Below are 57,144 nucleotides of genomic sequence, written 5' to 3'. Positions count from 1 at the left end.
CAGCAGTTCAGGGTTACAAATCGTCAGGACCGGCCTACCAGTAGCCGTCCGTCAGCCCCCTTTATCACATCGACCCTGCAGCAGGCGGCCAGCACCCGGCTGGGGTTTGGGGTGAAGAAAACTATGATGATGGCCCAGCGGCTCTATGAAGCGGGTTATATCACCTATATGCGTACCGATTCGACCAACCTCAGTGCAGAGGCGGTTGCTGCATGTCGGGATTATATCAGTGATAACTTTGGCAGTAAGTATCTGCCGGAAACGGCTAACTCTTACAGCAGCAAAGAGGGGGCTCAGGAGGCGCACGAAGCGATTCGGCCATCCGATGTCACGCTTGAGGCGACCGCACTGAACGGGATGGAGCGGGATGCTGAGCGGCTATATGAACTGATCCGACGCCAGTTTCTGGCATGTCAGATGACACCTGCACTTTACACAAGTACCCGCATCACTGTGACAGCGGGTGACTTTGAATTGCGAACCAAAGGCCGGATTCTGCGCTTTGATGGTTATACCCGGGTGATGAACAGCCAGGGGAAAAATGAAGATATCATTTTGCCGGATGTGCAGCAGGGGGATCTGCTGAAGTTACAACAGCTGGATCCGAAACAGCATTTTACCAAGCCTGCCCCCCGTTACACTGAAGCCAGCCTGGTAAAAGAGCTGGAAAAGCGGGGCATTGGACGTCCCTCGACCTATGCCTCGATTATCTCGACGATTCAGGATCGTGGCTATGTTGAAGTTCAGAACCGCCGGTTTTATGCCCAGAAAATGGGTGATATCGTCACCGAGAGACTGGTAGAAAACTTTACCGACCTGATGGATTTCGGTTTTACCGCACGGATGGAGGAGTCGCTGGACGATATCGCCACCGGTAATGCCGACTGGAAAATGCTGTTGAACCAGTTTTACGAAGGTTTCAGTAACCGGTTGTTACAGGCTCAGCATCCAGATTCGGGTATGCGGCTGAATGCGCCGACAGAAACCGATATCCCCTGTCCCTCCTGTGGCCGGATGATGATGATCCGCACCGGCACCACCGGGGTTTTCCTGGGCTGCTCCGGCTATGCGTTACCGCCGAAGGAGCGTTGCAAAACCACCATGAACCTGATTCATGGCGATGAAGTGGTCAGTGTTGACGGCGACGATGAAGAGGAATCGCGGATTCTGCGTAATAAGCATCGTTGTAAGATATGTGATACGGCGATGGATAGCTACCTGATTGATGAGCAGCGTAAGTTGCATATCTGTGGCAACAACCCGGACTGTCCTGGGTTTGAAGTGGAAAAAGGTAGCTTTAAGATTAAAGGCTATGATGGGCCAGTACTGGAATGTGATAAGTGCGGTTCAGAGATGCAGCTGAAAACGGGGCGTTTCGGTAAGTTCTTTGGTTGTACCAGTGAAACTTGCAAAAACACGCGTAAATTATTGAAAAATGGTGAAGCGGCTCCGCCGAAAATGGATCCTGTACCCATGCCAGAGCTGCAGTGCGACAATGTTGATGACACCTTCATTCTGCGTGATGGTGCCTCCGGTCTGTTTCTTGCTGCCAGTCAGTTTCCCCGCAAACGGGAGACCCGTGCGCCTAAGGTGGCCGAACTGTTGCCACACAAAAATGAGATCGACCCGAAATATAGCTTTTTGTTTAGTGCACCAGTCGCTGACGATGAGGGAAATCCCACCATCGTACGTTACAGCCGGAAAACAAAAGAGCAGTATGTTATGACGGAAGTAGACGGCAAAGCGACCGGATGGCGGGCATTTTATACCGGTGGTAAATGGGTTGCAGAGACCGCCAAAGCGAAGAAGCAAGCAGCAAAGAAGTGAACGGAGACAACGTATGAGCGGTGTGTACCTGACCCGTACCAATCAGAAATTAAATTTTACCCGTATACATCTGGATGCACTTAAAGTTGCTCAGGAATCAACCGGCTGGAGTAAGCATGCGCTGATCGATTCGTACAATGAGTCGGTGCTGTTTCATATGGTTTCTGCCTATAGTTCGCTGTTGCGCGAAATAGCTGAACAGTACCGTTTCGATGCGAACCGGATCACTAAACTGAGTCAGCTAACCGAGCAGATGGAGGCGCAGGGGCTGGAAGCCCCGGAAGTAGCCGAACTGCAGCAGCTGCATGATGATACCAATAGCTGGCTGCACCATCTCCTGGCCGCGTATAAGGCTTGCTGGCGTGCTGAGGAGCATAATCAGTCTGCGGGGCAGGCGGAGAGTGTTTCGGAGATACATGTGATGCAGATCAATCCGGATCATGCAGAAGATGCAGATATTCTGCGCGAATATCAGAGCTGGTTTAACCAGTTTAAAATGCTGGTAGAGCGGCTGCGTGCCGGGATGCAGGAGTGGTAACCACACCCGTTCAGGTGAAATTTTTTCTGTACAGATAAGGGGGTATCAATATTAACGTGCGCTCTGAATCTGTATAGTGGTTGTGATAAGGCTTTGTAGCGAGCCGATTACCACTGTTTTTTTCAAACCCGGGTGCGGCCTGGAATGAGAACAATATGTCAGATATGTTTTTGGAAATTATTGAGCTGGATGACGGACAGATAGCGCTGCGACGGGCGGATTCTGATGATGAGCCCATTATGCGGATCAGCTTCTCCGACAGTGTCAGAGAGCAGCTTGAAGAGGAGTGCATCGATGTGGCAAAGGTGATGCTCACGGCAGGCATCCACATGATCTCAGATCTGAATGGTAAAGCGATCGATGCTGACAATGGAGTCAGCGAGATAGAGTCTGATGATGCGGATCCTCAGCCAAGAGTGATTCATTAATCCTGTCTGATTTATCGGGCCAAATGTAAAATAAAAAAACAGCGCAATGCGCTGTTTTTTTATTTTACTGGTTGAACCTGTTGCCTCAGCTGAGGCGACGATCACGGATCACAATGCCATGGCTCTTGCCGTTTGCAGCAGCGCATTCCAGACCTGCCAGTTCATCATTGCTCAGTACGCCAGGCCAGCTGATCACCGCATGGCAGGTTCCGGCTTTAAGCGCCTGACAGGCTAGCTGATAAGTTGAGTGACTCTGGTCCGGCTGCAATAACATTACCTTTTTGAGGTCGATGCCAGCGGCTTCAAGTAAGCTCTTTGGCAGGGTTGCCGGTGGAGCGATCCAGGCGAACCAGCGGTCATCCTTGCTCAATTGTGCAAGCAGCGGCAGTAGCATGGTCATTTCCCCAAAATCACTGCCTTGCAGGACTATTTCGGTAATTTTACCGGCCAGGCCTGTTTGATGCGGTTGTGCTGTTGCCGGACGGATAAGCCCTGGCAGAACGGGTTCTGAGCTGTTGAAACTGCTAACTGCGTGCAACATGATTAATGTCCTCTTCTGATAACCCCGACACCGAGGCCTTCAATTGAGAGTTCCTGCGTTTGCAGGTCGACCACAATAGGCTCGAACTCTTCATTTTCTGCGATCAGGTAAACCAGGTTACCCTCGCGTTTAAAGCGTTTAACGGTGACATCGTTGTCGATTCTGGCGACCACGATTTCGCCATTTTTAGCACTCTGGCACTGATGAACTGCGAGCAGGTCACCATCCATAATGCCGATGTTTTTCATACTGGTACCACGAACCCTGAGCAGGTAGTCGGCCTGAGGGTGGAAAAAGTCCGACGCGATGGTTATGCGGTCTTCGACATTTTCCTGCGCCAGTATAGGTTCACCGGCAGCAACCTGACCTACCACAGGCAGCCCCGGTTCGTCATCGAAGCCGGGAATCCGTATACCCCGGGAGGTGCCGGGGATCATCTCAATCGCACCCTTGCGGGCAAGCGCTTTGAGGTGTTCCTCTGCGGCGTTAGCCGACTTAAACCCCAGCTCTTTTGCTATATCTGCACGGGTTGGCGGATATCCGGTGGTGCTGATGCATTTTTTTATGCATTCAAGTACATCTGTTTGGCGTTGTGTCAGTTTCATGATGAACTCTGTTTTTTTATCCAGTAGCTGTAACTATATACAGTATTTTGGGTTTGTAAACATTTTTCTGTCTATTTATCCAGTATTATTGCTAGAATGTGCGTGGTTACAGTGTATTAGGGCGGTCAGGTGCTTTCAGAAGAGATAAAAAAAGAGATACAGGGAGCGTACCGGCGGTTTCTCGAGAGTCGTCAGCTTAAACCACGGATGGGTCAGAAGCAGATGATTGCTGAAGTGGCTAAGGTGCTTGGGGCGATCCTTCAGGATGAGAAATCCCATCGCCTTGGTGAGCAGCATGTCAGCGTCATCGAAGCGGGCACCGGCACCGGCAAAACCATCGGTTACCTGCTGGCAGTACTGCCAATCGCTAAAGCCAGGGGCAAAAAGGTGGTTCTTTCGACGGCGACGGTGGCGCTACAGGAACAGCTGCTGAATAAGGATCTCCCCGAAGTTGCAGAGCATGCCGGATTATCATTCAGTTTCGGGCTTGCCAAGGGACGGGGACGCTATTTCTGTATCAGTAAAGCAGAACAGCATCTTGACGCTCATGGCGCGACGGGGCAGCAGGCGCTGTATGAGGATGAGTTGTCGCTGAGACTCGACACCGATACGGTCGAATTTTATAAGAGTCTGCTCAACGAGTTTGCTGCAGGACGCTGGGATGGTGACCGGGATAACCTGACCCAGGATATCAGTGATCAGGATTGGAGCCCGCTGACCAGCGATCATTTGCAGTGTACCAATCGGCGCTGCAGTAATTTCTCCGCCTGTAGCTTTTTTAAAGCGCGTAAAGATCTCGATCAGGCGGAATGTGTGATTGCTAATCATGATATCGTGCTGGCCGATCTGGCGCTGGGGGGAGGGGCGATTTTGCCTGATCCCGCGGAAACGATCTATATCTTTGATGAGGGACACCACCTGTCCGATAAGGCCAGTGGCCATTTCTCCTTTAACCTGCGATTGAAATCAACCGAACGCTGGCTTGCCAGTACCATCAAACAGCTGGATAAAATGCTGGAGCAAACCGGCACGCCGCAGCTGTTGAGTGATTATGTTCAGCAGCAGAGAAGACCGGCAGAAGACCTTCAGGTGGTACTGAATAACTGGGCTGAGCTGATCAGACCCGTTCTGCTGGATGATTCCTTCAAGCGGCCGAAAGAGCGGTTTCGCTATACCGGCGGAGTTGTGCCTGATGAGGTCAGGCAGTTTGGTCTGCAGGTTGAACACCTGGCTGCCCGGATGACAACAAAGATGGAGATGATTCTGGACCTGCTCAAGGAGTCCCTTGATGGCGAAGGGGGCATCGATCGTCAGCCGGCAGAGATCTGGTATCCCCGTGTCGGGATGATGGTCGCCAGGCTGCAGACCATTACTGGCCTGGGACGGTCGATGGGTCATCCGGATGCCGGGGACAGTTCGCCGACAGCACGCTGGCTAAGCCTGGTGGAAACGGCTCAGGGGTATGATTTCGAGTGCAGCACCGCACCGGTGTCCGCTGCCGAGATGTTGCGGATGAATCTCTGGCAGCACTGTTACGCGGCGGTAGTGACCTCTGCGACACTGACCGCCCTGGGACGGTTTGACCGGCTGCTTGCTGATCTCGGGTTACCTGCAGAAACTGCCTGCTTTACTCTGCCCAGTCCGTTCGACCATTATCATGCTGCCGAGCTTTATGTTCCCCCCATGAAGGTTGAAGCTAATGATGTTGAACTGCATACTCAGGCGGTCACTGATTATCTTAATGCTGAACTGAAGACCGATTCCGGTACGCTGGTGTTGTTCAGCTCCTGGCGGCAAATGAGATCAGTGCTTGCCAGTCTCGACGAAAAGCTCAACAATAGGGTCCTGTCGCAGGGTGATTTCAGTAAAAATGAGATACTGAAGCGCCATAAGGCTGAAATTGACGAGGGGCGCGGAAGTATTATTTTCGGCCTCGCCTCTTTTACTGAAGGGGTAGACCTTCCCGGTGATTACCTCACCGAAGTGATTATTACCAAAATCCCTTTCAGTGTGCCGGATGATCCGGTAGACGCTACCATGGCTGAGTGGATTGAGCAGCATGGCGGCAATCCATTTATGGAATGGTCGGTGCCGATGGCATCGGTACGATTAACTCAGGCCGCAGGACGGCTGCTGCGCACCGAGCAGGACCGGGGACGAATCGTACTACTGGACCGACGGGTGGTAACCCGGCGTTACGGCCGGCAGCTACTGGACTCGCTGCCACCATTCCGAAGAAATATTAGCTAACCGTTCGCCCACGCGGATAAGGTATAACTTTGTTAAAGAAACTATTTAAACGTTCACACGATAACGCATCACAAAACAGTCAGTCATCGGTTGCCAGTCCTGCTGTAAAGCAAACGGCAGCGGCAACACCGGTAAAAAGCAACAAGGCCGCTGAGCGATCAGGTCGCAGTGCTGATTCAGCTGAGCGTCCCAAAGCGGCAACGTCCGACAGCGTAAAGCCGAAAGCGACTAAATCGAAAGCGCGAAAAGCTGCTCCCGTTAAGCCCTGGCGGCGCGAAGATTTTGCAGTGGAACCGGTGGAAGGGAAAAAACGCTTCCATGATTTTGATCTGCCCGACGATGTGATGCACGCTATTGCCGATCTTAATTTTAAATACTGTTCTGATATTCAGGCGGCCACGTTGGTGGAATCGCTGGAAGGGCGGGACATGATCGGTAAAGCGCAGACCGGCACAGGTAAAACCGCTGCCTTCCTGATCAGCATAATCACCGATCTGCTTGACTATCCGCTCGAATATAAGCCGGCTAAGGGGGTTCCCCGGGCGCTGATTATCGCGCCAACCCGGGAGCTGGCGCTGCAGATCGCATCGGATGCAGAAGAGCTGGGGAAATATGCCAATATCGGCGTGGTCGCCCTGGTGGGTGGCATGGATTATGACCGACAGCGTAAGCAGCTGGCTGCCCGCCCGGTCGATATTCTGGTGGCAACTCCGGGACGTCTGATCGATTTTGTGCGCTCCTCTGACGTTGATCTGGGGGATGTCGAGGTGCTGGTGCTGGATGAGGCCGACCGGATGCTGAGTATGGGGTTTATTCCCGATGTTCGCACGATTATTCGTCATACACCGCGCAAGGGAGATCGTCAGACGCTGCTGTACAGTGCGACTTTCACCGATGATGTGATGAATCTCGCGCGCCAATGGACTGTCGATGCCAAGGTGATCGAGATCGCCCCGGAACAGAAAAGTACGGACTCCGTTGAGCAACTGGTGTATCTGGTGTCGCGCAAGGATAAATACAAACTACTGCGTAACTTTATGCAGCTTAATCAGCTTGAACGGGTGATCGTGTTTGGCAATCGTCGTGATGAAACCCGGCGCCTGGCTGAGCGACTGCAGAAAGATGGTCTTAAGGCCTCGTTGATGTCGGGAGAGATTACCCAGCAGAAGCGGGTGAAAACCCTGGAAGATTTTCGCAGCGGTAAAATCAATATCCTGGTGGCCACCGATGTTGCCGGGCGTGGCATCCATGTGGATGGCGTCAGTCATGTGATTAACTACGCGTTGCCTGAGGATGCGGACGATTATGTGCACCGCATCGGCCGGACCGGACGGGCCGGTTCAACCGGTACCTCGATCAGTTTTGCCACCGAAGATGATTCCTTCCTGTTACCTGAAATTGAAGAGGTTGCCGGGGTGAAAATGAAGTGCGTATACCCAGATCCGAACCTGCTTGAGCCGGTATAACAACCATACGGGACGCGATGATGACGAGGTCTGGGTTGGATCAGCTACAGCTCGGGAACCGCTTTGCGGAGTTACCGGCCTCTTTTTATGCACGGGTTCAACCTCTGCCGTTGGACAATCCCCGTCTGGTTGCCTTCAGTTCTGATACCGCCGCTCTCATCGGGCTTGACCCCTGCCAGTTTTCTGAGCTGCAGTTAAGCGAGTATTTTGGCGGCCAGCGGTTGCCTGAGGGGAGTGATCCGCTGGCGACGGTGTACGCGGGACATCAGTTTGGAGGTTATACGGCCCAGTTGGGTGACGGTCGGGCTCTGTTGCTTGGGGACCTGCCGGGCTCTGATGGCCAGCGCTGGGAGCTGCAACTGAAGGGAAGTGGCAAAACCCCCTACTCACGACATGGCGATGGCCGTGCTGCCTTGCGCTCTGTTATCCGGGAATATCTTGGCAGCGAAGCACTGGCTGCGCTGGGGGTGCCCACCACCCGGGCATTGTGCATTGTTGGCAGTGACACGCAGATCTACCGGGACTCGATCGAGTCTGCGGCCTCGATGGTGCGGCTGAGTCCCAGCCATATCCGTTTCGGTCATTTCGAATATTTCTATTACAGTCGCCAACCGGACCAGTTAAAACAGCTGTCCGACTTTGTTATCCGGCACTACTACCCCCAGTGTGCCAGCGCGGCGAATCCCTACCTGGCGATGTATTCTGAAATACTGGGGAGGACCGCAAAACTGATAGCCCGGTGGCAGGCGCTGGGCTTTTGTCACGGGGTGATGAATACCGACAATATGTCGATTCTCGGTCTGACCCTGGACTATGGCCCCTTCGCTTTTCTGGATGGTTATCAGCCGGACTACACCAGTAACCGCACCGATGAACATGGTCGCTATGCCTATCATCAGCAGCCCTCAGTGGCGTTGTGGAACTGTGTTTGTCTGGCTCAGAGTCTCACTGGCCTGGTGAAACAGGCTGACCTCGAATCTGCCCTCAGCCGCTTTGAGTCTGTCTATGCGGTCGCTTATACCGAACAGATGAAGCAGCGTCTGGGAATGGAGGGAAAGGAGCGCCAGGATGGGGCATTGATTGAAGCCTTGCTACAGCTTCTGCAGCAGGTAAATGCTGATTATCATTGTGCTTTTCTGAAGCTGGAACAAGCTGCCACAGGCGAGGTCGAACCCTTTATCGCGCTGCTGGGCGATAGTCCACAGGTCAGAGACTGGCTTAGCCAGTATCTCAGTCGGATCAATAGCGATGCGACGATACAGATGAAGCAACATAACCCCAGGGTTGTGTTGCGCAGCTATCTGACTCAGCAGGTGATTGAACAGGCTGTGGCGGGGGATTTCAGTGGGCTGGTCAAATTGCATGATGCAGTGCGCGCACCGTTTAAAGAGCGCACGGATATATATGCTCAGCCGCCCCCTGAAGGAGATAAAAATCTCTCGCTCAGTTGTTCATCCTGATTGGCGAGTATCGTGTCAATTTCAGATGTAATATTACCGAGTTATCAGTTACAAAGAGGAACCCATGGATAAACATAAGACTGGCCGTATCAGTCAGGTTCTGGCAATTGTTGTCAGCCTGTTTTTTATTTTTATTGCGATAAACGGTTATCAGCGAACCGGTGATGTCGCCGTGGCTCTCCTGTTCGGCTTGCTGGCAGTACTTGGGTATTTTATCGTTAAGCTGCTATTTTCAGGGGTTAATAAACTGCTGGATTCGCTGGATGAGAAGCACAATAAGGGTTCTGAATAGTGGTTTCCGGCAATTGTCCGGCCTTTAACAGAAACGAGTTTAAGCACATTGATAATAAGTAAGGATTCTCTGATGACAGACAGGGTAAAAGTTGCAGTACTGGGCGGCGGCAGTTTTGGTACTGTACTGGCAAACCTGATTGGCAGTAAGGGCGAACAGGTTTATCTGTGGATGCGAAATGCCGAACGGGCCGAAGAGATCAATCGCAGCCATGAGAACCACCGCTACCTTCCCGGGCGGCCATTATCGGAAAACCTGACAGCAACAGCTGATCTGCAACAGGCATTGCAGGATGCTGAGATTGTCTTTGTTTCGATACCAAGCCAGTCGTTCCGTGAAGTGATCCGGCAGGCAAAACCATTTTTACGTGCCGACCAGATAGTCGTAAGCACAACCAAAGGGATTGAAGCTAAAAGCTTCAGCCTGATGAGTCAGATTCTCAGCGAGGAACTGCCGGGCAACCCTATCGGCGTCATCAGCGGGCCAAACCTGGCGAAAGAGATCGTACAGCAACAACTCACCGCGACAGTGATCGCCAGTGAGGATGAACGGGTCAGAACGGCCGTGCAGCAGATTCTTCACTGTGCTTTCTTTCGCGTCTATGCCAGCAGCGATATGTACGGTGTCGAGTTGGGGGGGACGCTAAAAAATATCTATGCGATTGCTTCGGGACTGAGTGCGGCGCTGGGTATGGGGGAGAATACTAAAAGTATGCTGATGACCCGAAGCCTGGCAGAGATGAGCCGTTTTGCCGTGCAGCTGGGAGCAAATCCGATGACCTTTCTCGGTTTAGCCGGCGTGGGAGATCTGATTGTTACCTGCTCATCGCCCCTGAGTCGCAACTATCGGGTTGGCTATGCTCTGGGTGAGGGGAAGACGCTTGAAGACGCTGTCGAGTCGCTGGGTGAGGTAGCCGAGGGGGTTAACACGCTGCGCTATGTGAAAGAGAAAGCTGACGAGCTGGAGATCTACATGCCGCTGGTCAGCGGTCTTTATGAGGTGGTGTTTAATCATGCACCGGTGTCTCAGGTGGCAAAAATGATGATGCTGAATACCCAGAGCAGCGATGTTGAGTTTGTTCTGCCAAGAGCCGATCTCTGATGCGCTTACTGCTGTTACGCCATGGAGAGGCAGGTTTTGATGCCCCCAGAGATGAACTGCGCTACCTAACGGAAAGAGGGCGGTTGCAGCTGCGTCAGCTGTTGACCCAACAGGCAGACGAATTTGCAGGGGTGCAGCGAATAGTACATAGTCCCTACCTGCGCACCTGTCAGACGGCTGAGCTGGTGCGCGAGGTGGTGTCGGTTAACGCCGAACCGCTGGATCTGCTGACGCCGGAATCAGCACCTCAGCAGGTGGTCGACTGGCTCAGTGAACAACGCGATGACAGCCTGCTGCTGGTGACCCATCAGCCGTTGGTCGGCTTGTTGGTGTCGCTACTCTGTGAGGCAGACCTGAGCCACCCGGAGCCGATGTTGCCGGGCGCTCTGGCGATTATTGAACTGGAGTTTCCGGCTGCCGGGCTGGGACAGCTGCAGAAACTGCTGCGCTAGCTGCACGGCTTGCTCCAGTTGTCGCTCCGCTGGCTGAAGGGCTGATTGTCTTAGTCAGGGGTGTTCCTGATATAACCTGTTTTATCAACCGGGCACTCTCGTTCAATGTCTTGATTTTGGGGTAACGGGCCTGTCCGTCTTCAATGGTTTGCAGCGCTTTCTGTTTTTGTCCGGTTGCCAGATATGCCCGGGACAGATCGATATAGAGCTGCGGTATCGGGGTGTATTCGATATAGGGGGTTGCCCACTGAATAAACTGCGGTGCAAACTGTCCCTGACGGGCGTTCAACTGGCGTAACAGCAGGGTGCGCATAAAATACAGCTCAGCATCGTCGCGGAAGAAAGGGTTACTCAGGGCCGGTTGCAGCAACGCCGGTTCAGTCATCCGGCCCTGTAAAAAGCGGATAATGCTGTTGTTGGCCTGCACAGTCTGAAGCATCACAGCGGTCACTCCCAGAAACAGAGCGACCGCAGAGATACCGCAGGTTAGCTCAGCGGAGCGGCTTAGTCCCAGTGGTTTTGTGGCCCGGCTGTGACGCAGCACGATAAAGATAAGGAACAGCATCAGGAACCAGGGAATATTGCTGATATAGAAGGGCAGTTCCACCTGGGTATGTAAACCGATTGGGATCAGCATCGCCATATAGCTCAGACCGCGACGCCAGCCACAGCTGAAGGCCGCATAGATAACCGTGATAACGGAGATCAGAATGCCCGCGATAGCGATAAGCCCCCCCTCCACCAACCAGAACATCAACTCATTATGGGGATGGCTGAGGCGGTCGGGAGGCAGGTTAGCATCGGGAAACCGCTGCAGGTAATCGACTTTCTGATCGTGCCAGACTTTCTGGAAACTACCGATGCCATGGCCGCTGAGCGGTTGCTGCTTAAATACCTCATAGGAGATCTTATAGATATTGATGCGGCTGTTTGAGCCGGAACTGGCAACCCCCTCGTTGTTTGTTCTGGCCAGATCGCCGAGCTTAGCGGTGCTGTTGTGGATGCCCTGCTGGCCCATGAACAGTGCTGCGGCGATGGCGATGGCTGCGGCGATCACCAATGGTTTGCGTTGCAGAAAACTGCGCCAGTTACAGAACAATAGAATCACGCCACCGGCGACGGCTGACAGCAGCCCGGTGCGGGATCCCGAAAAGGCGACAATAAAGCAGCTCAGAAAGATGCTGGCAAGCAGCACCAGAATAAGCATTGGCCGGGGCTTTAATGCCAGCGGACGGCTAAGCAGAAACAGCCCGGCCATCAGCACCGTTGCCTGAAACGATGCATGGATATTGATCTGTTGAAAAATACTGTAGGGTATCCCTTTGCTGGGGGTTATCACCAGTGGCAGGATACTGGGCCAGAGAATCTGGGAGACGCCATAGAGCCCGTGCACAATACCTGCGATCAGTATAATGATCAGCCCCCGTTCTACATCCCGGGGAGAAAAGCGAAACTGGAACAGGGCGATCAGAAACATAAAACCGCCGAGTATATAGAGTTGCCGGAACAGCCACTCGGTAGGCAGGAAGTTCTCGACGATGAAACCGAGGATAATCATACCGATCGGCAGCGCTGCCATCGCCAGCCATAAGCGGGGGTAGCTGAACTGTTTCTCTCGCAGCATCAGCAGCGTTGCGCAGGATATGATCAGTACTGCGGCGATCCAGACAGTGATATTGTGCGAGATCGACATCCCTTCGCCACCGAGGTTGGGCTGAAAGAACAGGGTCGCCGGGATAAACAGTATCCCCAGTAACCATAGCCCTGCCTGTTGCGGTTCAATCCGTGATAGTGTGTTGCTCATCAGAGGCCTCGGGGTCGGTGAATCATAGCATTCGCTGTTGGCATTAAGGTTTCTTGAAACAGTCTGTTTTTAAAAGAGAAAACAGTGCAGATACTACCTCATTTTTGTATCCTGATATATGCCGCATGGGGACAAACTCAGCGCCAGGTAAGGTTTTAAACAGATGAATACTACTCAGACGCAGACGACAGAAGAGCTGCGCTTTCAGGTTAATGGCCATCAGATTGCAGCCAAATGCTGGGGTGACCGTAACGCTACACCGGTGCTGGCGCTGCATGGCTGGCTGGATAATGCTGCAACCTTTAACCGTCTGGCACCCCAGTTGCGGGGAGTCCGGCTGATCGCGCTGGATCTGATGGGGCATGGCTTTTCAGATCACCGGCCCGCATCGATGCCTTATTACATCTGGGATAACGTGATGGATGTATTGGGAGTAGCGGATCAGTTGGGGCTGACACGGTTTTCTCTGCTGGGGCACTCCATGGGAGCCAGCATCGCTACACTGATTGCCGGTGCATTTCCCGAACGGGTAGAGAAACTGGTATTGATAGAGGGGATTGCGCCTCTGGTCACCGAGCCTGAAGATGCCGCAACCCAACTGGCTGCCGCCATTAAGAAGCGGATCCGTTTGCAGGGGCGGGAGGCAAAAGCTTACAGTGATTTCGATGCTGCGGTTAACGCGCGGATGAATGGCCGCTGGCCTGTGGATGCCGAAGCGGCGACCTGGCTGGTTGAACGGAGTATCGAGCAGCGTAGCGGTGGATATTACTGGCGCAGTGATGCCAATCTTATTCTGCCATCAGTGATGCGCATGTCTGAACCGCAGGTGGAAAGCTTTCTCACCCGAGTGACCGCGGCAACACTGCTGATTCTGGGTGACAATGGTATCCCTCAAAGTGATCGGCGTATCGCTTTGCTGCGTAACATCAGAACTGAGCAGTTGGCTGGAGGCCATCATCTGCATCTTGAAGAGCAGGCGGCCGGGCTAATTGCTACACTGATTAATGAGTTTGATCTGGTTTAACCGACGTAGATAAACAAAAGGATTGTGAATGAGGATTCAGGCATTTTTACAGGTAGTGTTGATGCTGTTGCTGAGCGCTGCCGTTCAGGCAGAGAGTGATGTCAGCGGTAGTAGTGATCCCCGTCAGCTTCCTCGGTTTCCATTAAGCTGGATTGTCAGTTACAACACCCGGGCGGTCCCCGAATACGCCCTTGCTACCGGGCCGATGAGAAAGATTGAGGGTATTATTGCACCGGAAAAGGATAAACGGATAAAGGGGGAACTCACCCGGATCACCTACAGGGTGCCTGATATCCATACACCGGATCAGGTGTTTAACTACTATCTTGATCTGCTGAAGAGTATGCAGGCTGACATTCTGTTCCAATGCAGCAGCCGGCAGTGTGGCAGCAGTAACCAATGGGCTAATAATTACTTTGAAGTTGCGGAGCTTTATGGGCTGGACCGGACCCAGTTTTTTCTCTCCGCCACTGCTGGCAATCTCCAGCTGGCGCTGTATACGGTAAAGCGCGGTAACCGTCGGGTTTATATCCATCTCGATCTGATTGAACCACTGAAGCAGACTGCCGAGACTCTCGCTGCCGATCTGCAACAGCAAGGCTTCAGCTGGCTGAGTGATGCTGAGCAGCTGGAACCTCTGATCGATTTTATGAGTTCGAACCCACAACAGAAGATTTTAATTGCCAGCTACAACCGGTCTGAGGGCGTCGGCACAGATGAACTGCTGGCGCGCAGTCTCAATGCCTCTTCAGAGGTCAGGGATCTGCTGGTTGAAGCAGGTATTGATGCCGGTCGAATCGACAGTATCGGTGTCGGGCCGGCACTGCCGGTGATTGACAGGGAGCAAGCGTCAGGGGTGTGGATTCAGTTACGCTGACTTGTACAACGGGTGTTGTGAGCTGCTATTGAGTGTTGTTTGCAAAGGGATTAAACGATGAAAACCACCGTGTCACTGGTGCTGGGGAGTGGGGGAGCCCGTGGGTATAGCCATATCGGGGTGATTGAAGAACTTAACCGACGTGGTTATGAAATCATCTGCATCGCGGGCAGCTCTATGGGGGCGCTGGTAGGGGGCATATATGCGGCCGGCCGTCTTGAAGAGTATACCGATTGGGTAACGTCTCTGCGACGCATCGATGTCTTTAAACTGATGGATCTCACTCTGAGGGGCGAGGGGACGATACGCGGCGAACGTCTGTTAGCTAAGCTGCGGGACATTGTTGGCAACCCTCTGATTCAGGAACTGCCCATCACCTACACGGCAGTGGCAACGGATCTGACACACCAGAAAGAGGTCTGGTTTCAGAAAGGGCTGATGCTTGAGGCGATCAGGGCGTCAATCGCGGTGCCGGGTTTTTTCACGCCGGTTGTTGAAGAGGACCGGGTGCTGGTGGATGGCGGTGTGTTGAATCCTATTCCCATTATACCCACGGTCGCCGCCCATGCTGACCTGATTATCGCCGTTGATCTGAACGCTGAAGCCCAGCGCCACCGGGTTGTCTTGCCTGAAACCCGCTATCTTGATCGCTCCGGGTTCAGTGATGAGTGGCAGGTTGAAACAAATCATAAGTCGCGACCGCAAACAGGAAAAAACAGTGTCCGGGATGCGCAACCCCATAAGGCTGCCGGCCGGATAGATGTGCTGTTTAATTCTGTCGAGGTGATGCAGGAATCACTGGGTAAGTATAAGGTGGCCGGCTACCCTCCTGATCTGCTGATCGGAATACCTAAAGACGCCTGTCGCTTTTATGAGTTCCATCGGGCCAGGGAGATGATAGAATTGGGACGTCTTATGGCGCAGGACAGTCTGAGGCAGATGGAAAAATCGATGCGTTAACCGCCTTGTCTGCCGAAGATGTTTTTAACTGTGTGCTATCCGGGGCGGATTCACAGCCTGTTGGCTACCGTGCTGAAACGGCTTTGCCTGCCACTCCCTGAAATATCGTTTTCTTATCTCTACATCTGACTACTGAGGTGAATATGCCGCTGTCGCCTGCAGCCCGGGCCGATCTGTTGTTGTTACTGGTAACCCTGATTGCTGCGGCAGGATGGATATTTTCTAAACAGGCACTGCAGGATCTCCCGCCATTACTGTTTATTGGTATACGCTTTCTGCTGGCAGGGGGATTGCTGCTGATTCTGGCATACAGGGATCTGCATCGCTTACGTCAGCAGCAGGCTCTGGTTAAGGTTTTACAACTGGGCGTGCTGATGACCTGCGCACTGTTATGCTGGATTCTGGGGCTTAAACATGGCGCTCACCTCGGAGAAGGGGCTTTTATTACCAGTCTGGGGGTGGTGTTGGTACCGGTGATGGCATGGCTGGTATTCCGGGAACGGGCATCGCTGAGCACCTGGCTCTCTCTGCCCGTTGCCATTTTCGGGCTGATGTTGCTGTCACTGGAGGGCGGGATCTCTCTGGCCGCAGGGCAGCTCTGGTTTCTCTCGGCTGCGTTGCTGTTTTCGCTCCACTTTGTGTTAGTGTCCCGCATGGCGTTGTCGGTACCTGCACTGATCCTCACGGCGGTGCAGTTGCTGGTGGTGGGAGCCGGCGGGGTTGTTGTGTCCGCGCTGGCTGAGGTGTGGCCAGACTCTGTTGGCAGTGCCGCGCTGGGGTGGTTGTTAGCCAGTGCGTTTATCGCCACCAGTCTGCGTTTTGCACTGCAAACCTATGCTCAGAGCCTGGCACCGGCGAGTCATGTTGCCCTGATTATGACACTGGAGCCGGTCTGGGCCGCGCTATTGGCTGCCATTGTCTATGGGGAGCAGATGAGTGTTTTACAGCTGAGTGGTTGCAGTATTATTTTCACCGCAATGCTGGTGAGTCGCTGGCGCTGGTTAAAGCCACTGTTTTACGCGATACGTAACCGCAGCCTTAGTTCTCAGCGCTGATACAATCTGGCGGATATAAAAAAGGAGCCTGTGAGAGGCTCCTTAATAATCCATATCCTGGTGGAGATATGCCGGTGATCAGTTGATCAGGGAGAGGAACTCGCCGCGGGTTGACTGGCTCTTGCGGAACGACCCCAGCATCATCGAAGTCTTCATGCTGCTGTTTTGTTTCTCCACACCGCGCATCATCATGCACATATGCTGCGCTTCGATGACCACGCCCACGCCATCTGCGCCGGTAGCCTGCATAATGGCATCAGCGATCTGCTTGGTCATGTTTTCCTGAATCTGCAAACGCCGGGCAAACATATCCACTATCCGTGCAATCTTGGACAGGCCGATCACCTGGCCTTTAGGGATATATCCCACATGGCACTTACCGATGAATGGCAGCATATGGTGTTCGCACATCGAATAAAGCTCAATGTCCTTGACGATGACCATCTCGCTGTTGTCTGTGGGGAAGAGGGCGCCATTGATCACCTCATCCAGATTTTGTTCATAGCCGCGGGTGAGAAACTGCATCGCTTTGGCCGCGCGCTTTGGAGTATCGACCAGGCCTTCACGGGTGAGGTCTTCACCCAGCTGCTGGATAATGCTGGCAAATTCTTTTTCCATTACAGTGTGTAATCCTGTTTTGGCCTGTCAGATCCTCTGTCAGTTAAAGCTGGTAACCGATCTGGAGTCACCGCTTTGTGACAGGGGCGTTAAAAAAGTGTGCTAACTTACGTGATTAGCGCACATAGGTAAAGTCTGCTGGCAAACATTTAACTGTTCACCGGGGTATTATCTGGCCCGTTTCAGCAATACATAGAGTGCGCCAGTGCCACCATCTTTTGGCTGTGCAGAGGAGAAGGCGATGACCTGATCCATCTGCCGCAGCCAGTCATTCGCATATGACTTCATCAATGCGTGCTGGCTTTCTACGCTGTTGGACTTACCGTGGATCACCATGACACAGCGTAGTTGTCGATTACTGCATTCGCGAATAAAGCTGCTCAACTCGGTGCGGGCATCATCGATGATGTAGCCGTGCAGATCAAGACCCGCATCCCAGGGGATATGGCCCTGTTTCAGACGCTTCATCAGTTTCAGCTGAACCCCGGGGCTGGCGTAGATCAGTTCATCTTCCGTTTCAACCAGATTAATGACTTCGGAGTTGAGACCATCGACAATCATCTCCTCATCCTGAACCGCCATCTGCCGTTTGTAACGGGTGGTCTGATCATCGGCCAGTTTCAGTTTTTTCGGTTGGCCCCGCAGGTCTGCCCGGTCATTTTTAATCCGGGTAACCCCGCTCATTGCCGCTGCAAAATCAAATTCAGTGTTTTCAGGGTGTTCGTTATCAGGCAGATCGTTATCAGACATAGCGTTCGCAAACAATATTCATTAACATACACGGCCTGCAATAAAGCAGGCACCAATTCGACAAATTATCCATCCAGACATGACCATCAATCAAGCACAGACCCTGAAAGAGCTGCATACGATACGGGATTTTATCCGTTTCAGTATGAGCCGCTTCTATGAATACGACCTTTATTTTGGTCATGGTACCGATAATCCATGGGATGAAGCGGTACAACTGGTACTGGGAGCCCTGCATCTGCCCTGGAACAGTAATCCTGAACTACTGGACGCCCGGCTCACGGGTGACGAGAAGCTGCGGGTGCTGGACTTCCTGGAACAGCGGGTGATACAGCGCCGGCCATTGCCCTACATTATAGGGGAAGCCTGGTATGCCGGCATGCCGTTTTATGTCGATGAGCGGGTGTTGATCCCCCGGTCCCCGATTCAGGAACTGATTGAGCAGCATTTCAGCCCCTGGCTGCGGGAAGGGCCGGTGGAGCGGATTCTTGATCTGTGTAGCGGGAGTGGCTGTATCGGTATTGTCTGCGCCTATGCCTTTGAAGAAGCAGAGGTTGATCTGGCGGATATCTCAGCTGATGCGCTGGAGGTTGCCCGGCGTAATATCACCCGCCATGAGCTGGATGAACGGGTGACGGCTATCGAAAGCGATCTGTTCAGCAACCTGACCGGTCGTCGTTATGATCTGATTGTCAGCAATCCGCCGTATGTGGATAGTGCTGATCTGGCGGGGATGCCAAAGGAATACCACCACGAGCCCGATCTTGCTTTGGGATCTGGCCCCGATGGCCTGGATATTACCAAACAGATACTGCGTCAGGCTGAAGAGTTTCTCACCGAGGATGGGCTGCTGGTGATTGAGGTGGGTAACAGCGAAGTGCATCTGCAACAGCAATACCCTCAGATCCCCTTCACCTGGCTGGAGCTGGCTGAGGGGGGGAACGGTGTCTTCCTGCTGACCGCCGCAGAGGTGCGACAGTATTGCAGCGCTATCTGAACGACTAGGGTATAATCGAGTTAATTTTTTTGCTTTAAAATCGGGAACAGACGATGTCAGGAAACACCTACGGTAAGCTATTTACTGTCACCACTTTCGGCGAAAGCCATGGGCCGGCGCTGGGCTGTATTATCGATGGTTGCCCGCCGGGGATTGAACTGACCGAAGCTGATCTGCAGCGGGATCTGGATCGCCGCAAGCCTGGTACCTCCCGTCATACCACCCAACGGCGTGAAGCGGATGAGGTGAAGATTCTCTCCGGCGTATTTGAGGGCAAGACCACCGGTACGCCGATCGGCCTGCTGATCGAAAACACCGATCAGCGCTCCAAGGATTACTCCAATATCGCTGAAACCTTCCGCCCGGCCCACGCCGATTACGTTTACACCCATAAATATGGTTTCCGTGATTATCGCGGTGGTGGTCGTTCATCGGCCCGTGAAACTGCGATGCGGGTGGCGGCGGGTGCTGTGGCAAAAAAATACCTGGCTCAGAAAGGGGTTGAGGTTCGTGGTTATCTGTCTCAGCTGGGGCCGATTAAGATTGACGGGTTCGACTGGAATCAGGTTGATCAGAATCCGTTTTTCTGCCCTGACGTGAATAAAGTCGCTGAGATGGAAACCTATATGGATGCCCTGCGCAAAGAGGGCAACTCCATCGGGGCGAAGATCTCAGTTTCTGCAACCGGGGTGCCGGTCGGTCTGGGAGAACCAATATTCGACCGTCTGGATGCCGATCTGGCCCATGCGCTGATGAGTATCAACGCCGTCAAAGGGGTTGAAATTGGTGATGGTTTTGCCTGTGTCGAACAGAAGGGCACCGAGCATCGTGATGAGATGACACCGGAAGGCTTTCTGTCGAATCACTCTGGCGGCATTCTGGGTGGGATCTCCACCGGCCAGGAGATTACGGCGCATATCGCGTTAAAACCGACCTCCAGTCTGCGTCTGCCGGGCCGGAGTATCAACAGCCGTGGTGAAGCGATCGAAGTCGTTACTCAGGGTAGACATGATCCCTGTGTTGGTATCCGTGCAACACCGATTGCGGAAGCGATGATGGCCATCGTGCTGATGGATCACCTGTTGCGGAACCGGGCGCAAAATGCGGACGTTGAGTGTGAAACTCCGGTCTTAAAAGGTTAAGATTCAGAAATAGTTTTCTAACCCCTTTTTGCAGATTCGTTTCTGCAACCAAGGGGTTTTTGTTTTTAGTTACGTGTAACTTTTTTTAACGACGGCGACATGCTCGCCTTTAGTTGTGGTGGATTTACTATGACAGTCTATAAAGAGACTCTTTACGATGGTTACGGTCAGGCGTTTGATGTGGAAGAGGTGCTGTTCGAGCAGCAGACCGATTCCTGGCATCTGATTATTTTCCGTAACCCCAAATTCGGAACTGTTATGGCGCTGGATGGTATTATTCAGACCACAGAAAAAGATGAGTTTATCTATCACGAGATGCTCACACATGTGCCGCTGATGGCCCACGGCAGTGCTAAGAAGGTATTGATTATCGGTGGCGGCGATGGTGGTATGCTGCGCGAAGTGCTGAAGCATCAGTCAGTCGAAAGTGTCACTCAGGTTGAGATCGATCAGGCGGTCATCGATATGTGTGTTGAATATCTGCCGAATCACTCGCAGGGTGCCTATGACAACCCGCGTGCCAACATCGTTATCGGTGATGGTATCGACTATGTTTGCCAGACTGATGAAAAATACGATGTCATCATTTCTGACTGTACTGATCCGGTTGGTCCGGGTGAGGTCCTGTTCAGCAGCCGTTTCTATGAAGGTTGCAAGCGCTGCCTCAATGACGGAGGCATCTTAGTGGCACAGAACGGTGTGGTCTATATGCAGCCCGAAGAGGTGGTAACCACCCGGCAGCGTCTCAGCCCCTATTTTGCTGATCAGACGTTCTACACCGCTGCGGTGCCCACCTATATTGGTGGTGCGATGACCTTTGCCTGGGGCTGCGATAATGCTGCTGCCCGGCAACTGAATGTGCAACAGATCGCCGAGCGCTTTAATGCCAGTGGTGTTAAAACCCGCTACTACAACCCACAGATCCATGTGGGCAGCTTTGCACTGCCGCAGTATATTCTGGAGAAGCTGGGGGACGTCTGATTTCCAATATGAGTGGTATAGCGTATTAGTGCACAATGACAAAGATCCAGCGGTTGTAACAATCGGTGGATTTTTGTTTTTATGCCTGCACAGATGACAGGAGTCTGCTCAAATGACAATGAAACTGAATAGCTGATGTCACTCAATATCTATAGCCGTTTGTCGGGCTTCTACTTCTTTTACTTCTCCCTGTTGGGGGCTTTGGTACCGTACTGGAGTCTCTATCTCAAGTCGTTCGACTTTAATGCGCAAACGATTGGCAGCCTGATGGCTATTCTGATGGCGTCACGTATTGTTGCCCCCAATATCTGGGGCTGGCTGGCAGACCGGACAGGTGAGCGCTTGAGAATTGTGCGCTATGGGGCATTTCTCACCTGCCTGATCTTTGTGCTGATCTTCTGGCAGGAGAGCGCGCTGGGGATTGCCCTGGTGATGACCGGCTTCAGTTTCTTCTGGAATGCGGTGTTGCCCCAGTTTGAGGTGTTGACCCTGAGCCATCTGAAAGGGCGTGAGCAGCTCTACAGCCGGATACGTTTGTGGGGCTCCGTCGGATTCATTATTGCCGTTATGGGGATTGGCTGGTTGCTGGATCTGGTGAGTATACGCTGGCTGCCCTGGGTGATGCTGGGGCTGATGGTGATGATCTGGATATCATCGTTGTTTGTTGAAGCGAACCCCGCACCACGTCAGACAGATGAAAGTGGTTTTGTGCAGCAATTGCTGCGGCCACAGGTGCTGGTGTTTTTCCTCATCTGTCTGCTGATTCAGTTCAGTCACGGACCCTATTATACGTTTTACTCGGTGCTGATGGACCGTCTGGGTTACATCCGTACCGAGATCGGTCTGCTCTGGTCGGTCGGGGTGGTGGCAGAAGTACTGATCTTTATTCTGATGCCTAAACTGATCGCCGGTCTGGGGTTACGTAAATTGATGATCATCAGCTTGCTGTTGTGCGTAGTGCGCTGGCTGCTGATTGGTCTGATACCCGAAATTCTGCCACTGATGCTGTTTGCTCAGACACTGCATGCCGTGAGTTTCGGGGTGTTGCACGCCGTAGGTATCGCGCTGGTGCATCACTATTTTTCCCCCTCCAATCATGGTCAGGGGCAGGCGATGTTCAGCAGTTTCGGCTTTGGTGTTGGCGGCGCGCTGGGGGCTTTGTGCAGCGGTTTAATGTGGGAAACCCTGGGTGCAGCCGCAACATTCAGTGTGGCCGCAGTGGCTGTTTTAATCGCCGCCGTGTGTGCAACTATTTGGATAAAACCGGAAAATTGTGCAGAAACGAATCGGTAAATTTGTTTTGCACCGCAGTTGGTATAGTATTAGATTAACAGCCGTTAAGTATTTGAATCGCCACTGGGTAGTTTTGCAGAGCGCAGTTTACAGAGTCTTTACTGACAGGCGGTAATTTTGACGGATTAACCGGTCCGGCTGAGGAGAGGTGCTGATGAATTTCAAAGTCGATGTTGAAATGACACCCGAAGAGCTCCGTAAGGTGCTGGGGTTGCCGGATGTAGAATCGTTTCAGAAAGAGATGATGAGCAAAATTCAGGAGCGAATGGATGCGGGGGTGGATGGTTATGATCCCCTGACACTGTTCCAGCCCTATATGGCCAGTGGGCTTGGTTCGATGGATGCCATTCAGAAGATGCTGCTGAATATGATGACTTCATACACCAACAGCAGTAAAAGCGCTGATAAAAACAAATAATACTCCCTCCTGCCACACTGCAGCAGAGTGTCGGACAGGAGCAAAACAGGTAGAGAGAGACTATTTTGAGAATTCTCAGAAAATATACAAACCGCCGTCTGTACGATACATCACGCAGCTGTTACATCACGCTGGAGGATGTTAAACAACTGGTGCTGAATCAGGAAAATTTTCAGGTCCAGGATTCTAAAACAGGAGCAGATCTTACCCGCAATATACTGCTGCAGATTATCAGCGAACAGGAAGCGCTGGGACATGGAACGCTGCTGACCAATCAGGTCCTGCAACAACTGATCCGTTTCTACGGTGACAGTATGCAGGGGATGATGAGCCAGTATCTGGAACAGAGTATTGCGACTTTTATCGATCAGCAGGAACGCATCCGCGAACAGATGCAGAATATGATCGGCGCCGCCAACCCGCTGAATATGATGAACAAGATCGCCGATCAGAATATGGCGATGTGGAATATCTTCACACCGCCGGGTGGTGAAAAATCATCTGATAATCCCGCCAGTAATGATTCCGGGCCATCCAAAGAAGATAAGTAGACCGGCGTTGATTCAATCAGCCCGCTAATGATCCTGACAGATCTTAGCGGGTTTTTTAATGTCTCTTCTGAATCTCGCTGGCGAGAATAGAGTCTGCATCCAGGGTATTGATGGCGATCTCTCTGTTCGCCGGGATCTCACCGGTTAGTTGCAATGCCAGGTAGCGCATACAGCACACCCGCAGGAACGAGGTGAAGTTGCCCAGGTCATGCCCCGCATCGATCGATTCATGATAGAGGCGGGTGAGCATTTGTGGAATATTCATATGATCCCGCGCAGCGATCTCCTCCAGCGTATTCCAGAAATAGTTTTCCAGCCGCACACTGGTGACCATACCATCGATACGCAGCGAACGGGTGCTGCTCTTCCAGTGCGCTGTATCGCCATTGATAAACAGTTTGCACATAGTGTGTTCCTGTGGGGTCGTGGTGAACGTTTAGCAATTTCTGCAGGCAATAAACGGCTATCTGTCAGATAGCCGTTGCAGAGCGTTAGTAAAGGTTAGTTGCAGGTTAAACGTTTTGCTATTTTAGCAGGGCTAAAAACTGCGCTAACCAGGCCGGGTGAGCGGGCCAGGCAGGAGCCGTGACCAGGTTGCCATCGGTGACTGCGGCATCGATAGCGATTTCGGCATAGATGCCGCCGGATTGATTTACTTCCGGCATGCAGGCCGGATAGGCAGAACACTTCCTGCCCTCCAGTACTCCAGCCGCAGCGAGCAGCTGGGCACCGTGACAGATTGCCGCTACTGGCTTATTGGTGGTAAAGAAATGGCGCACCATGGCTAATACAGCAGGATTGAGGCGCAGGTATTCCGGTGCACGTCCCCCGGGAATCACCAGTGCGTCATAATCAGCGGGATCGATCTCGGAAAAAGTAGCGTTAAGGGTGAAGTTATGGCCGCGCTTTTCGGTATAGGTCTGGTCACCCTCAAAGTCGTGAATGGCGGTGGCAACGGAATCGCCACTGACTTTATCCGGGCAAACGGCATCGACACTGTGTCCCACCGTGAGCAGGGTTTGGAAGGGCACCATGGTTTCATAGTCTTCGGTGAAATCCCCGGTGATCATCAGAATCTTCTTATTACTCATAGCGTACTCCTAGCTGTTACTGATTGTTGTTATATCTCAGAAAGCACAAGTACACGGTACCAGTCTCAGCGAAACAGCGGGTATTAGATGGATACTACAGCACCACTTTGCGGAAGGGGGCAGAATAGAGCTGTTCTGCAACGGTCGCAGGTCAGCTGTCTGATTCTATAACTCTGCTTACATCCCGTAACAAGCCGCCCCCTGAGGGGCGGCTTAAGCTACGGTCTTTCACCGGTCAGATATACCGGCGACGCTTGAAGGACACGGTCTCTTTATAGTCCTTCATCGAGCTGACCTTGCGGATATCGGCCCAGGTCCCTTTGTAATAGGGGATATAGTTCCGGTCGGTCCAGCTGGTGACGACATCGCCCACATTGCCGTTGAAGTACCCGAACATCATGAAGGTGTGGCCTGGCTTCATGTCCGGTTCCAGATACGCCATGGCAAAGGAGGAGCCGAAATCGTTGAACACCTCGACCACGTCGCCTGACTCGATCCCCAGCTCTTTGGCATCTGTCGGATTGATTTCGATCGGTGCCATGGGATAGCGCCTGGTGCGAAAGTCGACGCGCTGGTCATGATAGGCCGTCTGCCAGATATGGTTGGTACGTCCGTTGTTGATCCAGAACCGGTATTTTTTACGCTGGGACTCAACCATCTCCGGCAGGCCGGTCCACTCGGCAGGCAGGAAGTGTGCTTTGCCATCGGCAGTACTGAACTTATAGTCGGTATAGACCATCTCGGTGCCGATCAGCCGGTTGTCCCTGTACTCCCTGACGGGCAGTTGCACTCCGTTGTTACCTTGCTTTCGCAGCCGGTCATAGGTGACAAGATGCCCGGTTGCACCTCCCTGAGTGTCGATACCTTCGGGTTTGCGGAAACCATCGTTGAAGGAGTCCTCTTCGGTTTTCCAGTCGAAGCCCGAGAAGCGTTGGGCCATCGTCTTATTACCTTCTTTCTCGTACAGCGCTTTGATGCTGTTGGCAATTTCGGCTGCTATCAGGCAGTCGGGTTTGGCCTCGCCGGGAGGATCCATAAACTTCTCGGAAAGGCGCATACGGCGTTCACCGTTCATCGACGTGAGATTCATCTCCCCCGGATGAGCTGCTGGCAGCATCAGGTGGGACGCCTGGGCGAACTTGGTCGGGTATAGATCGATGGTGGTAATGAATAACCCGCCGCGATTAGTGACCGCGTCATAGATGGCGTCGATCATGCTATCTACGCCGCGACCGCGCACCTGGGCCAGCGCATCACGGACGATGTTGGCACGGCGGTATAGGGTTTGACGATATTCCTGAGCGTTCAGGGTCGACTGGAAGGCGTTGCAGGCCCACACGGTGAGCATTTTGCCATTGCCCCTGATGATTTCCTGATCGATGTAGACCGGCCGCTTACCGGGATAGGGTGGACGTACATAGCCCTCCTGGTGGCCGCCGAGACGGCAGACGCCGGTGCCGCGACGCCCCACGTTGTGAGTAGCCAGCACCAGATCTACCAGGGCGGACTGAATACGATAGTTGTCGTTGCCCCAGATAATACCCTTTTCATACAGGTGCGCGGTGCGTGGACGGTGGCCGGACGGCTTCGGCTTATAGGCCCAGTCGGCGGCTTTTTCCAGATCCTCCTCCGACACGCCGGTGATCCTGGAACACTCCTTCAGACTCATATGGTTGGCCTTCAGCGCTTCATCGAAGCCGGTGGTGTGCTGGGCGATGAAATCCTGATCGTGCCAGCCTTTGTCCACCACGTAAGTCAGCAGGCCGTTGAACAGTGCGGTATCAGTCCCTGGGTTGATCTGCAGATGCAGCACACGGTCCTTACTGCTCTGTTCGCAAATCGCCGTGGTCAGTGAGCGTCGCGGATCCACCAGAATGAAACGTCCACTATTGGCGGTCTCTTCTTTAAACCACGCTTTTTTCTTAGCTACGGTGGCGCCGGTGAGGTTTGGCAGGGCGTGAGCAAGGAAGTAGTTGGTCTGAGTCTCGTAGGCGTTGGCTCCGATAAACATAATGGTGTCTGCCAGTTCGCTGTCCTCATAACTATTATTCAGCTCGCCGATACCCATATCGCGGGTGGCGTGACACTCCGAGTTGTAGGCCGGGCGGTTGTGGATGCGCACCATCCGGGTTTTGAGCGCAGAGAACATTAACTTGCCGCTACCCCAGGTGTTCTCGAAGCCGCCACCGGCTCCGCCATGGTCGAAGGCGTTAAACATGATCGCATCCGGACCAAAGGTGTCCATCAGGCGCTTGGTTACCCCCGCGTAGACGGCCATGGCTTCCTCCCAGCTTACATCCACCCAGTCATCGCCGGTAAACAGGCGTGGGTACTTGAGACGGTCGCGGGTGACGCCATCGGCGTTGTACATAATTGTGGCCATCTGACCCCCGCGGGTGGAACTCAGGCCCTGATTGACCACGCATTCCTTGTCCGGCTGGATCATGATGTTGTATTTCTTGCCACCATCTTCCACAACATTGATCATGGCCGGGGTCATGGTGCCGGATAGCGGCGGTTGTTGACTGCGGAAATCTCTGCCCAGAGCATTCTCGTCTGGCGCACGGCCGCCCTCGGCTCCATGGGGCCATTTGTATACATGGTAGCCACAGCCGACGATACAGAAGTGGCAGGTCATGTTGGTTTTCTGCGCACCCACAGGGGGCAGTGGTACGCGATCTTTATTATGTGACATGATGCTCGCCTCCGGGTTATAAAATGTTGGCCTGGCGGCCGAAGATCAGACCATCAACACCAACAGCAGTTACCGAATCGGTACTGGTATCGTATTCCAGACGAATCTTAGGCAGGTTCTCTGTTGCCTGGCCGGTGACCATCTGGCCCATCTTTTCGCTGTCGAATACGCTGAAGTGACAGGGACACTTGAAGTCGCGTGAGGCTGGATCGTAACTGACCGGACACCCCATATGGGTGCACAGGGTGCTGTAGGCAACAATATCCATGTTGGGACCGACACCACCGGGCACGGGGTGTCCCATGCGAATCACCACGCAGGGAGAACTTTCATCGGGATAGTTGAAATGTACCACCTTGTTCTGTGGCAGGGATTGGGCCTTGGCAACGGCCGTTTGCGGGTAGGGCAGCGTGGTCGCTCCCGGGTTATATGCTTCCGATTTAGCCAGTGCGCTGCTGGGCGTCAGCGATGCCACCCCTGCGGCAACACCTGCTCCGCCCAGCTTAATAAAATCGCGTCGATTGAGTTGATTCATAATTATCCTCTCCTCGAATGGGTTTTAGTTGTTTTTGTTATCTGCCAGCTCCCCCTCCGACTGAGCCTGTTAAGTATAGGCAAGAAACATAAAAACCATATAAAAAGTAAGTGATAGGCTGATAGAGGCTTTTGATGACATAAAACGTTACAAGACAAGGGATACCGGTTCAGTAACGCAGAACCAGAGGTGGGAGGCCGTGTGATAGCGTGGCAAAGCGCTGATACCAATCTTTGTATTTGAACAGAAAATCCCCTACTATCATGAGATTAACCGCTATAAAACAATGGATTATTCGTCGATGGAACAGACTCTATGGCTGCTTGATACAGGGTCAACAGCATCTATTTTTAGCCTTTCAACCTTTCTTCGGTGTCTTTGCCGCAAACAGCATTTTGATCGCCTGAATCCCTACGCTTATCTTCCTGTGATACCGCCTCCAATGAAAATCGCGGGCTTAATTTACGAATCCAGAATATTGATGAATAAAACACCCTCTGGGTCGATGGCCGTAAAGTGAATCTGGTGCCGGGTATGAGCGTCAGTACTGAAGTGAAAACTGGAAAGTGCTATCTGATTGAGTATGTATTGATGCCGTTGCTTCTATATATGAATGTTGTCATTAAGGGTTATTTATGATTAATAAATTTTTTTATATGTTTTGTTTTCTGATGTTTGTTTTATTTAGTGATATAGTCTTTTCTAAAGATAATGCTTTGGTGGGTAGGTTTGAAAATTCTGTACTGGATGGCTCTTATCATGAACTTTATGACGCAACGGACTTAAAAAGTATATATAAGTTGGTTGACTGTAAAAGTGTTGATTATGAGTGTATATCCGATTATATATCCCAATCGATCTTTTATCTGGATTCAAATGACCCTAAGTCATTGTTGTTGTCAATTAATAATTTAAAATATGCGGCTGTGTTCTTTAGTGATTATAAAGATTGCTGTCCATTATATTTCGATTATGCTAGTTTGCTTCTTCTTAAAAAGAATCTGCATGAGTATCCCGGAAGGTTTTTATTGAAGAATATGAAGTATAAAGCTTGGGCTAAAGGAAGGGGGTTAGTGTATATGTATGGTAATGATGGAAGTTATGAATACTGTAGTATATATAAAGATAAAATAATAGAAATATATAAGCATGAGTATTGTTTGATTTATGAATGTAAAATGGATCATGAATGACTACTTATGTCACCACAAGATACCGGAATATTAGCAGTCGTACTTCGTAATCATGACGGTGTTTTACTTGACTCTGAAATTAATGGAAGAGTCTGTTTTTTTGACGATGCTCAGTGTAAAAGATTATGAAGGATCGATAGGTTATAGGCGTATTTTTAGTATGGCGGCAAGGTATTTATGACCGTGCGGGAGAGTGAATAAGAGTGAAAAATTGGGGGCAATCTATAAAGCAAAGCCAGAATGCTGATGAATAAAAATACCCTTTGGGTAGATGGCCGTGAAGTTAATCTGGTGCTAGGCATGAGTGTTAGTGCTGAGGTGAAAACCGGAAAGCGGTATCATATTGAATATGTACTGACGCCGTTGCTTAGATATAAGAATGAGAGTGTTAGGGAGAGGTGATGTTAATTTCAGGAATCGTATCTTTAATTTTACTATTCATGGCTTTCTATTTTAATAAATCAGCTGCATATAAAATTATATTAGGTTCTTTGTCGTTTTTTTTCTTTGATCAGTATGTGGAATCTTTTTTTGTTGATGATGAAATTAAAAGTTATGGCTGTATTGTTAATGTTGTTACAAACAATAGATCGAGTCGCAGTCTAATTATCGGTAATGAAGGCGATCTGAATAGATATATAATAAATGAGAATAGTATTTTTAGTTATCCGTGGTATGAAAGAAATATAGGAAATTGTTTTGAGTTTTACTACTATGTGAATATATTAGGTAGTAGGAATTTTCTTAGGTTTAAATATTAAAAGTTTTTTGTATAAAAAGGGGTTTTTATGTCTAGAATTAATGTTTTGAAAGAAATTGTTGAAGGTGATGTTAGCTCGGTAAGTGTTCCTGTCTATATTAATAATATAGTTAATCAGTTGGATAAAGAATAAGTTGATAAGTTATCTTTAGCCTCAAATGTTATTCGTCGGATTAACAGGGTCAGAGTCATTGATTTATAAGAATGACAGTGTGAGAGATAGCTGAGCATGGTTGGTTGAGCACGTTAACTAAGGTATGCATTCCCACGCGGGAGCATGGGAACGAGTGGCTCTTGCTAGCAAGTCGCGAAGCGACGTCTAACCACTAGCGACTAGCAGGCGCGCAGCGCCGTTCCGGATTAACAGGGTCAGAGTCATTGATTTATAAGAATGAGAGTGTGAGAGATAGCTGAGCATGGTTGGTTGAGCACGTTAACTAAGCTATGCATTCCCACGCGGGAGCGTGGGAACGAGTGGCTCTTGCTAGCAAGTCGCGAAGCGACGTCTAACCACTAGCGACTAGCAGGCGCGCAGCGCCGTTCTAAGTGTTTACTTTCCCTTCATATCCGGCATATTCCGCCCATAGAAGATCTCGTTCATCTCCTGGTAGAGGCGTTCGGTAATCTCTTCGATTTCACGGCCGGTCAGGTCGGCGGTGGTGGTGCCGAACAGGTAGGTGTTGAGGTCGACATCATTGAGCATCATCTTGGTGTGGAAGATGTTTTCCTGATAGACGTTTACATCAACCAACTGGTACTGATCGCGGATGTCCTGACTGATAAAGTTCTGGATCGAGTTGATGTCGTGATCGATATAATGTTTCACGCCGTTGATATCACGGGTAAAGCCGCGCACCCGATAGTCGACGGTCACAATATCGGAATCCAGTTTATGGATCAGGTAGTTGAGTGCCTTCAGGGGCGAGATAATACCGCAGGTGGACACCTCAATATCAGCACGGAAGGTACAGATGCCGTCATCGGGGTGGGCTTCCGGGTAGGTGTGCACGCAGATATGGCTTTTATCCAGATGGGCCACCACGGATTCGGGCAGAGGTCCCGGTTTTTCGGTGGTATCAACATTAGCTGAATCTTTGAGTGGTTCTTCGGCTACCAGAATGGTGACGCTGGCACCCTGCGGGTCGTAATCCTGACGGGCCACGTTGAGGACTGTTGCACCGATAATATCGCAGGCTTCTGTGAGGATCTCCGTCAGGCGATCAGCGTTGTACTGCTCATCAATATATTCGATGTATTCAGCTTTCTGCTGTTTGGTCTTGGCATAGCAGACATCGTAGATGCAGAAGCTGAGGCTTTTGGTCAGGTTGTTAAAACCCTGCAGTTTGATTTTCCCGTTAGATGGCAACGTCATAAACTCCGGCTAAAAACCAAACGGTTTTTGGTTAACGACAAAAGAAAGGGCGGATTTTAGATGAGAATCCTGGCGGAAAAAAGTAAATTTTCAAATTTCCCCTGTCTTGTTTGCGGTTAATCGTGCTGTTTTAGCCACTTAGCAATGGTTGGCGCAACTTCTGTTTGCGATTTGCTGGAAACAAAGACGCCGATATGTCCCGATGCGACCTCATACTCCTGGTATTTACGACTCTTTGTTAGCCCGTTCAGTGCGCGTGAAGCGGAGGGCGGGACCAGATGGTCTGCGCTGCCAAAGATATTCAGCAGGGGCTGGTTAATCTGCTGCAGATCCACCGGCCGATCTCCAACGGTCACCCTGTTGTTGATAAAGCCATTCTCTTTAAAGAAGGTGGTAAGGAACTGACGAAACATCTCTCCGGCCTGGTCTGGGCTGTCGTAGATCCATTTTTCCATGCGCAGGAAGTTCAGCGCCGAGTCGGGGTCTTTCAGTTGTCGGGGGATATTGAGGTTTTTTTGTAATCCCAGACGCATCGGCATCAGTGCGTTGTAGGCGTCGTTAAGCATTGCGCCGGGGATATTGCCATAGGTGTCTACGGCAAGATCGATATCGATCTGCTGCGCCAGGTGGCTGAGCATATTGTCCGGGGTTTTGAAATCCACCGGCGTCACCATGGTGATCAGATTCTTCACTTTCTTGGGGTTGAGTGCGGTATAGCAGAGGCTGAGAGTGCCGCCCTGGCAGATGCCCAGCAGGTTAAGTTGCTCCTGCCCGGAGTCCTGCAGCACCTGATCAACGCAGTTGCTGATATAGCCATTAATATAGTCATCCATATCCAGATAACGGTCAGCAGCGTCGGGGTAACCCCAGTCGATCAGGTAGATATCCAGCCCCAGTGCCAGTAACCGTTTAATCAGTGAACGCTGTTGGTCCAGATCGACCATATAGGGGCGGTTTACCAGTGCATAGCAGATCAGCAGGGGCGTTTTACAGCGCTTGCGGCCCGGTGTTTTTTCACTCTGGTAGCGCAGTAGCTGCAGTTTGTCTTCACGGTAGATGATCTCGTTGGGGGTCTGGCCAACACTGACTTCATCGATCTGTTGCAGGGTGTTGATACTCTGCAATAGCTGTTCGCTGTACTGGCCCAGTTCGGAGACTATTTTTTCCGGATTGAATTTGAACCCACTCATTCCGGTTTTCTCCGGTTGCTGCGTGTTGGTTTATCCCGCTCTGTTTTCATGGACGTGATGATAGCTCGTAGCTCGTCGATCTCCTGTTGCTGGCGCCGCAGTTGCTTGCGTAACTGATGCTGCTGGCGGATGGTGCTGTCCAGCTCTTCTCGGGTAACCAGACCAAACTCTTTCAGTTTGATATCCCGGCTATGGAAGGCGAGCTTGCGTACCCGGTTTAGGCTGTTGCTGATGCGGCCATGACAGGCCTGATACTGGTCTGTAAAAACGGTATCACGGTAGGCTTTTTCATAGCATTCAATCCAGAGGTTTTGCAGCGCTTTAACACTGTCGATATCGGCTGTTTGCTGCTCCAGCTGCTGCTTCAGGTCGGCACCGGTCTGATTGAAGATATGGTCATACTGTTTCAGGTATTCGGTTAAAGAGTCCTGATAATCGATTACCGCCTGGGCAAGTGAGCGCAGTTGTGCCGGGCTGTATGGACCGTTGCCGATCTCCGGGGATCTGGCCAGTTGTTCCAATAGCTCGCGAAAGGGGGCCTGTGAGAGCGTCTCAGGGGCGAACGCGGCGTTTTTCATTAGTGAAGCGAAGGGTTCCGGCAGGTTCCATTGGCGACTGAGCAGGTCGTTGCACTGCTGCTGCATATAGCTCTGCATCTCTTCGACCAACTGATCGGTGCTGAGTGCACCGCTGTGTTTATCACGAAGCGATTCAGCAAATTGACTGAACTGTGCGGACTGAGCTTTGACCAGGTTAAGCAGATCTGCCTGTTGGTCGCTGAAATCGGTTTGGGCGCCGCCCTGAAAACTGTTGAGAAACTGCTGCCACTGTTCTGGTTGTTTATGCGTCAGTTGTTCCGCCATCTCCTGCCAGCGTTGCAGCTGTTCCTGTAACCAGTTGTCGCTTGTGCTACCGGAGCTTTCAGTCATGATGGGTTCCTAAACTTCTTCTGTATGACCATCTTAATGAAGCCTGTCACGATTATGAACCCTTTTCTGCAGCCTGCTCTAAAAGGTGTATAAAGTGACGGGCGGCATTGCTGAGGGTGCGCTCTTTATGGGTGATATATCCCAGTTCCCGGGTTACCGGAGGGAGATCGACTTTGAGCACACTGAGACTGTTTTCGGTCATGGTTTCGGGCAGCAGTGACCAGCCCAGTCCAATCTCAACCATCATTCTGATGGTATCCAGATAGTTAGTGGACATCGTGGTGTCCGGTTGTAACCCCAACTGAGAGAACTGCAGTTGAGCCAGTTGGCGGGTGAAGGTGGCACTACCGGAGAGGATGGCCGGATAATCGCACAGTTGTTCCAGGGTGACCTGTTGCCGGGCAGCCAGAGGATGGTCGGTTGCCACCACATAGTTCAGCTTGTCGCGCCATATGGCCTGGGAATAGATATTGGGATCCGGGTTCGGCGCCAGGGTGATCAGGGCGATCTCGAGATTGCCTTTAAGTACATTATCGTAAGCGATCTCAGACTCATCGAAACGAAGGTCCAGTTTTACCTCGGGAAACGCGTGGATGTACTGGCGCAATACCGGTGGCAGACGGTGCAGACTGATATGGTGACTGGTGGCCACCGACAGTGTGCCACTGACTTCGCCGCTGAGGTTGCTTAACGAGCGCCGGGCATCCTCCAGTTCCAGCAGGATCCGCTGGGCTCTGGGGAGCAGTTCCCGGCCTGCTTCAGTCAGGCTGACCGTGCGCCCGATGCGATCAAACAGGCGGCTGTTCAGTTGCTGCTCAAGTATCAGAATCCGTTTGCTCATCGCTGACTGGGTGAGAAACAGCTGTTCTGCTGCACGGGAAAATGAGCCCGTTTCTGCAACGGCGACGAAGGCCTGGAGGGCGTTGGTATCCATGGGCGATCTCCTGTAACGGTTTGCGTTAGTTTATGTATTCCAATATGGAATGCAAAGTATAAAAAATATGAATTTGTTTTCTGCTATGCCGTGCACTAGGATTGCAGCATATAAAAAAGCTGGCAGGTAAAACCGCCGGTATAAAAGACGCAGTGAGGTGAGTTCCGATGGCTGGAAAAACGTTATACGACAAACTGTTTGATTCGCATCTGGTGCGAACCAATGATGATGGTAGTTCGCTGATCTATATCGATCGGCAGGTATTGCATGAGGTGACTTCGCCTCAGGCATTTGAAGGACTGCGGTTAGCCGGTCGTAAGCCATGGCGGATCGATGCCAATATCGCAACCCCGGACCACAACGTACCCACCACCGAGCGTTCTGGTGGTGTGGATCTGATCGTTGATCCGGTCTCCAAAATTCAGGTGAAGACCCTTGATGCCAACTGCGATGAGTTTGGCATCCTCGAGTTCAAGATGAACGATCATCGTCAGGGGATTGTGCATGTTATGGCGCCGGAGCAGGGCGCTATTCTGCCGGGTAGCACCGCCGTGTGTGGTGATTCCCACACCGCTACACTGGGTGCGCTGGGCGCACTGGCCCACGGCATCGGAACCTCAGAGGTGGAGCATGTGCTGGCCACCCAGTGTCTGATTACCAAGAAGATGCAGAATATGCTGGTGCGCGTGGATGGCGAGCTGGGTGTCGGTGTGACGCCTAAAGATGTTGTCCTGCATGTGATCGGTGTGATTGGTACCGCTGGTGGTACGGGCTATGCCATTGAATTTGGTGGTGATGTGTTCCGCAATATGTCGATGGAAGGGCGGATGACCGTCTGTAATATGGCGATCGAAGCCGGTGCCCGGGTGGGTCTGGTGGCGGTTGACCAGACCACGATCGATTACTTTGAGGGGCGTCCTTTTGCACCGAAAGGTGAGCAATGGGATGCAGCGGTTGCGCAATGGCGTGATCTGGTGTCTGACGGCGATGCCGAGTTTGATGCGGTGGTCGAGATCCACGCTGCGGATATCGAACCACAAGTGACCTGGGGTACTTCACCTGAAATGGTGGTGGGTGTGTCGGGTCAGGTGCCTAATCCGGATAATGAGAAAGATCCGGTTAAGGTGGATGGTATCAACCGTGCCCTGAAATATATGGGCTTGCAGGCTGATCAGAAGATTACCGATATCCAGCTGGACCGGGTGTTTATCGGTTCCTGTACCAATTCCCGTATCGAAGATCTGCGCGATGCCGCCAAAGTGGTTGAAGGACGCAAAGTTGCAGAGAATATCATTCAGGCGCTGGTAGTACCGGGGTCCGGTCTGGTGAAAGCCCAGGCGGAAGCTGAAGGGCTGGATAAGATCTTTATCGAAGCGGGCCTTGAGTGGCGCGAACCGGGCTGCTCCATGTGTCTGGCGATGAACCCCGATAAGCTGGGTAATGGTGAGCACTGTGCATCGACTTCCAACCGTAACTTCGAAGGCCGTCAGGGCTTCGGTGGCCGCACTCATCTGGTGAGCCCGGCTATGGCAGCAGCCGCTGCGGTGACTGGTCACTTTATCGATGTACGTGAGTTGATTTAATAAGGTATCGGGAGAGCGAGATGAATAAGTTTACACTGCACACAGGTATCGCTGCACCGCTGGATCGGGCGAATGTCGATACCGATATGATTATTCCCAAACAGTTTCTGAAGTCGATTAAGCGTTCCGGCTTTGGTAAAAACCTGTTTGATGAGCTGCGTTATCTGGATGAAGGTCAGCCGGATCAGTCCTGTGAAGGGCGTCCGCTGAATACGGAGTTTGTCCTCAATCAGCCCCGTTATCAGGGCGCCAGTATTCTGTTAGCCCGGGAAAACTTTGGCTGTGGTTCCAGTCGGGAACATGCGCCCTGGGCGCTGGATGATTATGGCTTTCGTTGTGTGATAGCCCCCAGTTTTGCTGAGATCTTCTACAATAACTGTTTTAAGAATGGCTTGCTGCCCATTGTGTTGCATGACGAGAAGGTCGATCAGCTGTTTAAAGAGAGTGCTGCGACTGACGGTTATCAGTTGAGTATTGATCTGGAACGGCAGTTGGTTATCACCCCATCTGGGGAGGAGATGTCCTTTAGTATTGATGGCTTCCGTAAGCACTGTCTGCTGAATGGTCTGGATGATATCGGTCTGACGCTGCAACACAGTGATGATATTCGTGCTTATGAAGAGAAACGCCGGCAACAAGCGCCATGGTTGTTTGACGCGATTAAATAGTCTCAATAAATAAGCCATAACAAATAAGCTAAGTGTATTTCAGGCGGCAGAGCCGACTCTGCTGCCAGGATTAAGGAAACAGAATAATGTCTAAAAATGTACTGATTTTACCGGGTGACGGTATTGGTCCAGAGATCGTCGCGCAGGCGCGTCGTGTTCTGGAACTGGTTAACCAGCAGGATAATCTCGATCTTGAACTGACCGAAGCGCTGGTTGGCGGTGCCGCTATCGATGCTGATGGTGTGCCGCTGCCAGAAGCAACACTGGAAGCTGCCCGCGCTGCTGATGCGATCCTGTTAGGTGCGGTGGGTGGTCCGAAGTGGGACACTAACCCCGACTTTCAGATCCGTCCGGAAAAAGGTTTGCTGGGTATTCGCTCCAGTCTGGGGCTGTTTGGTAACCTGCGTCCGGCGATTCTCTATCCGCAACTGGCTCACGCTTCAACCCTGAAACCTGAAGTGGTATCCGGTCTGGATATTCTGATTGTGCGTGAACTGACCGGCGGTATCTACTTTGGTCAGCCTCGTGGTGTGCGCCTTAAAGAGGGTAATGTCCGTGAGGGTTATAACACCTACGTTTACGATGAGAATGAGATCCGTCGTATCGGTCGTGTGGCATTTGAAGCCGCCCGTGCCCGTGATAAGCGTCTGTGCTCTGTCGATAAAGCGAACGTACTGGAAGTGACCGTGCTGTGGCGTGAAATCATGGAGGAGCTGTCTAAAGAGTATCCGGATGTCGAGCTGAGTCATATGTATGTCGATAATGCGGCGATGCAACTGGTGCGTGCACCAAAGCAGTTTGACGTTATGGTCACCGGTAATATGTTCGGTGATATCCTGTCTGACGCTGCGGCGATGCTGACCGGATCGATCGGTATGCTGCCTTCTGCATCTTTGGATGTTGACGGCAAGGGGATGTATGAGCCTTGCCACGGTTCTGCGCCGGATATCGCCGGGCAGGATCTGGCTAACCCGCTGGCGACTATTCTGTCGGTGGCGATGATGCTGCGCTATTCACTGAACGCTGGTGCAACAGCCGATCGTATCGAGGCGGCTGTGAGCCAGGTGCTGGATCAGAATCTGCGTACCGGGGATATCTGGTCTGAAGGGATGCAGAAGGTATCTACCACTGAGATGGGTGATGCAGTTATCGCGGCTTTGCAGGCGTAAAACTGCTGGCTGGAACTCAGGCTGGTTATAAAATGCTCTGATTTCGATAGTCTATATGACTAAAATATTGCATAATTAAAGGGTTTCGGAGCGTCCGGAACATAACAGGCTGCTGCAGAATCTTGTGGCAGCTTTGTTGTTTTTATTCTCAGGAATCTGTTAGCAGGTTCGAATAGTTTTGGTGGAACAGATGAAGCGTGTAGGTTTTGTTGGTTGGCGCGGAATGGTTGGTTCCGTGCTGATGCAGCGCATGATGGAAGAGGGTGATTTCGAACACATCGAAGAGCCGGTCTTTTTTACAACGTCCCAGGCGGGTCAGCCAGGTCCGGCTATTGGTAAAGATATTCCGGCACTGAAAGATGCAACATCCATTGAAGAGTTGAAACAGATGGATGCCATTATCTCCTGTCAGGGCGGTGACTACACGAAACAGGTTTACGGTGCGCTACGCGCAGCGGGTTGGGATGGCTACTGGATCGATGCTGCATCTTCCCTGCGGATGGACGATGATGCCATTATCGTACTCGACCCGGTTAACATGAATGTCATTAAAGACGGCCTGGCAAACGGTGTTAAAACCTATGTTGGCGGTAACTGTACTGTGTCCCTGATGCTGATGGGGCTGGGTGGTCTGTTCAATGCGGGTCTGATCGAGTGGATGACCTCCATGACCTATCAGGCTGCGTCCGGCGGTGGTGCGCGTCATATGCGTGAGCTGATCTCGCAGATGGGTATTATCAAAGATTCTGTCGCTGCTGATCTGGCCAACCCTGCCAGTGCGATTCTGGATATCGACCGTCAGGTTGCTGAAACAATCCGTTCTGATGCTATGCCAACGGATAACTTCGGTGTACCGCTGGCAGGCTCCCTGATTCCCTGGATCGACACCCGCCTGGATAATGGTCAGAGCCGTGAAGAGTGGAAGGCCTATGCTGAGACCAACAAGATTCTGGGGCTGAGTGACAACCCGGTACCGATCGACGGCACCTGTGTGCGTATCGGTGCGATGCGCTGTCACAGTCAGGCATTTACCATTAAGCTGAAGCAAAATGTACCGATGGATGAGATTGAATCCATGATTGCAGAAGCCAATGACTGGGTGAGTGTGGTGCCGAACGAGCGCGACATCACTGCCCGTGATCTGACGCCAGCTAAGGTGACTGGCACTCTGGGTGTACCTGTAGGGCGTCTGCGTAAGATGAACCTGGGTGATGAATTCCTGAATGCATTCGGTGTCGGCGATCAGTTGCTCTGGGGAGCAGCAGAGCCGTTGCGGCGTATGCTGCGGATCCTGTTGCAGGGCTGATGAGTGGAATAAACGATATAACCGGCTGAAAAGGCCGGTTTTTTTGTATCTGACGGAGTGATTCAGGTCAACAAAACCGAAATAAAATTTTTCGGACGGCGATGCAGTCCACAGTCACCAACTTAGGTAGTGGAATTTCGAATCTGTTGTCAGTTTGTGTATATACTGAGGTTAAATTCAGGATTGGTCTTTAACTGTTTGAAATATATGGATTTACTGTTTTTGTCTGAGAGTTGTTTTTTGTTCGAGGTGATCAGCTTTTTACTCAGAACGGTTTTAAATACTGAAGTTTAGCTGTTTATGGCCGATCAGGGTTGTTGATTAAACATGGGTTTTAATGAATACTTTGGCCATTAAAACTGGATACGTAACTTTCTGAATATTGACGATTTTTGTTGAATTCAGGACCCGGGGAAATTAAGGAAGCGAAAATATGCTGCGCAAATTAGCCCTAAGTTTGGCAATTGCAGGTGCACTAGGAACCTCAAATGCAAATGCGCTTGGTCTCGGTGAAATCAGAATAACATCAGCGTTGAATGAACCCCTGCAGGCAGAGATACAGCTGTTGCAGATGCGCTCCGTTGATCCGCAACAGATACAACCCAGAATGGCCAATGTTGATGAGTTTGCTCTGGCCGGCATAGAGAAGTTGCGTTTCCTCTCCGATGTTAAATTTGAGGTGAAGCCGGGCTCTGCTGGTCGGGGAACTATTATTCTCACCTCATCGGCGCCGGTGAAAGAACCTTTTCTCAACTTTCTGGTAGAGGTTAACTGGCCCAGCGGTCGTCTGGTGCGTGAATATACTGTACTACTGGATCCGCCGGTCTACGATCCAACCCCGGCTCCTACGGCCGTACAGCCAGCACGTTCCTCGGCTGCCAGCTCTCCCGCGCCCGTTGCTGTAAAGCCGATGGCGCCACAGCAGCCGGTGAATAATATCCGCACCCGTATGACCGATGGTCAGGTGTATGTGGATGTGAATGACACATTGTGGGATATCGCCAAAAAGCATAAGCCCAGCAACTCTGTATCTGAAGCACAGATGATGCTGGCGTTACAGCGTAAAAACCCGGATGCCTTTCGCAATAACAACGTTAACCAGCTGAAAGCCGGTGTTGTTATGGACCTTCCTTCGCTGGAAGAGGTTCAGGCGCTGAATCAGAAACAGGCGAATGAAGAGTTCTGGCGTCAGACGCAGATGTGGAAGCAGGGGATCACCCCGGCTGCCCAGCCGAAGAATATGGATAGCACTGATGGTGCGGATAAGGCAGCTGCATCCGGAAAAAAGGGTGAGGAGGTTGCAGCCAAGTCGGCCCAGGGGCAACTGAAGATTGTCTCACCTGATACCCAGGCTGACACCAATACGGTATCAGATCAGGCGGCCGACACCGATTTGAGTCAAGCTGATGCTGCCCTGCTGGAAAAAAACAAACAACTGGAAACTGAGCTGGCGTCAGCATTGGAAAGCGTTGATCAGATTCAACGCGAAAATGACGAACTGACCGGCCGTGTGGATGCGCTTGCGCAGCAGATGGAAAGTCTGCAACGATTGCTGGAGCTGAAGGATCAGCAGTTAGCTGACCTTCAGGCGGAGCTTGAATCTGCGAAGAAACAGCCGGTAGCCAGTCAGGTTGCTCCCGCTGCAGACTCCCAGGCTAAGCCTAAAAGCTTACTGGAGGAGTTTGGACTTTACATCGGTGCAGCTGGCGGTGCTTTGATTGCTTTCCTGCTGGCACTGCTGTTTATGCGTCGGGGAAATAAAGAGGAGTCGTCGGAGTCCGTTGTTCCGGGGCAAGCGATCGCTGCTGAAACCCCAGAGACTGCTGTCGATGAGGATGTTACTGTAATTCCAGCGCCCGAGGTGGAGCAGGAGACAGTAGCGGTTGCCGCTGAAGAAGAGGATCTTGATGAGCTTGATCTCGATCTGGATATGGATCTGGAAAAGGTTGGTGAGGCTGAGACTGCAACGGATCTGGATGATCAGGAGTTTGATCTCGGATTTGATGAGGACTTTGGCGAGCCTCCAGGACCTGATTCTGTTGATGAAGAGGTTGATGCTGGTGAAGAGGTTGACGATGCCCTTGACTCTATTCTGGGAGAAGAGAGCGAGTCGTTTGATCTCGATGATCTAGACCAGTCAGATGCTGACGATGATCTTGCCGCGCTGGTTGAAGAGCCTGAGGAACCTGAAGCTGATAGCCTTGAAGATCTGCTGGCCGGTGCTGATGACGCTATAGCGCCAGAGCCTGAGGAAGATGTTGCTGATCTTGAGTTTGATATTCAGCCGACAGCCGATGTTGCTGAAGAGCCAGAACCGGTTGAAGAACCGGACGATGATCTGGATCTGGATTTCAATCTTGATGTTGCTGATGATACCGTCTCTGAAGAGGATGAGGCGATCGAACAGATGGCTGAAGAGCCAGTCGAAGATGAGTTTGACGATCTTGACGCTCTGTTAAATGGCGAAGAGAGTGAAGCGATCGCTGAGGATGAGACTGCCGATTCTGAGCTGGATGAATTGCTTGCCGGTGTCGATGAAGCCGATGTCGAAGAGCTGGATGTTGTTGATAGCGATGCCGATCTGGACGATGACCTTCAGGCGCTGCTTGATAGTGCTGAAGATGATGAAATTGTGCTGGATGAGGAAGAGTTTGAGGCTCCTCAGGCAGAAGATGATTCAACTCTCAGTCATGACCTGGATGCTGAGCTCGACTCTGAACTTGAGATGCTGCTAAGCGATGCCGGTACCGATGAGCTTAGCCTGGATGTGAGCGAAGAAGCTGAGGATGACTCGTTAGAAGGACTGAACCTTCTTGAGGGTGCAGACGAGGTTGAGACCAAGCTTGATCTGGCGCGAGCTTATATCGATATGGAAGATCTGGATGGTGCTAAGGATATCCTCGAAGAGATTCTGCGAGAGGGTAGCGAGGCGCAGCGTGCAGAAGCCAATAGCCTGTTAAGTTCATTAAGCTGATAACCACGGGCCTGGTGCTTTCTGCATCAGGCCTGATTCGATAAATGTTGAGATAAAATCTGCTATGTCACGGGATAAAACCCAGTTAAAACTTCAGCAAGGGGCGACTTCGGTCGCCCTTTCTTATGAACAGGCCCCGGCGGGGCTGAAATCAGAATATTCTGAGCAAGCTGGGTCTGAGGACGGGCTTGCTGAGGCGGAAAGTTTAGCTCCTGACTTACCGCAAACCAAACGCTATGCTCTCTGTGTTGAGTATGCCGGGGCAGCCTACCGTGGCTGGCAAACGCAGAAGGAAAAAGATGTTCCATCGATTCAGGAAACGGTAGAGCAAGCGTTATCTGCGATAGCTAATGAGCCGGTTAAGGTGATCTGTGCGGGGCGCACCGATGCCTGCGTCAGCGGCACTTATCAGATTATCCATTTTGACACCGTTGCTGAGCGCCCCGAGCGGGCATGGGTGATGGGAACCAATACCAAACTCCCGGATGATATTGCTATCCGTTGGGCTAAACGGGTTGATGATAGTTTTCATGCCCGGTTTTCAGCGCTGGAGCGGCGCTATCGCTATCTGATCTATTCGGCGCCCGTAAAGCCGGGATTGTTAAGTCGGGGTGTGACCTGGACCCATAAACAGCTGGACATGTCACGGATGCAGGCGGCGGCTGATTATCTTATCGGGGAGCACGATTTCACCTCCTATCGGGCCATTGGCTGTCAGGCGAAAAGCCCGGTGCGGGAGGTCAGGGCGATGGACATCTACCGTGCCGGTGAGCTGATTGTGATCGATGTGCGGGCCAATGCTTTTCTGCATCACATGATTCGCAATTTTGCCGGAGTGCTGATGAAGATTGGTGCTGGTGAGGCGGAACCTGTATGGGCTCAACAGGTGCTTGACGCTCGCGATCGTACTCAGGGAGGGGTTACTGCTCCACCCTACGGGCTTTATTTTGTCGATGTGAAATATCCCGACCAGTATGAGTTGCCAAAATCAGAGCTGGGGCCCTATTTCCTGATGCAAAACGGTTAACCTCAGGGCCTGCTATCTGTTACTATTGGTCTCTTTCTGAATAGTCTGATCCAAGTGATGCGAACCCGCGTAAAAATCTGTGGAATTACCCGGCTGGAAGATGCGCTTGCTGCGGTAGACTCTGGCGCTGATGCGCTGGGTTTTGTCTTCTATGCGCCCAGCCCGAGGTTCGTTGAGCCTGCGGTTGCCGAGGCGATTATCAAACAGCTGCCGCCATTCGTAACGACGGTAGCCCTGTTTGTTAATGCATCGGTTGACCAGGTGCAGACAATTATGGCTCAGACGGGCATCGATCTGTTGCAATTTCATGGTGATGAGTCCCCTGAATACTGTGCTCAGTTCGACCGACCCTATTTTAAAGCCCTGCGGATGTCTCCGGATATTGATGTAGTGGCTGAAACTAAACGCTTTTCGCTGGCCCGGGGGATACTGCTGGATGCATACCGTCCCGGTGTTCCTGGTGGTACCGGTGAAGCGTTTGACTGGGAGCGCATCCCATCTGATATCGATAAGCCGCTGATTCTGGCAGGTGGACTCGATCAGAGCAATGTAGTGCAGGCTATACGCCGGGTGAAACCCTATGCTGTTGATGTCAGTGGCGGGGTTGAAGCGGCTAAAGGCCTGAAAGACTGTGAAAAAATAACATCCTTTATGAATGAGGTAGCTCGTGCCAACTAAAGAAGATCTCGCGATCGCAAAGCAGATGCCCGATGCAGGTGGTCATTTCGGCCAGTTTGGGGGCCGTTATGTGTCTGAAACCCTGATGGCTGCACTTCAGCAGCTAGAACAGACCTACGAAAAGCTTTGGCGGGATCCACAGTTTCAGGCGGAGTTTGATCACGATCTTGCCCACTATGTAGGCCGGCCATCACCGTTGTACCACGCGGAACGTCTTTCCCGTGAGCTGGGCGGTGCGCAGATCTACCTGAAACGTGAAGACCTGAACCATACCGGTGCACACAAGGTGAATAACACCATTGGGCAGGCTCTGTTAGCTAAGTTTACAGGTAAGCCACGGGTGAGCGCAGAAACCGGTGCAGGACAGCACGGTGTAGCGACGGCAACAGTTGCTGCCCGGCTGGGGCTTGAATGTACAGTGTATATGGGCGAAGAGGATATTCGTCGACAGGCACTGAACGTTTACCGGATGAAACTACTGGGGGCTGAAGTTGTCTCTGTTACGTCCGGTACCCGAACGCTGAAGGATGCGATGAACGAAGCGATGCGGGACTGGGTGACCAATGTCGATAATACCTTTTATATTATTGGTACCGCTGCTGGTCCGCACCCGTATCCAAAGCTGGTACGTGACTTTCAGTCCATTATTGGTCGTGAGGCCCGGCAACAGTGTCTGGCACAGACAGGCAAACTTCCGGATGCACTGGTTGCCTGTGTGGGTGGTGGTTCTAATGCCATCGGTCTGTTTCATCCGTTCATCGAAGATGCAGATGTGCGCATGATCGGTGTGGAAGCGGGCGGTTATGGGATCGAAACCGGTCAGCATGCGGCACCGTTGAGTTCCCATTGCCGACCGGGTGTACTGCATGGTAACCGTACCTGTCTGATGTCCGATGAGGGTGGTCAGGTTATTGGTACTCACTCTGTTTCAGCGGGTCTCGACTATCCTGGCGTAGGGCCTGAGCATTCTTACCTGCAAGAGATCGGCAGGGCAGAATATACGGCGATTAACGATGATGAAGCATTGCATGCGTTCCGTCATCTGACCCTGACCGAGGGCATTATGCCGGCACTGGAATCCAGTCACGCTGTGGCTGAGGCGATGAAAATGGCGCCAACGATGGGCAAGGATCAGATTATTCTGGTTAACCTGTCAGGACGGGGCGACAAGGATATCCATACCGTTGCAGAAATTGACGGTATTAACTTTTAAGCCCTGACTGAGTGAAGATTAAGATGAGTCGTATTACTGAGTGTTTTAATAATCTGAAAAGCCAGGGCCGCAAAGCGCTGATCCCTTATGTGACAGCGGGTGACCCTGAACCTAAAGTAACTCTGCCGCTAATGCATGCACTGGTTGAATCCGGAGCAGATATTATTGAGCTGGGTATTCCTTTCTCTGACCCGATGGCGGATGGCCCGGTTATTCAGTTGGCCTGTGAACGTGCCTTGCTGCATGGTACACGTCTGGTCGATGTGCTGGATATGGTCGCTGAGTTCCGTAAAACCAACCAGACCACGCCGGTGGTGTTGATGGGCTATCTCAATCCGATTGAGGTGATGGGCTACTCTGCGTTTGCAGATAAAGCCAAAGCGGTCGGCCTGGATGGTGTTCTGACGGTTGATCTCCCGCCTGAGGAGGCGGGAGAGTTTAATCAACTGATGAAGGCGTCTGATATTGACGTGATCTATCTGCTGGCGCCAACCACAGAGGAGGCGCGGATTAAGCAGATCTGTGCAGCGGGTAGTGGTTATGTCTACTATGTATCGGTTAAAGGGGTGACCGGTTCGGCGTCGCTGAATGTTGCCGAAGTTGCTGACAAACTGGAGATCATTCGCAGGCATACCGATATGCCGGTTGGTGTGGGTTTCGGTATCCGTGATGATGCGTCAGCCCGGGCAATTTCGGAAGTCGCCGATGGTGTTATCGTCGGTAGCGTACTGGTTAATAAGATTGCCGAACTGGCAGGCAATCAGGAACAGATCCCTGGGGCAGTTGCAGCGATTACTGCAAGCATGCGTCAGGCAATGGATAAATAAGGGCTGCCACAGGCAGCAGCTGGAGTAATAATGAGTAACTGGCTGGATAAAATCGTTCCCTCTCTGGTTCGTTCCGAGAAGAAGCGAACCAATATTCCTGAAGGACTTTGGAAAAAGTGTCCGAAGTGCGAGTCCGTTCTGTATCGTCCGGAGCTGGAAAAAAACCTGAATGTCTGTCCTAAGTGTGATCATCACATGCGGCTGACGGCACGGGTACGTCTGAACGCTTTTCTTGATGAGGGCACAACCCGTGAGATTGGTGCTGAAGTAGAGCCGGTCGATCACCTGAAGTTCCGGGATACCAAGAAATATAAAGACCGCCTGGTGGCGGCGCAGAAAGAAACCGGCGAGAAAGATGCGCTGATCGCTATGCGCGGTGAGGTCAAAGGTCTTCCTGTGGTTGCAGTCGCCTATGAGTTTAAGTTTATGGGTGGCTCAATGGGCGCGGTTGTTGGTGAGCGTTTTGTGCGTGCGGCAAACATCGCCCTGGAAGAGGGGATTCCGATGATCTGCTTCTCCGCCAGTGGTGGTGCCCGGATGCAGGAAGCGCTGTTTTCCCTGATGCAGATGGCTAAAACCAGTGCGGCACTGGAACGTCTGAAGCAGGCAGGTGTGCCCTATATCTCAGTACTGACCGATCCGGTTTATGGTGGGGTTTCAGCTTCGCTGGCGATGTTGGGTGATCTGAATGTGGGTGAGCCGGGGGCTCTGGTTGGTTTCGCCGGACCACGGGTTATCGAACAGACCGTACGTGAAAAACTGCCAGAAGGGTTTCAGCGCAGTGAGTTTTTGCTGGAGCATGGGCAGATCGATATGATCATATCCCGGGGCCAGTTGCGCGATCGTCTCTCCTCCTTGCTGCGGATGATGCAGGGGTTGCCTGCTGTGTCTCAGCCTGAGTCTGATACGGTTGCCGCTTCCGTCTGATCGAAACGCTACGATAAGGCCGCTGCAGTTACTCTGGCGGCCTTTTTATTGTCTGGGATAAACATCATTATGTCTGCTGCACACTTTAAGACCCTGCCTGAATGGCTCGAATGGATTGAAAACAGTCATCCGGTCGATCTGATTGAGCTGGGGCTTGATCGCTTGCGTATTGTCTATCAGCGGATGGATCTTGATCTCAGCGCCTGCCTTAAGATTGTTGTCGGGGGGACCAACGGGAAAGGGTCCACTATTGCTATGCTGGATCAGGTGCTTCGTGATCAGGGTAAGACGGTGGGGGGTTTTACCTCCCCTCATTTTCTGCGCTACAACGAACGGATCAGGCTTGCCGGAGTGCCGGTCAGTGATGCACTGATCATGCGGGCATTCGAAGCGATAGAGCAGGTTCGCGGCGACGTCAGACTGACCTATTTTGAATATAATACGTTGGCTGCGCTGCATCTGTTTGCTACCGAAAAGCCCGATGTTGTGTTGCTTGAGGTGGGTCTGGGTGGCCGGCTTGATGCGATCAATATTGTCGATGCAGATCTTTCGGTGGTGACGACGGTTTCGCTCGATCATATCGATTGGCTGGGAGATGACCGGGAGCAGATCGGTTATGAGAAAGCGGGGATCTATCGCGCTGGGCGTCCAGCGGTATGTGGCGATCCGCAGCCGCCGCAGAAGTTGCTTAACTATGCCGATCAGATAGGCGCGCCGCTGTATTGTCGGGGCCGTGACTTTAACTGGTCTCAAACCGACCGGGATAGCTGGGTCTGGCAGGGTGAGGAACCGGGGGGGAATATCCTGACGATCTCGGGTTTACCGGATATGACCCTGCCTAAAGCGAATGCCGCAACGGTTATTCAGGTGTTGAATATACTTGGCCTGTTGCCCGGGGCAGAGCAGCTCAAAGCGAGTCTCGCCAGGGCTTCCCTGACCGGCAGGATGCAGCAGATCTGTGTCGCTGATACCGATTATATTCTTGATGTTGCTCACAATCCCGAAGCGGCGGAGTATCTGGCAGGTCAGTTGCGGGATAAGCCTGTCGCTGGGCGCACTATGATGGTATTGGGAATGTTGGCTGATAAGGATATCGATCAGGTGCTGGCACTGCTGTGTCCAGTGATTGATCAGTGGTATCTGGTAAGCCTGAAAGGAGTCCGGGGTCAGTCAGCCCAGGTGCTGTCTGACAAACTGACAGCTCTGGGGGTAGCCGTTACTCTGCAGGCGACCTATGATACTGTTGCCGATGCCCTGGAAGGGGTGAGGGGTGAGGTGGCGGCTGCTGACCGGGTGGTCATTGCTGGCTCTTTCTTGACAGTGAGTGATGCATTAGTTGCACTGAATATGGATGGTAAAAACAGTGAATGATGGCTTTAAACAGCGGCTGGCAGGCGGTGCTATTCTGATTGTGGCCGCAGCAATTCTTCTGCCCATCTTTTTTGATGGCGCAGGCTATCGGGAACGCCAGCTTGAAAGCGCAATACCGCCGCCACCGGTTGAGCCGCAACTGGTCGTCATTACGCCTGAGAATCAACCGTTGCCGGATAGCTCTGCTCCGGCGGCTCCCGCTGAGCCGGTTACCGTAGCCGTGATGCCGCAGAAGGTTGCTGATGAGGTGGCTAAGCAGAAGCCTGTTATTGAGGAACGGGACGATCCGCCAGCCCTTGATCAGCAAGGGGTTCCGGTTGCATGGAGCCTGCAACTGGCGAGTTTTAAGGATGAAGATAACGCTAAAGGGCTGCGCACCCGACTGTTAAATGCCGGATATAAGGTGTATATCCGTAAGACAGGGGATCTGGTAAGAGTGTTTGTCGGACCTGATATTCAGAAAACCCGGCTAACAGAGTTGCAGAGTGATATTCAGAAAGAGTTCGGTCTGGACGGTATTATAGTCCGTTTCACGACACGATAAACGTTGGGTTCAGCTGACAGCTCTGGTAGAATTCGCCCCTTATTCAGATCCTGAAGTAGATAATTAGTATGACACTCAACTGGGCCGATTGGGCAATTATCGGCATCATTACAATTTCCGGTTTATACAGCCTGCGCGGCGGCTTTATGAAAGAAGCGCTGTCGCTGGTCACCTGGGTAGCTGCATTCATCGTTGCCCGGTTATTTGCCCCCTCATTGAGTACCCTGCTGGATAATCTCCTGCAGACCCCCTCGCTGCGCATAGGTGCAGCTTTCATTTTGCTGTTTATTGCCACCCTGATGGTTGGCGCCGTTATTAATAATCTGATCAATATGCTGGTTCAGGCAACCGGTCTGAGTGGTACTGACCGGGTGCTTGGCATCGGTTTTGGTGTGGTCAGAGGCGGCCTTATTGTGATCGTTATTACTGCGTTGCTGGTGCGTTCGCCGGTAACCGAAGATAGCTGGTGGGCGGAATCGACACTGATTCCCCATTTTTTGCTGATGGAATCCTGGACCCGGGAAACTGCTGCTGATATCGGTCAGATGATCTGGAATCTCAGCGGACGGAATAGTTAAACCCAATTATCATTTATACTTGCTGTAACTAACTTAATACCTGAGGTAGCCTTAATGTGCGGTATAGTTGGCATCGTAGCCAAAAGTAATGTGAATCAGACGATTTTTGATGCATTGACAGTGCTGCAGCACCGTGGCCAGGATGCCGCTGGTATGGTGACATGTGAAGCAGATCGATTCTTTATGCGTAAAGATAACGGTCTGGTGAACGAAGTGTTCCGTACCCGTCATATGAAACGCTTAATGGGCAATGTGGGGATCGGTCATGTACGTTACCCTACCGCAGGTAGCTCCAGTTCCGCTGAAGCGCAGCCGTTCTATGTTAACGCACCTTACGGTATCGCGCTGGCACACAATGGCAATCTGACTAACACTGCCGAGCTGCGTGAGCAGATGCGCAAAGAAAACCTGCGCCATATCAACACCACCTCTGACTCTGAGGTGTTGCTGAATATTATGGCCCATGAGCTGCAAAAGATCGGTAAGCTCATTCCCACTGCGGATGATATCTTTACTGCGATTAAGTCAGTGCATAAACGGGTTCGCGGCGGATATGCGGTGGTTTCGGTGATCACCGGATATGGCATCGTTGCATTCCGTGATCCCCACGGTATCCGTCCTCTGGTTTATGGTATGCGTGAAACTGACGCCGGCACAGAATACATGGTGGCATCTGAGTCTGTAGCACTGGATATTTCCGGTTTTACCCTGATCCGTGATGTGGCGCCCGGTGAAGCGATCTTTATCACGCAGGATGGCGAGGTTCATACTATGCAGTGTGCAGAGAACCCGCAGTTGCATCCCTGCCTGTTTGAATATGTTTATCTGTCTCGCCCAGACTCCATTATTGACGAAGTTAACGTCTACAAGTCCCGTATGCGGATGGGAGTTAAGCTGGCTGAGAAGGTGATGCGGGAGCGTCCTGAACACGATATTGACGTGATCATTCCCATCCCGGATACCAGCCGTACAGCGGCGCTGGAGATGGCTCACCATCTTAACGTTAAGTTCCGCGAAGGTTTTATCAAAAACCGTTATATCGGCAGAACCTTTATCATGCCAGGGCAGACTCAGCGGACAAAGTCTGTTCGCCGTAAACTCAACCCGATCGAACTTGAGTTTAAAGACCGGGTAGTGATGCTGGTGGATGATTCCATCGTCCGTGGGACCACCTCCCAGCAGATCGTTCAGATGGCCCGCGAGATGGGTGCTAAGAAAGTTTACTTTGCTTCGGCGGCACCAGCGGTACGCTACCCGAATGTTTACGGTATCGATATGCCGTCAGCGTCAGAGCTGATTGCCCATGGTCGTACCGACGATGAAGTGGGCGTCGAGATCGGGGCAGACTGGATGCTGTATCAGGATCTGGATGACCTGAAAGATTGTCTGTTGGCGGGCAACAGCTCAGTGACTGGGTTTGATGCTTCTGTATTTGACGGTAAATACATTACCGGCGATATCGATGAAGCTTATCTCAATCGTATCGACGCTGAGCGTAACGATGTTGCTAAAGGTGGCGACAAGAAGTCATCAACCAATCAGAATGCCGATCTGCACGCGACCATTAGCTGATCAGGTAATCTTGTTATGATTGCCCTAGGGCAATAAACACAAATTTATCATAGGCCGCCTTAACCGGCGGCTTATTAATTATAGGAACATGGCTGATGTCCAGGTCCAGTTTTGAACGTCCAGAACGGATTCAGTTTGAAGATGCTGACTATGAATTCAGTACGCTCGCTGTCCGTGCCGGGCAATACCGGAGTGGTGAGGGAGAGCATAATGATGCGATCTATCCGACCTCCAGTTTTGTCTATTCCAGCGCCAGAGAAGCGGCAGCCCGCTTTGGTGGCGAGGAGGAGGGGAATATCTATTCCCGTTTCACCAACCCTACCGTTCAGGCATTTGAGCGCCGTATGGCGGCGCTTGAAGGCGGTGAGCGTGCGATAGCGGCGTCATCAGGGATGGCAGCAATCCTGAGTACCTGTCTGTCTCTGCTGAAACAGGGCGATCATGTTCTCTGTTCCCGCAGTGTCTTTGGTTCAATTGTTTCACTGTTTGATAAGTATCTCAGTCGCACCGGTATCAGCGTAACCTACGTTGATCCAACCGATATCAACGCCTGGGCAGACGCGATTACGCCAGCGACGCGGATGTTTTTCCTGGAGACGCCCTCCAATCCTCTGGCGGAACTGGGTGATATCGAGGCGGTTTCTAAGCTGGCCCATGACAATGATGCGCTGGTGGTGGTCGATAACTGTTTCTGTACCCCGGCGCTACAGCAGCCGCTGAAGCAGGGTGCTGACATCGTTGTACACTCAGCAACTAAATACCTGGATGGTCAGGGACGCTGTGTCGGCGGTGTGGTTGTCGGTCGCGATAAAGAGATGGAAGAGGTCTACGGCTTTATTCGTACCGGTGGGACCTGTCTCAGCCCGTTTAATGCCTGGGTCTTTATGAAAGGACTGGAAACCCTTGAGCTGAGAATGATGGCTCACAGTGCCAATGCCCTGGCGCTGGCTTTATGGCTGAAGCAACAAGCTGGTATCGATAAGGTTTATTACTCCGGCCTGGAGGAACACCCTCAACACGCGCTGGCTAAAAAACAGCAGCGGGCCTTTGGTGGGGTTCTGTCGTTTGAAGTCAGCGGCGATAAAGAGGCAGCCTGGCGTTTTATCGATGCCACTCAGATGATCTCAATTACCGGTAATCTGGGGGATGTGAAGAGCACCATCACCCATCCGGGAACAACAACGCATGGTCGTATGAGTCCTGAAGCGAAAGCGGAGGCGGGGATCAAAGAGAACCTGATTCGTCTCTCTGTTGGCCTTGAGTCGATTGAAGATATTAAGCGGGATCTGTTGCTTGGGCTGGCTGCTATCTGAGCGGTTCTGGTTGCAGGGATGCCCGCCCGATTACCATCGGTGCGGGCATTTTTATGTCACTCGCAGGGCCACTCAATCAGCGTGCTATGTATCGCGCCGGCAGCGTGAAGTTTGCTTTCTTTCAATAAGATAGATGATAAAGTAAAACTAAACTCTTGCCCCTGAAGTGCCTCGCTGAAACATTTTACTTCTGGCGGTGTGAGCGGTTTGAGACTTCGTCCGAGGGTCAGGTGGGGGTGAAAACGTCGCGCTTCAAAGGAGATGCCCTGGTGTTGCAGAGAGAGGCTGATAGTCTGCTGCAATTGCTGAAGTGGTTGAGAGAACTCAACCCCAAGCCAGATCACTGTCGAGCGGAACTGGCCGATACCTCTGAGACGTATAGTGAACGGCTGCAACGTCAGTTGTTCGACGGCCCGGCTAACAGAATCGCAGATAGTGTGGGGTTGTTCGCCGAGAAACAGCAGGGTCAGATGAAGTTGCTCTACAGGCAGTAACCGCAGGTTTTTTAGCTGTGGGCAGCAGCGCCGTATCGCGTGTCGCACCGCTATCGGTGGCTCTATAGAGATGAATGTACGCATAACAGAATAATAGGCTGGGAACTGGATTGAAGATAGTACTTGCTCCGATGGAAGGTGTTGTCGATGCGCCGATGCGGGAGATGCTGACCCGTATTGGTGGGATCGACCAGTGCGTCACGGAGTTTGTCCGCGTGTCTGAGCGGGTGCTGCCGGCAAAGGTCTTTCGTAAAACCTGCCCTGAGTTGTTTAATGACAGCAATACCAGTTCAGGCACGCCGGTGATTCTGCAGCTGTTGGGCAGTGATCCGCAGATCTTAGCCGGTAATGCCCGTAAAGCGGTGAGTATCGGTGCCCGCGGCATTGACCTTAACTTTGGTTGCCCGGCTAAAACGGTCAATAAGAGTAAGGGGGGCGCCATTCTGCTGAACGAGCCTGAGCTGGTGCACAAGATCGTCTGGTGGGTACGCCAGGCGGTGCCTGACCATATCCCGGTGACCGCAAAGATGCGGCTGGGGTATCGGGATAAGACCCTTGCTATGGAAAACGCCGCGGCGATTGCCGATGCCGGCGCCAATGGTCTCACGGTACATGCCCGGACCAAAGAGGAAGGTTACCGGCCTCCGGCCCACTGGGAGTGGATCGCCCGTATCAGAGAGCATATCTCTATACCGGTGACGGCTAACGGTGAAGTGTGGAACTGGCAGGACTACCAGCGCTGTCGCGAGGTGAGCGGCTGTGATGATGTGATGATTGGGCGTGGCTTAGTGGCAGCACCTGATCTGGGTTTACGGATTAAAGCGCTGCAACGGGGCGATGACCCGGACCACCTGAGCTGGGCTGAGATGCAGCTATTATTGCGTCAGTTCCTTGAGCTGGTTGAACAGCAACTGGCACCTAAATATGTCCACGGCCGGATCAAGCAGTGGCTGAAGATGATGTCCCGTGAATACCCCGAAGCGATGCCGATGCTGCAGGAGATGCGACTGCTGAAACAGGTCGCTGAAGTGCGGCAGTTTTTACATGAGTATTCTTTATAATAAAGATACAGTGGCTAGATCGCTTTGAAAGCAGTGGCTAGATCGCGGCTTCGCCGCTGGCTAGTGGTTAGAACGTCGCTTCGCGACTCGCTAGAAAAAGATTAAAAGCCGTAGCTCGTTGTTCGAACGTCACAAAGAACGTGACTTGCTCGTCGCGCGAAAGAGCAAAGAAAGAATCCTCAGAGTATCAACTATCCAGCTCTACCAAAAACAGTACGTAATTTGTATGTCTAAACAGTTTATTTTGTATATCGCAGCGGTTATGCTCGTTTAATCGTTAGAGAAGGCTCGTTTTGCTGCTGGCATCATTAGCAAAACATCAGAAAAACAAAGGGATAGGTTGAAACGCTGGCGGGATAGTACGCCGGGTCCGGAATGCAACTGCGCATTCTCGTTTTTGTCTTAAAGGAGGTCGCGATGTCGATTTTTCCTCTTTATTATCTGATAGTTACCTTGCCTTTAATGAATTCAGCCCGGCATGCATATGCGCCGGCGTAGTATTAAAATGACGGCATACAAATGTTTCAAAAATTACTGCATGGTTTTATTTTTGGTTTAGGCTTTTCAGTTGCGGTCCTAATCGTTACTGGGTTTACCTATAACTTTATTACGCCAGACGACTCATATGAAAGTTCTAGGGTGTGGCTCGAAGGGCCAAGTGTTTTAGGTGTCGCAATAAATAACACTAAATTAGTTCAAGGAGTATCTGAAACTGAAGTTATTGTTAGCGGCTTAATTCAAAACTCGTCTAATGCGAACTATGAAAGCGTTTCTTTGGAAGTTGAGCTTTTTGATCAAACTCCTATTTTTGTTGCTGAGTGTGACTATATTGTTCAATCAGGGGTAGCAGCCAACTCGGAAAATTACTTTTCTACCAGCTGTAAAGTCCCCAGTACTTTTGAACCGTCAAGAGGCAGTTCAAACGTGAAGGTTGTCAGGGGAGTTCAACTTGTTGATATGTAGCCTAACAAAAAGCAGCAATCGATCGTCGCTGCGCTCCTCCAATTGTGCTGGGCGTTAGGCGTAAGTCTATGAGATACATATTGCTATTCCCAGGGCTCGCAATATTCTCATTTAACCTACTGCTGCTTGGTGGTATTGGATTTCCAATAGAGTTCAAGATATTCGATCGCCGAATACATGAACTTGAGTCGTTTACTATAAGTGGTGGTAAAAGCCTTGCTAATCTATCTGAAATCTATGTGGCAATAATTGTGGGGCTGGCTGCTTGCGTAATGCTTTATCTCAATTGGCCAAAGCAGGTTGCTGTTAAAAAATGGAGCGTTGTGTGGTTAAGCTATTTAATAGTGGTCGCTGTGTATTTTCTAATGCCAGCTTTGCCGGAATAATGAAACTCATACAAGGCCAATTAACTCGGATATTTTGCTTCGCTGCGCTTTGCAAAATCCCGGTGTTTGAGGCGTTATGAGTATCTGTGATCTCCGGCGAAGGAGGTAAGATGGAAGTACTAATTTTGGTTGGCATTTATTTGGTAATTGCAGGGACAGCTAGTCTTCCTGCCGTATTGGTTTGGAGTCTATCTAGCCTTTGGCTACCGGAATGGTTTTCGCTGCCTCCTATTCGAATGGCTTTAGTCTGTTTGGCTTTATCCGTTTCTACAGCATTAGTATTTAGTCTTGAGCTTCCGGGCGGTGTGCTTTCAGTTGGGCCATCTATCGTTGTATTGTCATTGGGCTGGTCGTTAGTCTTAATTCCTATACTTGTCTTAATCAGGTATTACCGCCATGCCAAAGCAAAAAACTCATAACAAACCGCTTAAATTCGTTACGGCCACAAAACGCGTGTCCTCCACAGGACTCCGTTTAGCGGAGCGTTAATGCCCACTTTGTAAGCCAGAAGCGGATATGTCTGAGATTTTTAAACCTCAAGAATCTGTGAACATTTTTCTCTTAGCATTTCTCTAAATGCGATAACTCCGGGAGTAACTTGTTTTCTATCAGGGCATAGTAAATAAAGCTCAGCTGGTGGTGATTCAAAGTCATCGAAAAGTTGCACTAATCGCCCTTTATCAAGATCCGAAGAGATATCCAGTAAAGACCTGTATGCGATCCCTTTTCCTTCGACTACCCACCGTCTGACTATATCTGTGTCATTACTTATCCGATTACTCCCGACTTTTACCCTGACATTTTCTGATTTCTTTTGATACTCCCAGTCATTAAACAGACGTCCATTCAGTCTGTATAGCAGGCAGTTATGCTTACTTAATTCGTTTGGATGAGAGGGTGTACCATTATTTTCTAAATAGGAAGGTGCGGCACAGGTGATTCTTTTTATCGTTGCTATATGGAAAGCCACCATTGAGGAGTCTTCGGGCTTTCCGTATCTCAGGGCAACATCAACCTGGTCTAGAAAGAAGTTGGAGAGGGAATCACTAACATTCAGATCAATGGATAGAGATGGATAAATATCCATCATCTCGTTTACCCAGTGAAATAGCAGGTTACGACCCAGGTCGGATGGCGCTGAAAACCTCAGTTCTCCGGTAACATTTTCCATCGTTTCATGTGCGGAAACCTGACCCTGCTCTAAAGACTCCAATGCCCTGCGGCAATGATAAAGAAATTTTTCTCCTTGGGTAGTGATCCTCAACTGTCTGGTGGTTCTTATAAAGAGCTGTATATCAAGCTGCCTCTCCAACCGCTTTAGCGCTGAACTTGCAGCAGCTGTCGTTATGCCAAGCTGTTTGGCTGACTCGGTAATACTGCCAGTTTCGGCAATTCGAATGAATAAGCTCAGATCTGATGTGTTCATTATTAAAATATTTTTAATAGTGTATGTGGTAATAGCCTGTTTTTAGTTTATAAAATATTGAGAATAATGTCTTCAAACCGTTTGTTACTAACCAGAACACCATCCCGAAAGAGCCTTGGGCTTTGCATTGGAGAAGACTCTATGAACCGACGAGAGAACAATAGCCAGAATCTGAGTTACCCTCTGGAACTACCTTGTGGAGCAATTCTAAAAAACAGAATCATAAAATCTGCCATGTCCGACTCCCTTGCTGATGGAGAGGGCGACCCAACAGAGGCTCAGATACGGCTTTATGAAAGATGGGCTGAAGGTGGCGCGGCATTATCAATTATCGGTGAAGTTCAGGGGGATCCACGTTTTCCTGAAAAGCCAGGAAATCTGGTTCTGGGTAAAAACTCCGATCTGGTGAAACTATCCTCTCTGGCAAGAAGAGCCTCGATAGAAAAAGCTCACATTTGGCCTCAGATTGGCCACGGTGGTGCATTGTCATACCCCCTGATCAGCCAACCTAAAGGCCCCTCTGCTCTAAATCTCGGAGGCCTGCAATGCGCAGGAATGAGTGTATCTGACATTAAAAAACTACCTGATTTCTATATAAAAGCTGCTGAGTTAGCTAAAGAGGCCGGGTTTACTGGTGTTCAGGTTCATGCTGGTCATGGTTTCCTGCTGAGCCAATTTTTATCTCCATTATTTAATCGACGGAGTGATCAATATGGCGGATCCATTGAGGCCAGGTGTCGTATCGTTGTTGAGATAATTAACAAAATCCGAGATGTAGTAGGTCCGTCATTCCCCATTGGAATTAAGATTAACTCTTCAGATCAGTTGGAAGGTGGCTTAACACAGGAAGACTCATTAGAAGCCCTTCGAATTCTGGATAAAACATCAGTTGATTTAATCGAGTTTAGTGGCGGTACCTATTTTCCTGGTGCAGC

The 57,144-nt window shown here is 51.4% G+C and carries 55 protein-coding genes (2 of these 55 running past the window's edge); 40 read left to right on the top strand and 15 right to left on the bottom strand.

The genetic code is table 11. The features are described 5' to 3' along the window. The 3 genes from topA to BMY09_RS06425 all read left to right on the top strand — a co-directional run. Window positions 1-1,827: the 3' portion of a type I DNA topoisomerase gene (gene topA, locus BMY09_RS06435; RefSeq protein WP_091355560.1), read on the top strand. It extends 828 nt beyond the left edge of the window; the window shows 1,827 of its 2,655 coding nt (coding positions 829-2,655); its start codon lies off the left edge, out of view; its stop codon occupies window positions 1,825-1,827. 13 nt (window positions 1,828-1,840) lie between these two features. Next, entirely contained in the window at window positions 1,841-2,365 is a 525-nt protein-coding gene (locus tag BMY09_RS06430; RefSeq protein WP_091355558.1) for a DUF6586 family protein, read from the top strand. 155 nt (window positions 2,366-2,520) lie between these two features. Next, window positions 2,521-2,793 (top strand): hypothetical protein, encoded by a 273-nt coding sequence (locus BMY09_RS06425; RefSeq protein ID WP_091355555.1) that lies wholly within the window; start codon window positions 2,521-2,523, stop codon window positions 2,791-2,793. Between the two features lie 85 nt (window positions 2,794-2,878). Here BMY09_RS06425 and BMY09_RS06420 read toward each other — a convergent pair whose 3' ends face one another. Next, window positions 2,879-3,334, bottom strand: a complete 456-nt coding sequence (locus tag BMY09_RS06420) for a cell division inhibitor SulA (protein WP_091355552.1) — start codon at window positions 3,332-3,334, stop codon at window positions 2,879-2,881. Between the two features lie 2 nt (window positions 3,335-3,336). Continuing rightward, window positions 3,337-3,939, bottom strand: coding sequence for a transcriptional repressor LexA (gene lexA / locus BMY09_RS06415; protein ID WP_091355551.1), 603 nt, complete (start codon window positions 3,937-3,939; stop codon window positions 3,337-3,339). A gap of 129 nt (window positions 3,940-4,068) precedes the next feature. Between lexA and dinG the strand changes: the two genes are divergently transcribed. From dinG to sixA, 6 genes are all read left to right on the top strand, one after another. After that, window positions 4,069-6,189 (top strand): ATP-dependent DNA helicase DinG, encoded by a 2,121-nt coding sequence (gene dinG / locus BMY09_RS06410; protein WP_091355548.1) that lies wholly within the window; start codon window positions 4,069-4,071, stop codon window positions 6,187-6,189. 287 nt (window positions 6,190-6,476) lie between these two features. Next, entirely contained in the window at window positions 6,477-7,655 is a 1,179-nt protein-coding gene (rhlB, locus tag BMY09_RS06405; protein WP_376787869.1) for an ATP-dependent RNA helicase RhlB, read from the top strand. 17 nt (window positions 7,656-7,672) lie between these two features. Beyond that, the gene (locus BMY09_RS06400; RefSeq protein ID WP_217647401.1) at window positions 7,673-9,115 is read left to right on the top strand and encodes a protein adenylyltransferase SelO; all 1,443 of its coding nucleotides are present in this window, start codon (window positions 7,673-7,675) and stop codon (window positions 9,113-9,115) included. 64 nt (window positions 9,116-9,179) lie between these two features. Next, on the top strand, window positions 9,180-9,407 hold the full coding sequence (locus BMY09_RS06395) for a hypothetical protein (RefSeq protein WP_091355540.1): 228 nt from the start codon (window positions 9,180-9,182) through the stop codon (window positions 9,405-9,407). Window positions 9,408-9,479: 72 nt separating this feature from the next. Beyond that, entirely contained in the window at window positions 9,480-10,508 is a 1,029-nt protein-coding gene (locus BMY09_RS06390) for an NAD(P)H-dependent glycerol-3-phosphate dehydrogenase (protein WP_091355537.1), read from the top strand. Then, on the top strand, window positions 10,508-10,960 hold the full coding sequence (sixA, locus tag BMY09_RS06385) for a phosphohistidine phosphatase SixA (protein WP_091355534.1): 453 nt from the start codon (window positions 10,508-10,510) through the stop codon (window positions 10,958-10,960). Before BMY09_RS06390 ends, sixA begins: the two co-directional genes overlap by 1 nt. Here sixA and BMY09_RS06380 read toward each other — a convergent pair. Continuing rightward, window positions 10,902-12,764: a PglL family O-oligosaccharyltransferase gene (locus BMY09_RS06380; protein WP_091355531.1), complete on the bottom strand. Its 1,863-nt coding sequence runs from the start codon at window positions 12,762-12,764 to the stop codon at window positions 10,902-10,904. The genes sixA and BMY09_RS06380 overlap by 59 nt on opposite strands. A 163-nt stretch (window positions 12,765-12,927) precedes the next feature. Here BMY09_RS06380 and BMY09_RS06375 point away from each other — a divergent pair, with 163 nt between their 5' ends. The 4 genes from BMY09_RS06375 to BMY09_RS06360 all read left to right on the top strand — a co-directional run bounded on the left by BMY09_RS06375 (window position 12,928) and on the right by BMY09_RS06360 (window position 16,680). After that, window positions 12,928-13,788 carry an alpha/beta fold hydrolase gene (locus tag BMY09_RS06375; RefSeq protein ID WP_091355529.1) on the top strand — a complete coding sequence of 287 codons (861 nt, stop codon included), beginning with the start codon at window positions 12,928-12,930 and terminating at the stop codon, window positions 13,786-13,788. Between the two features lie 28 nt (window positions 13,789-13,816). Continuing rightward, a complete protein-coding gene (locus BMY09_RS06370; RefSeq protein ID WP_091355526.1) occupies window positions 13,817-14,665 on the top strand; it encodes a DUF4892 domain-containing protein in 849 nt (282 codons plus the stop codon). Between the two features lie 57 nt (window positions 14,666-14,722). After that, complete coding sequence (locus BMY09_RS06365; protein WP_091355523.1) at window positions 14,723-15,625, top strand: patatin-like phospholipase family protein; 903 nt, start codon at window positions 14,723-14,725, stop codon at window positions 15,623-15,625. A gap of 143 nt (window positions 15,626-15,768) precedes the next feature. Beyond that, complete coding sequence (locus BMY09_RS06360; RefSeq protein ID WP_091355520.1) at window positions 15,769-16,680, top strand: DMT family transporter; 912 nt, start codon at window positions 15,769-15,771, stop codon at window positions 16,678-16,680. Window positions 16,681-16,758: 78 nt separating this feature from the next. Here BMY09_RS06360 and folE read toward each other — a convergent pair whose 3' ends face one another. Together folE and BMY09_RS06350 are read right to left on the bottom strand one after the other, a co-directional pair. Next, on the bottom strand, window positions 16,759-17,298 hold the full coding sequence (gene folE, locus BMY09_RS06355; protein ID WP_091355518.1) for a GTP cyclohydrolase I FolE: 540 nt from the start codon (window positions 17,296-17,298) through the stop codon (window positions 16,759-16,761). A 168-nt stretch (window positions 17,299-17,466) separates the two neighbouring features. After that, window positions 17,467-18,048, bottom strand: coding sequence for a Smr/MutS family protein (locus BMY09_RS06350; protein ID WP_091355515.1), 582 nt, complete (start codon window positions 18,046-18,048; stop codon window positions 17,467-17,469). A 79-nt stretch (window positions 18,049-18,127) separates the two neighbouring features. Here BMY09_RS06350 and prmB point away from each other — a divergent pair, with 79 nt between their 5' ends. The 6 genes from prmB (at window position 18,128) to phaR (ending at window position 23,430) form a co-directional block, all read left to right on the top strand. Next, a complete protein-coding gene (prmB, locus tag BMY09_RS06345; RefSeq protein WP_091355513.1) occupies window positions 18,128-19,045 on the top strand; it encodes a 50S ribosomal protein L3 N(5)-glutamine methyltransferase in 918 nt (305 codons plus the stop codon). Window positions 19,046-19,098: 53 nt separating this feature from the next. After that, window positions 19,099-20,187 (top strand): chorismate synthase, encoded by a 1,089-nt coding sequence (gene aroC / locus BMY09_RS06340; RefSeq protein ID WP_091355510.1) that lies wholly within the window; start codon window positions 19,099-19,101, stop codon window positions 20,185-20,187. Between the two features lie 129 nt (window positions 20,188-20,316). Further along, window positions 20,317-21,168, top strand: a complete 852-nt coding sequence (gene speE, locus BMY09_RS06335) for a polyamine aminopropyltransferase (protein ID WP_091355508.1) — start codon at window positions 20,317-20,319, stop codon at window positions 21,166-21,168. 135 nt (window positions 21,169-21,303) lie between these two features. Continuing rightward, window positions 21,304-22,461 carry an MFS transporter gene (locus BMY09_RS06330; protein WP_091355505.1) on the top strand — a complete coding sequence of 386 codons (1,158 nt, stop codon included), beginning with the start codon at window positions 21,304-21,306 and terminating at the stop codon, window positions 22,459-22,461. Between the two features lie 154 nt (window positions 22,462-22,615). Beyond that, window positions 22,616-22,879: a DUF6489 family protein gene (locus BMY09_RS06325; protein WP_091355501.1), complete on the top strand. Its 264-nt coding sequence runs from the start codon at window positions 22,616-22,618 to the stop codon at window positions 22,877-22,879. Between the two features lie 65 nt (window positions 22,880-22,944). Further along, the gene (phaR, locus tag BMY09_RS06320) at window positions 22,945-23,430 is read left to right on the top strand and encodes a polyhydroxyalkanoate synthesis repressor PhaR (RefSeq protein WP_091355499.1); all 486 of its coding nucleotides are present in this window, start codon (window positions 22,945-22,947) and stop codon (window positions 23,428-23,430) included. A gap of 55 nt (window positions 23,431-23,485) precedes the next feature. Here phaR and BMY09_RS06315 read toward each other — a convergent pair whose 3' ends face one another. From BMY09_RS06315 to BMY09_RS06300, 4 genes are all read right to left on the bottom strand, one after another. Beyond that, a complete protein-coding gene (locus BMY09_RS06315; protein ID WP_091355495.1) occupies window positions 23,486-23,836 on the bottom strand; it encodes a ribbon-helix-helix domain-containing protein in 351 nt (116 codons plus the stop codon). A gap of 118 nt (window positions 23,837-23,954) precedes the next feature. After that, complete coding sequence (locus BMY09_RS06310; RefSeq protein ID WP_091355492.1) at window positions 23,955-24,521, bottom strand: DJ-1/PfpI family protein; 567 nt, start codon at window positions 24,519-24,521, stop codon at window positions 23,955-23,957. A gap of 235 nt (window positions 24,522-24,756) precedes the next feature. Further along, entirely contained in the window at window positions 24,757-27,216 is a 2,460-nt protein-coding gene (locus BMY09_RS06305) for an arsenate reductase (azurin) large subunit (RefSeq protein WP_091355489.1), read from the bottom strand. 16 nt (window positions 27,217-27,232) lie between these two features. Next, window positions 27,233-27,751: an arsenate reductase (azurin) small subunit gene (locus tag BMY09_RS06300; RefSeq protein ID WP_091355486.1), complete on the bottom strand. Its 519-nt coding sequence runs from the start codon at window positions 27,749-27,751 to the stop codon at window positions 27,233-27,235. Window positions 27,752-28,386: 635 nt separating this feature from the next. Here BMY09_RS06300 and BMY09_RS06295 point away from each other — a divergent pair. Next, window positions 28,387-28,944 (top strand): hypothetical protein, encoded by a 558-nt coding sequence (locus tag BMY09_RS06295; protein WP_091355484.1) that lies wholly within the window; start codon window positions 28,387-28,389, stop codon window positions 28,942-28,944. 1,310 nt (window positions 28,945-30,254) lie between these two features. Here BMY09_RS06295 and speD read toward each other — a convergent pair. The 4 genes from speD to BMY09_RS06270 form a co-directional block, all read right to left on the bottom strand. Then, complete coding sequence (gene speD, locus BMY09_RS06285) at window positions 30,255-31,076, bottom strand: adenosylmethionine decarboxylase (protein WP_091355477.1); 822 nt, start codon at window positions 31,074-31,076, stop codon at window positions 30,255-30,257. A gap of 116 nt (window positions 31,077-31,192) precedes the next feature. After that, window positions 31,193-32,266 carry a class III poly(R)-hydroxyalkanoic acid synthase subunit PhaC gene (gene phaC / locus BMY09_RS06280; protein WP_091355474.1) on the bottom strand — a complete coding sequence of 358 codons (1,074 nt, stop codon included), beginning with the start codon at window positions 32,264-32,266 and terminating at the stop codon, window positions 31,193-31,195. Then, on the bottom strand, window positions 32,263-33,195 hold the full coding sequence (locus BMY09_RS06275; RefSeq protein WP_091355471.1) for a poly(R)-hydroxyalkanoic acid synthase subunit PhaE: 933 nt from the start codon (window positions 33,193-33,195) through the stop codon (window positions 32,263-32,265). The genes phaC and BMY09_RS06275 overlap by 4 nt, the downstream gene beginning before the upstream one ends. 52 nt (window positions 33,196-33,247) lie before the next feature. Next, window positions 33,248-34,129, bottom strand: a complete 882-nt coding sequence (locus BMY09_RS06270) for a LysR family transcriptional regulator (protein ID WP_091355467.1) — start codon at window positions 34,127-34,129, stop codon at window positions 33,248-33,250. Between the two features lie 167 nt (window positions 34,130-34,296). Between BMY09_RS06270 and leuC the strand changes: the two genes are divergently transcribed. From leuC to BMY09_RS06195, 15 genes are all read left to right on the top strand, one after another. Further along, on the top strand, window positions 34,297-35,712 hold the full coding sequence (leuC, locus tag BMY09_RS06265) for a 3-isopropylmalate dehydratase large subunit (RefSeq protein ID WP_091355464.1): 1,416 nt from the start codon (window positions 34,297-34,299) through the stop codon (window positions 35,710-35,712). A 20-nt stretch (window positions 35,713-35,732) separates the two neighbouring features. Further along, window positions 35,733-36,380, top strand: a complete 648-nt coding sequence (leuD, locus tag BMY09_RS06260; protein ID WP_091355461.1) for a 3-isopropylmalate dehydratase small subunit — start codon at window positions 35,733-35,735, stop codon at window positions 36,378-36,380. Between the two features lie 86 nt (window positions 36,381-36,466). Further along, entirely contained in the window at window positions 36,467-37,549 is a 1,083-nt protein-coding gene (gene leuB / locus BMY09_RS06255; protein ID WP_091355458.1) for a 3-isopropylmalate dehydrogenase, read from the top strand. Window positions 37,550-37,739: 190 nt separating this feature from the next. Further along, entirely contained in the window at window positions 37,740-38,855 is a 1,116-nt protein-coding gene (gene asd / locus BMY09_RS06250) for an aspartate-semialdehyde dehydrogenase (RefSeq protein WP_091356234.1), read from the top strand. A 433-nt stretch (window positions 38,856-39,288) separates the two neighbouring features. Beyond that, entirely contained in the window at window positions 39,289-41,829 is a 2,541-nt protein-coding gene (locus BMY09_RS06245; protein WP_091355456.1) for a FimV/HubP family polar landmark protein, read from the top strand. A gap of 64 nt (window positions 41,830-41,893) precedes the next feature. After that, window positions 41,894-42,856: a tRNA pseudouridine(38-40) synthase TruA gene (gene truA, locus BMY09_RS06240; protein ID WP_091355453.1), complete on the top strand. Its 963-nt coding sequence runs from the start codon at window positions 41,894-41,896 to the stop codon at window positions 42,854-42,856. 57 nt (window positions 42,857-42,913) lie between these two features. After that, window positions 42,914-43,534, top strand: coding sequence for a phosphoribosylanthranilate isomerase (locus BMY09_RS06235; protein ID WP_217647400.1), 621 nt, complete (start codon window positions 42,914-42,916; stop codon window positions 43,532-43,534). Between the two features lie 25 nt (window positions 43,535-43,559). Next, entirely contained in the window at window positions 43,560-44,747 is a 1,188-nt protein-coding gene (gene trpB / locus BMY09_RS06230) for a tryptophan synthase subunit beta (protein ID WP_091356232.1), read from the top strand. 23 nt (window positions 44,748-44,770) lie between these two features. Further along, a complete protein-coding gene (gene trpA / locus BMY09_RS06225; RefSeq protein WP_091355448.1) occupies window positions 44,771-45,574 on the top strand; it encodes a tryptophan synthase subunit alpha in 804 nt (267 codons plus the stop codon). 30 nt (window positions 45,575-45,604) lie between these two features. Then, window positions 45,605-46,501 (top strand): acetyl-CoA carboxylase, carboxyltransferase subunit beta, encoded by an 897-nt coding sequence (accD, locus tag BMY09_RS06220; RefSeq protein ID WP_091355446.1) that lies wholly within the window; start codon window positions 45,605-45,607, stop codon window positions 46,499-46,501. Between the two features lie 69 nt (window positions 46,502-46,570). Then, window positions 46,571-47,872 carry a bifunctional tetrahydrofolate synthase/dihydrofolate synthase gene (folC, locus tag BMY09_RS06215; protein WP_091355444.1) on the top strand — a complete coding sequence of 434 codons (1,302 nt, stop codon included), beginning with the start codon at window positions 46,571-46,573 and terminating at the stop codon, window positions 47,870-47,872. Continuing rightward, on the top strand, window positions 47,865-48,416 hold the full coding sequence (locus tag BMY09_RS06210; protein WP_091356229.1) for an SPOR domain-containing protein: 552 nt from the start codon (window positions 47,865-47,867) through the stop codon (window positions 48,414-48,416). Before folC ends, BMY09_RS06210 begins: the two co-directional genes overlap by 8 nt. Window positions 48,417-48,484: 68 nt before the next feature. Beyond that, window positions 48,485-48,994: a CvpA family protein gene (locus BMY09_RS06205; protein WP_091355441.1), complete on the top strand. Its 510-nt coding sequence runs from the start codon at window positions 48,485-48,487 to the stop codon at window positions 48,992-48,994. 54 nt (window positions 48,995-49,048) lie between these two features. Next, window positions 49,049-50,566, top strand: coding sequence for an amidophosphoribosyltransferase (gene purF, locus BMY09_RS06200; protein ID WP_091355438.1), 1,518 nt, complete (start codon window positions 49,049-49,051; stop codon window positions 50,564-50,566). Between the two features lie 95 nt (window positions 50,567-50,661). Then, entirely contained in the window at window positions 50,662-51,879 is a 1,218-nt protein-coding gene (locus BMY09_RS06195) for an O-succinylhomoserine sulfhydrylase (protein ID WP_091355435.1), read from the top strand. A 56-nt stretch (window positions 51,880-51,935) separates the two neighbouring features. Here the strand turns inward: BMY09_RS06195 and thpR are convergent, their stop codons facing one another. Then, a complete protein-coding gene (gene thpR, locus BMY09_RS06190; protein ID WP_091355434.1) occupies window positions 51,936-52,457 on the bottom strand; it encodes an RNA 2',3'-cyclic phosphodiesterase in 522 nt (173 codons plus the stop codon). Window positions 52,458-52,483: 26 nt separating this feature from the next. Between thpR and BMY09_RS06185 the strand changes: the two genes are divergently transcribed. The 4 genes from BMY09_RS06185 to BMY09_RS22005 all read left to right on the top strand — a co-directional run bounded on the left by BMY09_RS06185 (window position 52,484) and on the right by BMY09_RS22005 (window position 55,202). Further along, complete coding sequence (locus BMY09_RS06185; protein ID WP_175483455.1) at window positions 52,484-53,434, top strand: tRNA dihydrouridine synthase; 951 nt, start codon at window positions 52,484-52,486, stop codon at window positions 53,432-53,434. Window positions 53,435-53,953: 519 nt separating this feature from the next. Beyond that, window positions 53,954-54,397 carry a hypothetical protein gene (locus BMY09_RS06180; RefSeq protein ID WP_091355428.1) on the top strand — a complete coding sequence of 148 codons (444 nt, stop codon included), beginning with the start codon at window positions 53,954-53,956 and terminating at the stop codon, window positions 54,395-54,397. 68 nt (window positions 54,398-54,465) lie between these two features. Further along, window positions 54,466-54,783 (top strand): hypothetical protein, encoded by a 318-nt coding sequence (locus BMY09_RS06175; RefSeq protein ID WP_091355427.1) that lies wholly within the window; start codon window positions 54,466-54,468, stop codon window positions 54,781-54,783. A 110-nt stretch (window positions 54,784-54,893) separates the two neighbouring features. Beyond that, window positions 54,894-55,202 carry a hypothetical protein gene (locus BMY09_RS22005; RefSeq protein WP_139203140.1) on the top strand — a complete coding sequence of 103 codons (309 nt, stop codon included), beginning with the start codon at window positions 54,894-54,896 and terminating at the stop codon, window positions 55,200-55,202. Window positions 55,203-55,312: 110 nt separating this feature from the next. On the opposite strand, the gene BMY09_RS06170 is transcribed toward BMY09_RS22005, so the two are convergent. Further along, on the bottom strand, window positions 55,313-56,209 hold the full coding sequence (locus BMY09_RS06170) for a LysR family transcriptional regulator (RefSeq protein WP_091355424.1): 897 nt from the start codon (window positions 56,207-56,209) through the stop codon (window positions 55,313-55,315). 141 nt (window positions 56,210-56,350) lie between these two features. Between BMY09_RS06170 and BMY09_RS06165 the strand changes: the two genes are divergently transcribed. Continuing rightward, on the top strand, window positions 56,351-57,144 hold the 5' portion of the coding sequence (locus tag BMY09_RS06165; RefSeq protein ID WP_091355423.1) for an NADH:flavin oxidoreductase/NADH oxidase family protein. It continues 409 nt past the right edge of the window; the window shows 794 of its 1,203 coding nt (coding positions 1-794); the start codon lies at window positions 56,351-56,353; the stop codon falls past the right edge of the window.

Origin of the sequence: Amphritea atlantica, from assembly GCF_900111095.1 — a bacterium.
Lineage (GTDB): Bacteria > Pseudomonadota > Gammaproteobacteria > Pseudomonadales > Balneatricaceae > Amphritea > Amphritea atlantica.
Note: the sequence above shows the minus strand (reverse complement) of the source record. Positions and strands in the feature narration are given on the sequence as shown.

Excerpts from the sequence above, each read along its gene's own strand:
- BMY09_RS06315 (WP_091355495.1), bottom strand. The coding sequence starts at position 23,836 with ATGTGCAAACTGTTTATCAATGGCGATACAGCGCACTGGAAGAGCAGC.
- leuC (WP_091355464.1), top strand. The coding sequence starts at position 34,297 with ATGGCTGGAAAAACGTTATACGACAAACTGTTTGATTCGCATCTGGTG.
- leuD (WP_091355461.1), top strand. The coding sequence starts at position 35,733 with ATGAATAAGTTTACACTGCACACAGGTATCGCTGCACCGCTGGATCGG.
- BMY09_RS06350 (WP_091355515.1), bottom strand. The coding sequence starts at position 18,048 with ATGTCTGATAACGATCTGCCTGATAACGAACACCCTGAAAACACTGAA.
- phaC (WP_091355474.1), bottom strand. The coding sequence starts at position 32,266 with ATGAGTGGGTTCAAATTCAATCCGGAAAAAATAGTCTCCGAACTGGGC.
- BMY09_RS06300 (WP_091355486.1), bottom strand. The coding sequence starts at position 27,751 with ATGAATCAACTCAATCGACGCGATTTTATTAAGCTGGGCGGAGCAGGT.
- folE (WP_091355518.1), bottom strand. The coding sequence starts at position 17,298 with ATGGAAAAAGAATTTGCCAGCATTATCCAGCAGCTGGGTGAAGACCTC.
- BMY09_RS06380 (WP_091355531.1), bottom strand. The coding sequence starts at position 12,764 with ATGAGCAACACACTATCACGGATTGAACCGCAACAGGCAGGGCTATGG.
- BMY09_RS06205 (WP_091355441.1), top strand. The coding sequence starts at position 48,485 with ATGACACTCAACTGGGCCGATTGGGCAATTATCGGCATCATTACAATT.
- accD (WP_091355446.1), top strand. The coding sequence starts at position 45,605 with ATGAGTAACTGGCTGGATAAAATCGTTCCCTCTCTGGTTCGTTCCGAG.
- thpR (WP_091355434.1), bottom strand. The coding sequence starts at position 52,457 with ATGCGTACATTCATCTCTATAGAGCCACCGATAGCGGTGCGACACGCG.
- lexA (WP_091355551.1), bottom strand. The coding sequence starts at position 3,939 with ATGAAACTGACACAACGCCAAACAGATGTACTTGAATGCATAAAAAAA.
- BMY09_RS06425 (WP_091355555.1), top strand. The coding sequence starts at position 2,521 with ATGTCAGATATGTTTTTGGAAATTATTGAGCTGGATGACGGACAGATA.
- trpA (WP_091355448.1), top strand. The coding sequence starts at position 44,771 with ATGAGTCGTATTACTGAGTGTTTTAATAATCTGAAAAGCCAGGGCCGC.
- BMY09_RS06305 (WP_091355489.1), bottom strand. The coding sequence starts at position 27,216 with ATGTCACATAATAAAGATCGCGTACCACTGCCCCCTGTGGGTGCGCAG.
- BMY09_RS22005 (WP_139203140.1), top strand. The coding sequence starts at position 54,894 with ATGGAAGTACTAATTTTGGTTGGCATTTATTTGGTAATTGCAGGGACA.
- prmB (WP_091355513.1), top strand. The coding sequence starts at position 18,128 with ATGACCATCAATCAAGCACAGACCCTGAAAGAGCTGCATACGATACGG.
- BMY09_RS06195 (WP_091355435.1), top strand. The coding sequence starts at position 50,662 with ATGTCCAGGTCCAGTTTTGAACGTCCAGAACGGATTCAGTTTGAAGAT.
- folC (WP_091355444.1), top strand. The coding sequence starts at position 46,571 with ATGTCTGCTGCACACTTTAAGACCCTGCCTGAATGGCTCGAATGGATT.
- BMY09_RS06330 (WP_091355505.1), top strand. The coding sequence starts at position 21,304 with ATGTCACTCAATATCTATAGCCGTTTGTCGGGCTTCTACTTCTTTTAC.
- BMY09_RS06235 (WP_217647400.1), top strand. The coding sequence starts at position 42,914 with ATGCGAACCCGCGTAAAAATCTGTGGAATTACCCGGCTGGAAGATGCG.
- truA (WP_091355453.1), top strand. The coding sequence starts at position 41,894 with ATGTCACGGGATAAAACCCAGTTAAAACTTCAGCAAGGGGCGACTTCG.
- BMY09_RS06270 (WP_091355467.1), bottom strand. The coding sequence starts at position 34,129 with ATGGATACCAACGCCCTCCAGGCCTTCGTCGCCGTTGCAGAAACGGGC.
- speD (WP_091355477.1), bottom strand. The coding sequence starts at position 31,076 with ATGACGTTGCCATCTAACGGGAAAATCAAACTGCAGGGTTTTAACAAC.
- BMY09_RS06180 (WP_091355428.1), top strand. The coding sequence starts at position 53,954 with ATGTTTCAAAAATTACTGCATGGTTTTATTTTTGGTTTAGGCTTTTCA.
- sixA (WP_091355534.1), top strand. The coding sequence starts at position 10,508 with ATGCGCTTACTGCTGTTACGCCATGGAGAGGCAGGTTTTGATGCCCCC.
- speE (WP_091355508.1), top strand. The coding sequence starts at position 20,317 with ATGACAGTCTATAAAGAGACTCTTTACGATGGTTACGGTCAGGCGTTT.
- BMY09_RS06245 (WP_091355456.1), top strand. The coding sequence starts at position 39,289 with ATGCTGCGCAAATTAGCCCTAAGTTTGGCAATTGCAGGTGCACTAGGA.
- BMY09_RS06390 (WP_091355537.1), top strand. The coding sequence starts at position 9,480 with ATGACAGACAGGGTAAAAGTTGCAGTACTGGGCGGCGGCAGTTTTGGT.
- BMY09_RS06400 (WP_217647401.1), top strand. The coding sequence starts at position 7,673 with ATGATGACGAGGTCTGGGTTGGATCAGCTACAGCTCGGGAACCGCTTT.
- BMY09_RS06360 (WP_091355520.1), top strand. The coding sequence starts at position 15,769 with ATGCCGCTGTCGCCTGCAGCCCGGGCCGATCTGTTGTTGTTACTGGTA.
- BMY09_RS06325 (WP_091355501.1), top strand. The coding sequence starts at position 22,616 with ATGAATTTCAAAGTCGATGTTGAAATGACACCCGAAGAGCTCCGTAAG.
- BMY09_RS06365 (WP_091355523.1), top strand. The coding sequence starts at position 14,723 with ATGAAAACCACCGTGTCACTGGTGCTGGGGAGTGGGGGAGCCCGTGGG.
- BMY09_RS06170 (WP_091355424.1), bottom strand. The coding sequence starts at position 56,209 with ATGAACACATCAGATCTGAGCTTATTCATTCGAATTGCCGAAACTGGC.
- BMY09_RS06430 (WP_091355558.1), top strand. The coding sequence starts at position 1,841 with ATGAGCGGTGTGTACCTGACCCGTACCAATCAGAAATTAAATTTTACC.
- trpB (WP_091356232.1), top strand. The coding sequence starts at position 43,560 with ATGCCCGATGCAGGTGGTCATTTCGGCCAGTTTGGGGGCCGTTATGTG.
- BMY09_RS06275 (WP_091355471.1), bottom strand. The coding sequence starts at position 33,195 with ATGACTGAAAGCTCCGGTAGCACAAGCGACAACTGGTTACAGGAACAG.
- asd (WP_091356234.1), top strand. The coding sequence starts at position 37,740 with ATGAAGCGTGTAGGTTTTGTTGGTTGGCGCGGAATGGTTGGTTCCGTG.
- BMY09_RS06370 (WP_091355526.1), top strand. The coding sequence starts at position 13,817 with ATGAGGATTCAGGCATTTTTACAGGTAGTGTTGATGCTGTTGCTGAGC.
- BMY09_RS06375 (WP_091355529.1), top strand. The coding sequence starts at position 12,928 with ATGAATACTACTCAGACGCAGACGACAGAAGAGCTGCGCTTTCAGGTT.
- BMY09_RS06420 (WP_091355552.1), bottom strand. The coding sequence starts at position 3,334 with ATGTTGCACGCAGTTAGCAGTTTCAACAGCTCAGAACCCGTTCTGCCA.
- BMY09_RS06310 (WP_091355492.1), bottom strand. The coding sequence starts at position 24,521 with ATGAGTAATAAGAAGATTCTGATGATCACCGGGGATTTCACCGAAGAC.
- aroC (WP_091355510.1), top strand. The coding sequence starts at position 19,099 with ATGTCAGGAAACACCTACGGTAAGCTATTTACTGTCACCACTTTCGGC.
- leuB (WP_091355458.1), top strand. The coding sequence starts at position 36,467 with ATGTCTAAAAATGTACTGATTTTACCGGGTGACGGTATTGGTCCAGAG.
- BMY09_RS06175 (WP_091355427.1), top strand. The coding sequence starts at position 54,466 with ATGAGATACATATTGCTATTCCCAGGGCTCGCAATATTCTCATTTAAC.
- BMY09_RS06395 (WP_091355540.1), top strand. The coding sequence starts at position 9,180 with ATGGATAAACATAAGACTGGCCGTATCAGTCAGGTTCTGGCAATTGTT.
- BMY09_RS06295 (WP_091355484.1), top strand. The coding sequence starts at position 28,387 with ATGATTAATAAATTTTTTTATATGTTTTGTTTTCTGATGTTTGTTTTA.
- purF (WP_091355438.1), top strand. The coding sequence starts at position 49,049 with ATGTGCGGTATAGTTGGCATCGTAGCCAAAAGTAATGTGAATCAGACG.